The sequence below is a fragment of the Corynebacterium suranareeae genome, from assembly GCF_002355155.1.
Taxonomy (GTDB): Bacteria; Actinomycetota; Actinomycetes; order Mycobacteriales; family Mycobacteriaceae; genus Corynebacterium; species Corynebacterium suranareeae.
Genome location: NZ_AP017369.1, coordinates 3457681 through 3515351 on the forward strand (window position 1 = coordinate 3457681; position 57671 = coordinate 3515351).

Below are 57671 nucleotides of genomic sequence, written 5' to 3' on the forward strand. Positions count from 1 at the left end.
AACCGCCTCGATAGGGCAGGGGAGGGCGCCTTCGTCCCCTTCATCATGCTGAGCGACCCTGACCCTGAAGCTGCTTTCCAGATCATTTCCACAGCAATTGAAGCCGGAGCCGATGCTTTGGAGCTGGGTGTACCTTTTTCCGATCCGGTTGCCGACGGCCCAACCGTTGCAGAATCTCACCTCCGCGCCCTTGATGGCGGAGCCACTGTAGACAGTGCACTCGAGCAGATTCGACGTGTGCGCGCAGCATACCCAGAAGTTCCCATCGGAATGCTCATCTACGGCAACGTTCCTTTCACTCGTGGCTTGGATCGCTTCTACCAAGAGTTCGCTGAAGCTGGCGCAGACTCCATCCTCCTGCCAGACGTCCCAGTCCGCGAAGGCGCACCGTTTTCTGCAGCAGCTGCAGCAGCCGGAATTGATCCCATTTACATCGCTCCGGCCAACGCCAGCGAGAAGACACTCGAGGGTGTCTCCGCCGCATCCAAGGGGTACATTTACGCGATCTCCCGCGACGGTGTTACCGGCACCGAGCGCGAATCTTCCACCACAGGACTATCGACGGTGGTGGATAACATCAAGAAGTTTGGTGGAGCTCCCATCCTGTTAGGTTTTGGTATTTCATCTCCACAGCACGTGGCTGATGCGATTGCGGCCGGCGCTTCGGGAGCGATTACTGGCTCTGCTATCACCAAGATTATTGCCTCCCACTGCGAAGGCGAACACCCAAATCCTTCCACCATCCGCGACATGGACGGACTAAAGAAGGAACTGGCCGAGTTTATCTCTGCAATGAAGGCGGCGACTAAGAAGGTCTAGCCCCAACGCGCCAATGTTTCACGTGAAACATTGGCTGATGCAGTTAAACCACTTCCACCACAAGTGTGGAAGTGGTTTTTATGTTCACATCATGCAGTAGATGTTTCACGTGAAACATCTACTGCTTTTTGCTCCCCGGTGGGGTTGAATGAAAGATATGAACACTCCAGCAGTTCAGGTTCACAATCTAAGCTTGAGTTTTGGGTCGTTCAAAGCTGTTGACGGCCTTAGCCTCACCGTTGATCAAGAAAGTATCCATGGATTCCTCGGACCCAATGGTGCAGGAAAATCAACAACAATCAGGGCACTCATTGGGGTACTCAAACCAAAATCTGGATCAGTGTCCACACTGGGGCACGATCCGGTGTCACACCCAGAGGTGCTTCGGCGGGTTGGATACGTGCCCGGGGATGCCACTTTGTGGAGCAATCTCACGGGATTAGAAGTTCTGAGAGCTTTAGAGTCCCTACGCAAGACTCCTGCCAACCCTAGTCTGGAACGCGAATTGATCGCAGATTTCCAGCTCGATACTTCAAAGAAAGTTCGTGAGTATTCGACTGGCAATAGGCGGAAAGTCAGTCTCATCGCAGCACTTAGCCACGAGCCAGAGCTTCTCATTTTAGATGAGCCCACCGCAGGTTTAGATCCCATCATGGAGCACGTATTCCTCAATCATGTACGAAGAGCTCGAAACGATGGCGCCTCAGTTTTGCTCAGTAGCCATATTTTGAGCGAGGTTGAGCAGCTGTGTGATTACGTCACAGTACTTAAAGAAGGTAGGTCGGTGGCATCCAATGAGGTGAGCTATTTGAGGAAAATCTCAGCCCACCGCATTACCGCCACTGTGCCAGAGGTTCCCCGTGAACTCATGGGCAGGGGAGAGGTGGACTTTGATGCAGGTCATCTCAGCATCACGTGCGATGCTTTAGCTGTGCCGGACATTTTGCGCATCATCATTGATGCAGGCGGGCAAGACATCACGAGCAACACCGCCTCTTTAGAGGAAATCTTCTTGCGCCACTACGGCGATGCTGAACGTGGGGTAGTGCAATGATTCGGCTAAATCTTCGCTTGAAGCGCATGTTCATCATGTGGTGGCTACTTGGCATTTGGCTTTTCTTGTTGATCACTCCGCCGTCCTATGTGGCAACTTATCCCGATTTAGATAGTCGCGGCCCAGTGGTGGCAACTGTGCAAAACAATGTGGGCACCCAAGCTATGTATGGGCATTTGCCGTCACCTGGAACGATCGGGCAACTTACAGCATGGGAAACAGGAGCATGGCTTAGCGTTCTCTCCTCAGTAATGATGGTGCTGCTGTTCACCTCTTTCCACCGGAAAACTGAGGCTAACGGCCTCGCAGAATATGTCTATGCCTCAGGCCGACAACGCACCGACAGTTTCACCGCCGCGATCGCTACCGGTGCAATCGTTTCTGCGATTAACGGCGCTGGGTGTACCGCTATTCTTCTTGCGTTCCGGTACGTCAGCACCACGGAAATCACAATCGCTGGCAGTGTCTCTTTCGGAGTAACAATCTCACTGACGATGCTTGCCACAATGGCCATCACCAGCATCCTGCACAGCTTGTGGGGTAAAGAAACCAATCTTAATCGTCTCGGTTTGCTCGGCGTGGGCGCTGCATTTTTAATCCGAATGGTTGCTGACACCGCATCTTTAAACTGGGCAACTCATCTCAATTGGATCTCTCCACTAGGTTGGCGAATGCTCATCGCGCCGTTCACCAAAGACAGTTGGGGAGTGGTTGCTGCCTTAGCTCTCATATGCGTAGCCCTCATCGCGCTGGCTTTTGTGCTGGATTCCAGGCGCCTATTCAATGAAAATCTGGTGCATTTGAAGCAGTCCAGGCAGCCTCGGCAACGCCGGATCAGCGACCTTTATCAACTAAATATGGTGTTGCACCGTGGCAATATGATCCCGTGGTCAATCATCATCGGCCTCATTGTGCTCATTTTCCTCCCGCTCATCGACTCACTCCTCCCCACACTCCAAGGCGATCCCGCCACCATGCAGGCCGTCGAAGCGCTCATGCCGCAAGGCGAACTGCAAATCGCCTTCATCGTTTACATCTTCCAAATGGTCTCAATTTTGCTCTGCGTGGCAACAATCCTGCCCATCATCAGCCTCATCGGCCAAGAACGCCACGGCCTAGTCGACGCGATCCGCAGCACCGGAGTCCGCCGTTGGGCGCCCCTTGGGGGCGCGGTTCAAGCATGCTTTTCGACGCTTTCCTCCTGCACCATTTTCGCCATCGCAGGAGCCTTACTGGGCCTTAATATCCAAACATCTACGGTAGAAAATGGCCTGTCTTTGGTCCTGCTTTCTAGCTTGTCGATTGCCATCCATGCCTTATTTTTCCTCGGTATCGCCACCGCATTAGCAGGGTGGTTTCCGCGTTTTATTTACCTATCGTGGCTTCCCATCATCATCGCATCAGCAGTGACCTTGCTTGGCCCAGTGCTCTCCTTAAGTGATCAGCAGATGAAACTTTCTCCACTTACTCACGTGTGGGGTAATACTGATGAAGCCGTGTGGCCGTTGATTATGTTTGCAGTTTCGGGGTTCTTGTTGATTGGTTTCGGCCTACTTGGGGTGCAGCGCAGGAACCTACTTTAGTAACTGGCTAATCCACAAGTTTCGTACGATACTAGGCATTATGACTCAATCAGCCCCCACGTGTAGCCGACGTATGTTTCTTTTAGGATCTGCAACCACATTTGCAGGTGCATTTCTTGCAGCTTGTGGCACTGAACCAGATAAGGAGATTGCAGCCACTGAAGTTCCAGTAGGAAGCTCAGTCATCTTAGGTTCTGTAATTATCGCGCAACCAACCGAAGGCAACTTTGTAGCCTATTCTTCAGCATGTCCTCACCAGGGTTCGCGCATCACCAAGGTGGAGGGCGATACAGTCATCTGCACGAATCACAAATCTGTCTTCAATATTGCCGATGGCTCTGTAGTGTCCGGCCCAGCCCAAACCGGACTCACAACCACAGACTTGAAGCAGGAGGGCGATACTCTCATCGCTGCCACTCATTAAAAATGGTGATGTTTCACGTGAAACATCACCATTTTTTTACCACGCACCCCGCGCATATGAAGGAGGGTAGGGGATCTCATCTCGTTTCTTACCTAGTTCATGCGCGGCCTGCAGTGGCCAGGATGGGTAGCGAAGCGCAGCTCTACCGAGTGAAACAATATCCGCATCACCACGATCGAGATGATCCTGCGCTTGCTGCACTTCGGTGATCAACCCAACGGTGGACGTTGGGATTCCCACCTCTTGTTTGACTCGGCGAGCAAATTCAACTTGGTAGCTTGGTCCCACCGGAATCTTGGCTGGCACTGCACCTCCAGTAGAAATATCTACTGCATCTACGCCAAGTGCTTGGAGTTCTGACACAAGCTGAACAGTTTGATCCGCATCCCACGACGGTTCATCATCAATCCAATCGGTTGCTGAAATCCGGGCAATAAGAGGCATGGTGTCGGGAATGACTGCACGGATCGCTTGAGCAACCTCTTTAAAAAGTCGGGTTCGATTCTCAAAAGAGCCACCGTAGTTATCAGTCCGCTTGTTGGCTAAAGGTGTGAGGAATTGATGCAACAAGTAGCCGTGCGCTCCATGGATTTCAATCACGTCAAAGCCCGCACGCACAGCACGCTTAGCGGCAGAGGCGAAGTCTTCAATAATGCGCAAGATACCGTCTAGGGTTAATTCGGTTGGCGTATCCAAACCAGATTGAGCAATTGCACTGGGGCCGAAAGCTTCCCATCCACCTTCATTCTCTGATTGCGTACCTGGCGCGAATTCAGGCAGTGCTGGATATGTACTTGCTTTGCGCCCCGCATGGTTTAGTTGCACACCCATCAAAGAACCCTGCGCATGAACAAAGTTAGTGATTTTCTTCCACGCCGCGATCTGATCATCGTTCCAGAGACCGGTGCACCGTGGTGAGATTCGCCCCTCTGGGCTAATGCCTGTGGATTCAGCAATCAGCAAGCCGAAGCCCCCCACAGCACGTGCACCATAATGGACCAGATGCCAATCAAGCGGAACCCCATCGAGTTGATTTGCTTGATACTGACACATCGGGGCAAGCCACATTCTATTTGGAATCTCTAAGCCACGGATAGTGATCGAGGAGAGCAGTGAAGTCATGATGTTGAGGTTAGCTGAAAACTCCATATTGCCGCGCACAAAGATTCGACACTGTGACGAAACTACGTCAGGGTCAAGAGTGGGAGGTGGGGGGTGGGGGTGAGCGTCGAAAAGCAAAAATCTTTTGGGGGTGAGTTAAAGCAACGCGCGTGCGGAAGCGTCGTACACTAAAACTCATGCTTGAACGCCTCAAACGCTTAGACCCACTTATTGTCCTCATTGTGCTGGCCGTCGTGGTGGCGATTTTCATTCCGGTGCGCGGAGTTGCCGCCGAATGGTTTGATATCGCCGTGAAGATTGCCATCGCATTGCTATTTTTCCTTTACGGTGCCCGACTATCGACCCAAGAAGCCTTAAACGGCCTGAAACACTGGCGACTTCACCTCACCATTTTGGCGATAACTTTTGGAATTTTCCCATTGATCGGCATTGGACTGGAACCGATGACAGCTTTTGTTTCGGAAGATATTTATCGCGGAATTTTATTCCTCACACTCGTTCCATCCACCGTGCAGTCCTCCGTGGCATTTACATCAATTGCGAAGGGCAATATCGCCGGAGCAATCGTGTCAGCCTCACTGTCCAACCTCGCCGGAGTTTTCCTCACCCCACTGCTGATCATGCTTATTATGTCCGCAGGTGGGGGAGTCCACGTGGATTCAAAAGTCTTCCTTGATATCGCCATCCAGCTGTTGCTACCGTTCATTCTTGGTCAAGTGTGTAGGCGTTGGGTGAAAAATTTTGCAGCAAACAAAGCGACCAAAATTGTGGACCGCGGATCAATTGCCATGGTGGTGTACTCGGCATTCTCCGCAGGTATGGTCGCTGGTATTTGGTCCACAGTCAGCGTCTGGGAGATCGTCTACCTGGTCATATTCGCCATTCTGCTCGTCATTGCCATGCTATGGTTCACGCTCTTTTTGTCCACCCGACTTGGATTTAACCGAGGCGATTCCATTGCCATCCAGTTCTGTGGCACCAAGAAATCCCTCGCCACCGGACTTCCCATGGCTGCGGTGATCTTCGGTGGAGCCAACATTGGCCTGCTCATCCTGCCGTTGATGATCTTCCACCAGGTACAGCTGATGATTTGCGCGTGGCTTGCGGCTCGTTACGGCCGTGACGCTCAGGAGCAAAAAGCAAAGGCCTAATTTTCTCTCTAGCTGATTCCTCTAGGCCGATTTCGCCAGGCCGATCAAGCAGCATGAGTGGCTACCCATGTGGGTAGCCACTTTTTCTATGCCCCTACTTGGTTCATCTTTTAAAAGTGAGCCAACTCGGGTTTTAAACTTCTCACCTTCCACAGGCCGTTTAAGCGACTGCATTTTGCAGGGGCAGTATTTGTACTACTTGGGCTCTACGAGGCCGTCAGAGGCGATTCTGAAGGGGTTATCTTTTCTGGGTCTTTTTCTCCATTTTGCACCCCACTTCACCTGGCGACCAAGAACGCTAATTGCAGAGGAAGTTTTGGTCGGAAATGCCAATTTCCGGGCTTACAAATTTGCTCTGGTGACCAAGAATCTTTAGAACCCCTATGGATTTGGTTATATATGCCGGTTTTTAGGTTGCCTGAACCACAACTCAATCCAGCCTTGGCCCTACTGCTTCCTGCAACCTTCAGCCGACCTCCAGGCCATTTTTGAAGTGTTTCAAACAGCATGAATAAAACACCTTCCCCTAATAGACAGCATGGTCTAGATTGGCTTGAAACATTGATCTTTACTTTGAAAGACGGCACAAAAATGATTGATACTTTAAACGCACAAACCGCCATTGATTTAACAGATTGGCATGCATGGCATTTATCCAGAAACCGTGATGCCATTAGTCGCACAGGAGCCACAAGCTTAAGTGCCACCGAGTGGATTAGCGCCACCTCATTAAAAGATGCACATACCTTTCCATCCCTCCCCGGAAAGTGGTACCAACGCGGTGGCGGGGTAGTGGGAGCACATTTACCACCAGCCTTCGCCACAACGGGCACTGTTCAAATACATCCGGGCGAATTGTTAGTTGCCGGTGATGTCACCCTTACAGTTTTTGAACGTCTAGGCCAGTACGCTCTCCAAATTTTTGATGCACGAAACCCACAACGTTTCGAGTTTCATTCCATAGCCACATTTCCGCCTTCCGACGAATGGCGAATTGATGCTCGCTTCTTTCCAGAACCCGATACTGTAAACTCCGCCGCTGCTGATGGCGTTATTGTTGCAACCCCAACAGCCGGGTGGGTTCACTTTTTAAAAGACCGCGTAGACTATCGCCTGCGAGTAACTGTGCAGGGTAATAATTTGCGGGCACTTTTTAGCGATAACTCTTCTCAACTAGGGGTTTATCAGCACCGTTTTGTTGATATTCCCCGCCCCGACACTCACGGCAACACGGTTATTGATTTCAACCGCGCCTACTTGCCACCAAAGGCATTAAATAAGAAATTTCTATGCCCGTCACCCAGCTTGAACAATCATCTGAATTTGTCTGTTCAAGCAGGGGAGAAGTGGGTAGTTGCAGGCGCTTAAAGTAGCCAGCCAAGCCCCACGGAAAGGCTCTCTTAAATCGCCTTCAATACACGGTTAGGAAGAAACGCTTGCCCCGTTTCGCTCCGCCAATGCCGCCTGCATGACTGATGATAAAAGTCCGGGGAAGCGCTCTTCCATATCCTCACTGCGCAGAGCGCTAAGAATTGAGGTGCCCTCGTAGCGCTGAGTAATCAGCCCTGCTTCCCTGAGCACACGGAAATGGTGTGTTGAGGTGGATTTTGAAACAGGGAGCTCGAAAGCGATACATGATTGATCATCATGCCCACACGACAGTTGGGACAGAATCTGACGTCTAATGGGGTCCGATAATGCGGACATAACTGCGTCCAGATTCATCTCGGCCAGTGATGGATGTTCCAATTTGCGGGCCATGAAACCCTCCAATTGATTTCAGCAAAGTTTATTGAATTAAATACGATTCTAATCGTACCTTGCGTCAAAGCAAAGCTAGTTGTACGATCAAAATCGTTGTACGGCAAAAGTCGTATTAGTCAATTGTTGGGAGCCTAGCATGTCGAAGCTTTTCGACCCCATTCAAATCCGTGAACTTACCATTCCCAATCGTGTGTGGATGTCACCAATGTGCACCTATTCCGCACCCGTCGGTACTGGCATGCCAACCGATTTTCACCAGGCACACTATGCGGCACGCGCAGCTGGAGGCGTTGGCTTGGTCATGGTTGAAGCCACGGGAGTAAGTCCTGTTGCTCCGATTTCTCCAGTTGATCTTGGCCTGTGGGCTGATGAGCAGGTGGAGCCTTTTTCTAGGATTACGGCTGCCATCCGCGCCGGTGGGGCAGTGCCGGCAGTTCAGTTGGCACATGCAGGACGCAAAGCTTCCACCTCAGCCCCTTGGGAGGGCGGGGACTACGTTGCCCCGGAGAACAACGGCTGGGAGACCATTGGCCCCAGTGCACTAGCGTTTCCAGGGCTGCCGGCTCCACACGAGCTCACCATCTCCGAAATCGCTGAGGTAGTCCAGCAATTTGCTGATGCCGCGGTCCGCGCCGACAAGGCCGGTTTTGATGTTGTAGAAATCCACGCTGCGCACGGATATCTGCTCCATAACTTCCTGTCTCCAATATCCAACAAGCGCACTGACGCCTATGGTGGCCCTTTGGAAAACCGAGCTCGCATTGTTTTGGAAGTTATTGAGGCAATCCGTCAGGTTTGGCCAGCCGAAAAGCCAGTGTTTATGCGCATTTCCACCACAGATTGGGTTGAGGAGAATCCTCACGATGATCGCGATTCGTGGACACTTGAGCAGAGCAAGCAATTGGCACTGTGGGCTGCTGCACATGGAGTTGATCTGATCGATGCGTCTTCCGGTGGGCTCGACGTCGTGCCGATTCCACGCGAGAGGAACTACCAAACCGCCAAAGCTGCTGAGCTCCGTGCAAACACTAACGTGCTGGTTGCAGCAGTTGGTCGCATCGATGACGCGGAAACTGCTCATGACTTGATCGAGTCAGATCAGGCGGATGCCGTATTCCTTGGCCGTCCACTGCTTAAGGATCCCTCCTGGGCCAATCACGCGGCCCTGAGTTTAGGCGCCACCCCGCGTTACGTGCGCCAGTACGATTACGTGCTTTAAAAGCTTGCTTTTCGACGGCGCCAGCCACGATTTACCCAGCGCCGCCACCGCAGGTTAGGCCATGTAGAAGGGGGAATGTTTCACGTGAAACATTCCCCCTTCAACCACACTTATGAAGAAAGTGATGAGGTGTGAGTTTCCGGTGCAGCTTGCTCAGGTCGCGCCCATCCCTGGAAATGCTGGAAGTGCTCTTGGATCTGCGCACCCCACTGTGCGGGCTGGAAATTCTGAGCAATGTCGGTGAAGTGCTGGAACTGATCGAACATGGTGAACTCCTTTTTAGGGTTTTAAAAGATTTTGATGATCGCTAGGATGAGCGTGGTGAGGCTTTAAGCCAGCCGCAGCGATTCCTGTTCAATCGAAAGCTGGGGCGGACAATAAAGCCGATCATTTTGATCCGTATGAAGGATGTTTCATTTGAAATATCCTTCATACGGTTTTAGGAAGAAAGCGATGCAGTACGCTCTGGGAGGGGAGCGGCCTCTGGTCGGTTCCACTGCTCCACGTGTTGTGGGAAGTGCTGCTGAAACTGCTCTTGAATCTGTGCGCCCCACTGTGCGGGCTGGAAATTCTGGGCGATCTCAGTGAAGTGCTGGAACTGGTCAAACATGGTGAACTCCTTTTTAGGGTTTTGCGTGTGTGGTTAGGAAGAAAGAACAACTGCGCTGAAAATGTCGGAGACGCTGCCCAACACAGTGTTGAAAATATTGACGATGCATCCCATTCGAAACTCACTTTCTCGTGTCTTGCAAATCTTTCAGCGACGGCGTGTTCCGTTGCTGTGATTTGAAGTTAACACCCAAAAATTTTTTGCGACAAGCAGCGGTCTGACCAACATGCACACCTATGACCTGGGTAAATGCAAGAATCCTGGAATCCATGGGAATTTACCCGGCACCATGAGCTAGCTGTGGAAATGGCGCATCCCTTGCTCCAACGATGAAAGGTCATCTCAACCCGATTAGGAGAATTCTGCTAGCTTTCTGCTGATTAGATCGCGCCAGCTCAAGCCATATAACACCTCTGATTGCTTTACCCCGTCTCCCTGAAGCCAGGTAGTCCACTGGGCGCCTAAGACGTGACTGCAGAGTGGCGTCGAAAAGCGTTTTAATGCACTTAATATCTCGTAGGTGAATTGATTCTTTTGGGCGGAGATCAAATGGGTCTAGGGTAGAACGCAGAAATATTTCCTACGGAAGGTCCGTTATGACACCTGCAGGCCCAGTGCAATTACTCATTGTCGCTCTTGTAGTAATTGTCCTCTTTGGCTCCAACAAGTTACCTGATGTTGCGCGCTCCATTGGTCGCTCCATGCGCATCTTCAAATCTGAGATCAACGAGATGAACAAGGACTCTGATCCAGCGCCAAAGAACTAGACATATAAAAAAATCGTCTGCTTTCAACGGAAGTGAAAGCAGACGATTTTTTATTTTGGGGAAGGTGTTAACGAACGTCGATGAACTTCTTGAGCACCCAATTCTTGGCCACGATAATGATAGCGCCGAGGACAATCGCAGCGACACCAACCGTGATGAAGAAGACCTTCTCAGATCCTGCATCAGATGGATCGTAGTAACCGCCCAAGGTGCCAGACAACGAGGTACCCATGGACACAGCCATCAGCCATACCGCGAACATACGGGACTGGAATGCTTCTGGAGCGACCTTCGTTGCCAACGAGTTTCCGACAGGGGAGAGCAAAAGTTCAGCCACTGTGAACAGGAAGTAGACCCAAATGATCAACGCTAGAGGAGTGGAGTTTTCTGCACCACCGGCAAATGGCAGGAAGAAGAACAGCGCGCAGCCGATAACGATATTGGCCACACCAAACTTCACAGCGGTCGACCACTGCTTTGCACCAAGCTTTGTCCACAAGGTAGCAAAAACACCAGAGAAGATAATGATGAAGATCGGGTTGAAGGAGTTGATCAAACCTGGGGGAAGATCAATGCCGAAGAAGTTACGATCCAGGCGAGCATCTGAATAAACCGCAAGGACGGTGAACTGTGTTTGGAAGATCGCAAAGAAGAGCACACCACCAATAAACATTGGGATGAATCCCAACAGGCGCGATTTTTCCTTCGCGGAAGTCAATGGGGAAGTGTACATCTGAACAAGCAGAGCAATCGCTGCGATTAGAGCGATCGCTGCAGTGATATTAGATAGCCACTCCAACTTGATGATGCCAGTTGCAATGAGAGCAACCACTGCAGCCACGACGACGACCGCACCAATAATCCACTGCGCGTACTGGTTCTTTGGCAGTGGGTTTGGAACCGTATGTCCAGCAGCACCAATGGTGGTCTTACGCATTGCCACATATTGGATCAGACCAAGCGCCATACCAACGGCTGCGATACCAAAGCCCCAGTGGAATCCACCCCAGCCCCACAAGGCGTTAGTAACCAGGGGACCAAAGAGACCACCGAGGTTCACACCCATGTAGAAGATGGAAAAGCCAGCATCACGACGTGGATCAGTGCGGGAGTACAGCTGACCAAGCACGACCTGCGCGGCAGTTTTCACGCCACCAGAACCAAGACCAATGAGGACCAAACCAATGGAAAGGCCAACGTATCCTGGGATCAATGCCAAGGCAATGTGGCCCAGCATCACGATGACAGCAGAGTAGAAGAGTGTCCGTTCAGAACCAAGCACTCGGTCTGCAATGAATGATGCAACGAGCGATGTCATGTAGACGAAGCCACCGTAGGCACCCACGATCGACAAAGCTGCGGCTTGCCCCATACCTAATCCGCCATTGGTGACGGAGTAGTACAGGTAGAAAGCAAGAATCGACTGCATGCCGTAGAAGCTGAAACGCTCCCACATTTCCACGCCGAAGAGATTTGCCAGCCCCCACGGCTGACCAAAGAATTTCTTTTCCGAGTGCGCTTCCGCGATCTCAGACCCTAGGTGGGGGTCGGAGGGTTCGGGACTCACACCATCTTGAGTTGTGTCGGTGTTCATGGATTCCATAATCCTCCACCCAAAAGCGCAATTCCAATTATTAGCCCAACAGAGACTAATGAAGATCGCAGATTTTCAAGACCAAGAGCGCATGTTAATTACAGCAGAACCCTAAACAGCTACGAGGAATGTTTCACGTGAAACATTCCTACTTGGAACCCAGCCAGACCTCAGAAGGCAAATCCCACAGCACCACCGTAATAGAAGGCAATTTCAAACACGATATTCCTAAAATTTTCCAAAAATGGGGGTAGGGAACCGTACTAGCCGAAGCACCTCGAGCCTTTAAGCGTGCCAACTCGGGGCAGGAGCCCAGTGGGATCCAGATAACCCGATACGCATTAAAGAATGGAATAAGACACACCTATCTAGACAATTGAAATAGTTCACAGACTAACTCTCAAACACCGCCAACCATTGACGGGCGACAGCTAATTTCACCAAGTCCTCGTTAGTATCTTGGTTGCGCACATAGAGGAAATAGAAGTTTCTATCCATGCTCATGAGGCTTGCGAGGAATTGAAAACGACGTTGCTCATCCTCAGCAAGTTCGGGCACTGAGTGGCTTAGTCGTTGCATCATGGCTAGCCACTCATCTGCCACGGCAGCATCTTCTGCCATGGCTTGTTCCATTGCCCCGAATTCCTTGGCATGCTCTTTCCACATTTCTGCCATGGAGTTCAGCCAGCCAAGAATGGAATCCAACGTGTGTTCAGGAAGGTCAAAAATCTTAAGCACCGGAGCGCGCACTGCGGGTTCAATATCTCGCATTTTAGCCATCATGAGATCTGGCTTGTTGCGGAAATGAAGATAAAGGTTGGCTCGACTTCCACCGGCCGCTTGGGCGATCTGATTCATGGAGGTGGGGCCATAGCCTTGTGCAAGAAACAGCTCATGAGCAACATCAATAAATCTTCTGCGGGTTTCAGCTGCTTTAAGATCTTTAAGATTCATTGTTGAGCTCTTCTTGTTGCGATGGATGCGGTGGATGCGGGAGGACCCGAAGGGCACACCGACTAGCTTAAAGCACCGCAATCGTTTTCAAGAGCAATCGGACAAACTAAAAAATGCCAATGTTTCACGTGAAACATTGGCAAACTAGAGGGGAGCGTCGACAAGCAAATTGCTACGCGCCAGGCGCGAGAACGATGTCGAAGCGCGTGCGGGCCCAGGTCTGATCACCTAGATCGCGACCATCCGGAGTTGGAGTGCCGGGCTCCTGCTCCTCGAACTTCTTGATCAACGAGTCCTTCACACCGAACACGGAATCTCCAGCCTCGAGCTGCGGATCGCCCTCGACGAAGATGTGGGTAACCAAGGTGCGCAAGCCGGGAGCTGTCACCATGAAGTGCAGGTGCGCGCAACGAACCGGGGAGCGACCAACCGCCTGAAGCATATTACCCACAGGGCCGTCGTGGGGGATTGGGTAAGGAACTGGCGTAAGCCCCCAGAATCGGTACTCGCCATTAGCGTCGGTGTGCAGATAAGCGCGGCCCGCCATACGCTGATCGGCGTATTGGACATCATAGAGCCCATCTTCATCACACTCCCACACTTCAATCCGAGCGTTCGGAATGGGGTTGCCATCAGTATCCTTCACGGTTCCCTCCACCCATGCGGGTTGTCCTTGGGCGCCACCTGCGATGTCGCCACCTAGTTCAACTTCTGGTGCATCATCAACAAAGAAAGGGCCGAACACTGTTGCTTCGGTGGCGTTTTCATATGCCTCATTGTTTACGGCAATGGTCTGCATGGAAGCGCCCAACGTATCGGATAGAAGCACAAACTCTTGGCGCTTATCATCAGTGATGTGGCCAACTTGGGTAAGGAATTCAATGGCGTAGTTCCATTCCTCCTCAGTCAAACGAACATCCCGGATGAAATCATGCAGGTGAGTAACCAGTGATTCCATGACCTGCTTTAGGCGTGGGTCCTCACAATTAGCAAAGGATTGCAAAACGCGATCCACGAGGTCTTCTTCAACTGCATGTTGCTGTGCGCTGATGGTGTGGTGGGTGGTTGCTGATGTCATGATTACTCCTTAGATAAGTGTGTGTGATGCGCTAAGAACTGCTGGGTCTTCGCCGTTTAGTGCCGCTTCAAGCAACTTGCTGAGATTTTCTTTAGTCACTGGACGCGGATTGTTGGCAGGGACTTTCTCCAGGGTGACTTCCACGGCTTCTTCAATTCCGTCGGCACTAAAGCCGTAATCCGACAATCGCTGCGGGGCATCAACGGCCTCGCGCAGACGCTGCAAACCTTCAAGGGCAGTATCAGATCCAAACGCTGCTGCAGCTCGGCGCTCAGCTTCAGGGGCATCACCCGCGTTGAAAGCCAATACATAAGGCAGCACCGTGGCGTGGGTTTGCGCATGCGGAAGGTTGAATGTGCCGCCCAAAGTGTGGCAAATCTTGTGGTGTAATCCGGAACCTGCGGAAGCGAAAGACACAGCTGCAAGATACGCGCCGTAGAGTGCCTGGTCCCTGCCATCGATACTGTGTGGATCTGCCACGATCTTGGGCAGTCCCTCATTCAACGCGCGGATACCTTCTGCTGCCAGCGCCGCATTGATTGGATCGGCATGTGGTCCCCACAGCGAATCAATGCAGTGCGCCAAACCATTTAGCCCTGACGCCACGGACATATCAACTGGCAAAGACATGGTCAATTCAGAATCATAGATAACAGTCTGTGGCAGCACTTTTAGATCCACACCAGTTGTTTTGCGCTGCGCTTCAGTCAAACCCCACACATTGGTAGCCTCTGAACCTGCATAGGTGGTGGGCACTGCCACGATTGGCAGGGCAGTGGTCATCGCGATTGCTTTAGCCAAACCAGTTGTCGAGCCACCACCCACACACACCAGCAAATCGATACCATTATCTGCTGCTGACTGACGGGCGCGTTCAGCTACCTCGATGGGTACGTGCATAACCACCTCGTCATACCAGAGCGCTACCTCAATGTCAGAAGTTACTTTTTGAGCAATTTCTAGTTCTCGCTCACCGGCAATGACCATGACCTTCTTGGATCCGCGGAGTTCTACTTCCTGCTTCAAAAACGTACTGGACTGCCCATATCCAAACATGACCTTTTGTGGGAGGGTGTCGTGGATGAATGCGAGTGAGTTATTCACGTAAAAATCACTTTCTATGTTGTAAGAGGATGGTGAAACGATTGTGGGTTGGGAACCCTGAAGCCTGCGCTCTGCGGGAGCCCGCCCGATCTAGGCCTTCTTAAAAATCTGACCCGAGAAGATCGCGTGGTCTAGTTCTTCAAGTGAACGTCCCCGGGTTTCAGGGACAAACTTGGCCACGAAGGTCAAGGCAATTACTCCGACCACCGCGAAGATGAGGAAGGAGAATGTAATGCCAACTCCGGACACTAGGGCGGGGAAGAAGAGTGCTAGCACACCGTTGACACCCCAGCCGAAGAAGACGGAGATTCCGGTGCCGATGCCCTTCATGCGGACTGGGAAAATTTCTGCCAACCAGACCCACACTGCAACGTTAAGGAAGGTCTGCATGGAGAGCACGAATCCGACAACGAGGACCATGATGGCAATGGGGCGAGCTGCATTTCCTTCTGGAAGTAACGTGCCAGCAATTGCGATCAGAATGTGGAAGGAAGTGGTCAGGGACAAACCGATGATGAAGGTGGTGCGACGGTCAAGGCGGTCCATGTTGCGCAGTGCGATCAGGCCACCGATAACCGCTACGACACCGAAAGCAATGTTGGCCACGACTGCCATTTCTGCACTCATGCCGGATTCTTCCAGAACGCGAGTTCCGTAGTACATGATGGCGTTGATACCGGTGAGCTGCTGGGCTACGGCGACACCGATACCTGCGATGAGCAGGCGCACCAACCACTTGTTGATCAGTACTTCTTTGATGGACATGTGGGTGTGCTTTTCATCGGCTTTCTTGGTTTTAGCGAAAGCAGCACTGTTTTCAGAGTGCACCGCGATGATTTCATCCATCTCGGTTTTCGCGCGCTCTGGGGTGCGGACGGTTTCCATGACGCGGCGGGCGTCGTCGTAACGCCCCTGGTTAACCAGCCAACGTGGTGATTCTGGCATGCGTAGCATTCCGAGGAAGAGCGCGACTGCTGGCAGGGCACAAACTGCGAACATGATGCGCCAGATACCGTCGATAACACCGTGCAGGGTCACTGCAATGATCGCGTTGATCACGAAGGCTGCTAGCTGTCCGCTAACGATTGCCAGTTCATTTCGGCCGGTCAACGATCCACGAATTTCCAGAGGTGCGAGCTCGGCAAGATAGACTGGCACGACCGTGGATGCGCCACCGACTGCGAGGCCCAGCATGATGCGGCCTGCCACCAGCACTGCGAATCCTGGCCCGTAGAACTGTCCCATTTCTCCAGCGGGGGAGAAAACGACCAGGATGGATCCGATAAAGAAGAGTACCGCCAAAGAAATAATTGCTTTTCGACGCCCGATTGCATCCGAAATACGCCCAGCGAACAGGGCACCTACGGCTGCAGCGAATACCAGTGAACTGATAACAACGCCGAGCTGAAACACATTGAGCCCAAGTTCTTGTGCCATATGGCCTTCAGCACCATTGGCCACACCAGTGTCATAACCAAAGAGGAGGCCACCGAGGCAGGCGACGAGGGAGATTTGTCCCAAACGTTTTGCAGGGCGTCCTGCAATTGGTGCTGCTGTGGTCGGTTGACTTGAAGAGGCCTTGATGTCCGTCATGTTGTGTCCTTTTATTTTTATGACCCACTTAGATACTGCCTGCTGTAGGGGATTAATTTCTCTACAGATTCCTTTAATCAATCTTTCTGAACCGATTCAGAAGACCTAGGGTATAAAACGGAAGTACCAGTGATCTTGAAAAGCTTGTTCCAACGACTTAAAACAACCGGGAAGGTGACCGGCCTGCGCTTTAACGCGAGACGAGACTGTGGTTTAAATCCCGCTTAACGATTCCGGCTCTCAGCTAAGGTTGCCCCCGCTTTGAACTATCATCTACCGGACATCTTGTTCGTAAGATAAGCTTTTGTCAAGACTTTTTGTGCTGTAGGTTACTTTTTGTTGAAATAGTTGCCTAAACCAAGTCGTTTAGCCCTTAAAAGCACCCCATGTGGGGGCAAAATGAATAACACCCATTAGGAAATCGGATCAATTATGCGCACCATTCAGTTACTCAACAAAGCCGGACTCTTAGTCAACGCTCTTGCAAAAGGACCTAAAACCCACTCTGAACTGGCTAAACAACTTGGTGAGCCCCGATCTTCCATCTACCGAATAACCTCATCTTTAGAGGAAGTGGGCTTGATCCAGACCAACAACGAAGGCCAATTAGGACTTGGAGTTAGGATTCTGCATCTCGGTGAAAGCGCCGTAGATGCCCTGGTCAACCGCACACTCTTACGTCAAAACTTAGGTTGGCTTAGAGACCAATTAGGCATGACTGCTTTTTTCTGCACTGTGCAGCAAGATCAAATCATCTGCTTAGATAGACAAGAAGGTGCAGATATCGATCTCATTTACCTCGCACCTGGCCGCGTTCTCCCTTCCAAAAAGGGGGCAGTGGCTCATGTTTTACAGAGAGAGGGTCCACCCAAAAGCTGGAGTTGGGATGATGGGGAACTAGCAAGTGGTGTGGCATCAGTTGCTGTTGCAGTTAAAGACTCGAGCGGAAACATTCTCGGCGCCGTTGCAGTCGCCGGACTTAGCGCCAGCATTGGAAACAACACGGAGACAATTCGGGATGCGCTGAGGAAAACTGCTGTGTCCATTGCAGATATGCCACCAGCAACTACCGAAGAGTTCGACTCCTCACGCATCAATGAACCCAATTCCCCCTCGGTGATCGTTAAAGCAGCAACGTTGTTGGAGGTGCTGCGCCACGAAGGTCAAGCAAACTCAGCTCGACTTGCCGAAGTGCTGGGGGAGCCGATCAGTTCTGTGTACCGAATGCTGCACACGTTAACCTCAATCGGTTGGGTGGAGCAGGATGGAAAACGTGGGTCATACCGCATCGGTTTGATCATGCTCTCACTGGCTGAAGCACAGTTACGTCACATGGATTTGCGCAAAATAGCTGATCAAACCATGCGAAATATTCATGCACTGACCGGCGAAACTACATTCTTGTGCGTTCGCCACGGCATTCGCGCAGTGTGTATCGATCGGGTCGACGGTGATCGCGTCAATAGTCGCGTACTCCAATTGGGCACGTCTTTACCCCTTCATGTTGGTGCAGCCCCACGTGCTCTCCTTGCTTTTGAGGGACGTAGGGCATGGGAAACGTATGCCACCAATTTGGGATTTGAAGGCCACAATTGGTCAAAGGGACCTTCCAGGGCTGAGCTTTTCCAGAACCTCGATGAAGACCGCAGCAAAGGATTTTGCCTGGTGGACAATGAAATTACCCCTGGGATTGCTGCAGTTGGAGCACCCATCTACAACCACAGAGGAGAAGTAGTCGCAAGCTTATCCATGAGCGGACTTCGGGAGGGAATTCTCCAGGACAACAACGATGGCCAGTCCGCAGTTGAGTTGATTTTGCAGGGCTCAGCTGAGATCTCGAAAGCCCTTGGAGCAACGATCTTGAAAGACAATGGGGGCAACAAAACCTTACCCCTGCCAACCCCAGTGAGTAGTGTGGTTTAAACATTCTATTGACGTACAAAGTGATGCATGTCATGATTGAGACACTTGTCCGGTAGATGATTCTTCGTGGCTCACACCGACAGTGATCAAATTCAGCAATCAAAACCAGCCACGCTCCACCACCCATAAAATCTGCAGCACCTTAAAGCAAGCACCTTCTTTAAGGTTGCGTATTAGGAGAAAATCCCATGAGTGATCAGAAAATTGTTGTCGGCTTGCTCGGTATCACCCATCCGCATGCTTCGGCTCGTGTCCGTGCACTCCGTGAAATCGACGGGGTAGAGGTCATCGCCGCAGCTGATACCGATCCACGTCTCAACTACTTCACCGATAAATATGATGTTGAGCCTCGCGAGATCGACGAGGTCCTGAACGATGACCGCATCAACGCCATCATGGTTCACTCTAAGAGCAAGGACATGGTCCCTCACGCCAAGCGCGCACTGGCTGCAGGCAAGTCCGTTGTCGTGGAAAAGCCCGGCGGAGGCACTGTTGCCGATCTGGAAGAACTCCTTGAGCTCAAGAACGCCGCCGATCCTTCGCAAATCGTGCAGGTTGGCTACAACGTCCGCCTTTCTGAATCGATTCAGAGATTAAAAGAGCTTGTCGACGCCGGCCTCATCGGCGAAGTGGTCAGCGTGCAGGCACGTGGCGCTGCAAAAGTAGGTGAGCACATCACCGAACACCTCAATCAACCAGCAGATATGGGTGGAGTGCTGTGGATTCTTGGCTGCCACATGCTCGATGCCTTGGTGGAAGTCTTCGGCGCTCCAGAATCAGTGAACGCCAGGGTCCACAAAACGTCCAAGCTTTCCGACGAATCAAGTCGCGAAGATTCCGCATCAGCACTGTTGTACTACCCAGACTTCTCTGTCAGCTTCAGTTTCGATGGACACGACGATCTGGAGTGGTTCGAAAGTTCCCGCCTCACGGTCTACGGAACCAAGGGAATGATCGAGGCCGGAATTCTGCCACAGTCTTTACGCGTATACCTCAATGAATCACGTCAAGGCTGGCCACAGGGTTGGACCGAATGGACCCAGAGCTACTTCACCCCTCCGTTTGCTCGTACTGAATCGAATAAGTTCTCTGAGCTTCCAGAGCTGGAAAACATCAGCAACTTCCGCACCGAAATGCAGGGTTGGGTTAATTCCATCCGTTCCGGATCTAAAAATGTCGCACCTGTAGAAGATGCACTCACCGTCGCCCGCATCGTGCAGGCCTGCTATGAATCCGACAACAACCAGGGCATCGCAGTAAAAATCTAGCCGTAGAAATCTAAAGGAGTAGAAAAATGAAACCACAACTTATTGCGTCCTGCTGGACCAGCGCCGGAGATGCTGCACCTGATCGTGAAGATCTCAGCAGCCCAGTATCCCTCGATGAGCGCATCGCTCTTGTTGCCGAAACCGGTTGGGCAGGTATCGGACTTGTTCACGCAGATCTCATCAAAGCTCGTGACACCATTGGTTACGAAGAACTACGTCGTCGCATCCATGCCGCCGGAATTGACATCATTGAGGTGGAATTCCTCAATGGCTGGTGGGCAACAGGTGCCGAGCGCCAAGAATCTGATGCCACCCGTGCAGATTTGTTTGCAGCAGCCAAGGCTTTGGGAGCACCTCACATCAAAGTTGGTGCAGGTGAGGGCACCAATGGATTCGTCCCAATCGCTCAGCTCTCTAGCGCTTTTACTGATCTTGCTGCAGAAGCAGAAGATAACGGTGTGAAACTGGCACTCGAAGCCACTCCGTTTTCTCACCTGAAAACCATCTATGACGCGCTAGAGGTGGTCAGCCACTCAGATAGTCCGTCGGCAGGTCTGATGGTTGATATCTGGCATACCGCAAAAATTGGGATTCCCAACGATGAACTCTGGCGCAACATCCCGTTGTCCAAGGTCAACGCGGTTGAGGTGGATGATGGTTTTATCGACACCCCAATTGATCTTTTCGATGATTCCACCAACCGTCGCGCCTACTGCGGCGAGGGTGAATTCGATCCCGCAAGTTTCATCCGTGGAGCCATTGATGCTGGTTGGACTGGTGCATACGGTGTGGAAATTATTTCTGCGCAGCACCGAAGCCTGCCGGTAAAAGAAGGTCTGCAGCGTGCTTTCGACACCACCATCGCTGCCTTTGAGCAAGCTGCTCGTCTTGCTCCCTCCACCAACTAATCCTTTGAAAGGCTTTAAACTCTCATGACTCTTCGCATTGCCCTTTTCGGCGCTGGCCGCATTGGCCACGTTCATGCAGCAAATATTGTTGCTAACCCTGACCTGGAATTGGTTGTTATTGCTGATCCCTTCATCGACGGTGCAAAGCGCCTAGCCGATGCCACTGGGGCAGAGGCAGTTGCAACACCCGATGAGGTATTTGCCCGCGATGATATCGATGGCATTATCATCGGTTCTCCCACTGCCACCCACGTTGATCTGATCACTCGCGCAGTCGAGCATGGTATTCCTGCACTGTGTGAAAAGCCGATTGATCTAGATATTGAAATGGTCCGTGCCTGCAAAGAAAAGATTGGTCAGGGCGCATCAAAGGTGATGTTGGGATTCAACCGTCGTTTTGATCCTTCCTTTGCTGCTATTAATGCCCGTGTTGCAGAAAAAGAGATCGGTAACCTGGAACAACTGGTGATCATCAGTCGGGATCCTGCTCCTGCGCCCAAGGATTACATCGCAGGCTCTGGTGGAATCTTCCGCGATATGACCATCCATGATTTGGATATGGCACGCTTCTTTGTGCCCAACATTGTGGAAGTCACCGCCACCGGATCTAATGTCTTTAGCCAGGACATCGCTGAGTTTAATGACTACGACCAGGTCATCGTCACCTTGCGGGGTGCTGAGGGTGAATTGGTCAACATCGTGAACTCTCGCCACTGCTCTTATGGATACGATCAGCGCCTTGAAGCTTTTGGTTCTGAGGGCATGCTCGCAGCAGACAACATCACACCAACCACTGTGCGCAAGCATAATGCGGAAGGCACCAAGCAGGCTGAGCCAATCATGAACTTCTTCCTGGAACGCTATTCTGCCGCCTACCAGGCAGAACTCGCAGCTTTTGCAAAGGGAATCCGCGATGGCCAGGGCTTTTCGCCAAGCTTTGAAGACGGCGTTATCGCCCTTGAGCTGGCCAACGCTTGCCTGGAATCCGCACAAACTGGCCGCACAGTATCACTTACCCCAATCAACGCCTAGGGAGGCACTCACATGAAAAACATCACCATCGGAATGGTCGGAGTCGGCCGTATTGGTCGCATGCACATTTCCAACATGCTCGCTGTCGCAGAAGTTTTGAAAGAGCGCGACATCAATGTTGATCTTGTACTCGCAGATGCAATGCCAGGTTTTGCGGAGCAGGTGGGCGCGGACCTGGGCGTGAAGGCGGCGGAAAGCGTCGACAAGCTTATTGAGGACGGGGTGGATGCCCTTTTCATCGCAACCAGCACCGCTGGCCACGTCGATGTTTTGCGCAAGGGCATCGAAGCAAAGCTGCCGATGTTCTGCGAGAAGCCAATCGCATCTGATGTGCCTGAATCGCTGGACATCATCCGCGAAATCGAGGCGGCCGGCGCGACGGTGCAGGTTGGCCACCAGCGTCGTTTTGACCTCGGCTACCAGGAAGCTAAACGACGCCTAGAAGCAGGCGAACTCGGCTGGCTCCATTCCCTCAAAGCCGTATCGGGCGATGCGTTCCCACCACCAGTATCCTATTGCGCCACCTCAGGCGGCCTTTTCCGCGACATGTCTCTGCACGATTTCGACATCATTCGCTGGCTGACCAGCCAAGACATCGTTGAAGTTTTTGCCAAAGGCAGCAACAATGGCGATCCAGAAATCGGCGCAGTCGGAGATATCGACACCGGAGCAGCCATGCTCACGCTTGCCGACGGCACCCTCGCCACCGCCATCGCCACCCGCTACAACGGTGCTGGCCACGACGTTCGACTCGATGTAATGGGATCCAAGGACTCCGCCATCGTTGGTCTTGATGAAAAAGCCGCATTCGCATCAGCCGAAGAGGGCATCACGTTCCCATCAGGTGAATCGCACCCAACTTTTGCTGAGCGTTTCGCCGATGCATACAAAAATGAGTGCATTGCATTCGTGGAGTTGATCCTGGGAGAGCGGGAAAACCCATGTACTCCTTTGGATGCGGTCGCCGCAGCGATCGTCGCCGATGCAGCTCAGTTGTCGTTGGCCACCGGTCAACCAGTAAAGATCCCTACGGTACGTGACATCCTTGATGGTTCCGCCGAGCCAGTTGAGGTGCGTGCATTGGTTCCATCTGCTTAAAGGTTTTGGTCGACTCACTGTTGTGGGTCGGCTTTTTGCATGCTGTTTAAACCCGACTTGAGCCAATCTCATTAGAGGAAGATCACATTGGCTCTTGAGCAGTGCAGATTTTTGGCATGGAGGACAATTTCGGCAATAGTTTGCCATGAAAATGAGCGATAGGCGTTTATCGATTGTTTGAGGCCTCGAGTTTTCTGGATGAGATTTGATATGCGGTTGACCTTGAAAACCCGTTAGAAGCGCTTCTGGGGAGGTATGACTTTTCACGCTAACGGCCTAAATTTGAGAGCGACCACACCAGGAGACCCAGAATCCTTAAAAAAGTGGATGCTGGGTCTCTGTGTTTGGTATTGAACGCGATACACCAAACCAGGAGACCCAGAAACTTCGAAAACGTGATTTCTGGGTCTCCTGGTTTGGTCTTATGCCGGTCTTATGCCGTTAAGTGCACGAACGCCTAGATCCGCACGGGGCAAACAGCTATTTCGGCACTAATTCGGCCCAAGTCGGGTTAGACGGTTCAGTTGTGCAAAACCCGTATTCAGGTTCAGCCGACTACATCCAGCTCACTATACGCAAATCTCTAAAGCTGAGGTTGAGGGTTTTCCGTATGGCTCGCAAAAACACCCCTTCTGTTTTGGCGCCTAACGGACAAACAGGCACACTCGCATACTTGAACCCATTTAGACCACATCGACCCCTTAAAACGGCACAGAAAGCATTTTCATCTAGAGAAGCGTCTAATTCATCTTTGAACTACCAAAAATCAACGCGAGTTTCGCCCACAGTTCATATGAATTTAATTAGAAACTTTTAATATATCTCCCAGGTGTTGGACATTCTTTAACTTGGTTATTTTCAACCTCATCCTGCTGAAACAGCGGAATGAGGTTTAGCTTTTTGCCACATGGTGTCCGCATGAACATTTCTAATTCAACATTGGACCTTGAGGAAACTCGTGAAAATTTCAAAGCTCGGCCTGAGGATCGCAGTAACAGCAACTGCAACCACCACGGCGCTTACACTCGGCAGCTCGCATATGGTGGTTGCTCAAGAAACTGATCTGCTTGGGAACGTCGCAGAAGCATTGATGGCCGTTCCGTCTGACTTGGTGGTTACGGAAATACTTCCTGATAACACGGGATATGATAATTTCGAATTTTTTGAAGTTCACAACACTGGCACTTCGCCTGTCACTATTGGGGAGGGGGAGTACACCTTTTCCTATTCTTATGATGATGCTGCCGATACTTCCCGCGATAAAGCACTAGATCTTGGTGAAACAATCACGGTTGATGCGGGGGAGACCATCGTGGTGTGGATTGAGTACTCCACTTCCACTGTTGATACTGCCGCGTTTAGTGAACAAGAATTCCGTGATTTTTATGGGATGGATTCTTCTGCACGTATCTTCCGAGCAACGGGGCAATCAGGTCTGGCCAACGGTGGGGATCGTGGCATTCGTGTCCTTTACAATGGTGAAATTTCTGGGTGGTCTCATTACCCATCGGATAGTGCTGCGGCACAAAAAGGTATTGATTTCGCACTACCGCAAGTTGGTGAACAGGCCAGTGTTCCTGTGCGCACTAAAACTGATCCCACTCCAGGAATGATTACTGCGGATCAACTAATCCCTGGAGGTCCCACAGCTCCAGACGAGCCCGAAGATCCTGCAGGTTCACTTTTTGAAGGACTCACTTCTCCTTCCACCGCTGCGCCACTGATTCTTACCGAGCTGATGGTCAACTCCACCAACATTGGTAGCTCTGATGGTTTTGAGTATGTGGAAATCACCAACACCACCGCTGAACCAATTGATTTTTCTGACTACACCTTGAACTACCTGTATCCACAGGACGAGTTCACCAATACTAACGCTGCAGTATGGGCTGCAGAACCTGGCGATGTGATTATTGAGCCTGGAAAATCTTTGGTGTTTTGGATTAAAAATGGCCCCAACGATGATGCAACTGTTGCAGATTTCAACGCGGAGTATGGCACTAACTTGGAGGCTGGGAAGGATCTTGTAGAGATTTCTTCCGGAGGCATGGCCAACGGTTCCGCCAGGGGAATGCAGATCCAAACCAACACTGGTCACATGGTTAACCGTGGTTTTTACAACATGGCGGGCGCGTCTGATGTGAAGACGAACCAGGGCTTGCACTATGTGGTGGATGAGTCTGATCTGCAAAAACAATCACTTCTTGGCAGTGGAGCGCCCACCCCGGGCAGGGTACACAAAACACAACTTCCCAACCCGTTGTCTCCCGTGGTGGCTGACTCTTCGGCGCCAAACATCACCGATAACACCGCAGGCAGCATCAACCCTGCAGAGCCTTTTACTTTTTCTTTCAACATCGCTGACGATATCCAGGTCCGCACAGCAACATTAAATGTCACGTCCAGCGCTGGTGAAGCTGCCACAACAATTAACCTCACCGAGGACAACGGTACATTCAGCTGGACTCTGCCTGCTGCTGATCTCACCGGTAAATCGTGGTTCGAATACACTGTGTCCGCCACCGATGGTTTCAACCATGTCACCACGGAACCGGTGCGTGTCAACGTCGACGGCGCCAACACCGACCCCTTGCGCATCAACCTTGAAGAAAACCAATGGGTCAGCGGCACCACCGATGTCATCGGCGCGTCAAATGTTTTTGGGGACAAGCTTGAATTGCTTATCGACGACGCCCCCGCCGTCACCAACTCCAGCTTGTCAGCGGCCCCGACGTTTGCCATGGAAGTAACCCAAACCGATACTTTCTTCCGCAACGGCATCCTCGCGGGTGGGGAAGAGCTTCATATTTTTGATCAGGGTACTTACGCCAATATCGAAACCATCTCCACACCAGTTCCGCTGTATCACATCAACGAGGACGGAACCCTCACTGTCAGTGTGTATGCGGGAACAAAGGCTGCACCTGAGATTGATTTAGATGAAAACAATGATGATTTCCAGATCCGAAACCTCCGCCTCATCCTCCCTGATGGTCGCACTCTGACCCCTGCCGGCATTACCGATTCCAACGCATGGCTAAACATGGGAGACAGTGCCGGAAAGCTCGATTTTTTCGACGCCACATTCACTCTTCCCGAGGATGCTTTCACTGGCGTTGCCCATGCTTGGGATACCACTGAGAGCACCGACGGCGAGCACTACATCACCATTTCACGCGAAGACGGCGAGAGCATCAGCCGCACTGTTCGGGTCGATAACACCGCTCCGGAGCTTGCGGTTTCTGGTGTCGAAGAAGGACAAGAATTGCGCGGCGCCGTCGAAATCAACGCTCAAGCAAGCGATGCGGGTGCCGGGGTAAAAAGCATTGAAACGCTTCTCGACGGCGAACGCGTACAACTTCCACTAACTACCGGCTCCATCGCTTTGGATAAAGGGGAGCACACCTTGGTTATCCGGGCGGAAGATGAAGTAGGAAATCGCACCGAGAAAACCATCACGTTTAGCACTCCGGATGAAAACCCCATCAGTGGTGATTACGCTCCAAGCAATGGCGCCACCGTAGATGTCGGTGACGTTAAGTTATCTGCACGAGCAAGTGATCCAAGTGGTGATGCACTCAAGATGACATTCCTGGAAGCCGATGCACCGAAACTGGATAGTGGTCGCATTCGAATGTCATCCGGAACGGTGGAAGATGCCGGAAGTGTCAAGCGTAATGAGGCGAAATTGTTGGAGAGGGGAGACGTCGAAAAGCTATCTAGCCTGGATGGGCTGGGCGTGGAAGTTGCCTCCGACGCCGCGTTGCCGTACCAGCTTTTTGAGGTCGATGCGGCGGATGCGCTCGCAGCCGACACCGATGTGCGGCTGAATTGGGCAGGTTCGGCGGATGGTCGCGCGCAGGTGATCATGTATGTTTTCTATGGCGAGGCGTGGGTTGAGGTGGATCGTTACTTGACCGGCGATGAGCTAGAAGAGTTTACGTTGCAGGGCACCGTCAATGCCGAAAAATTTGCGATCGACGGCACTGTCACCGTATTGATTCAGCACTCCGAAGGCTTCGCTGGAGCGGATCATTCAACCAGAATTTCCGACGTGACCGCAGCGCACCCGGATGATGTGGCCCGCTCTGAGTATAATTTCACCCTCGCGTGGGAGTCTGACACCCAGTACTACAACCAGGAATTCCACGAGCACCAAACCAAGATTCACGATTACCTTCTTGCGGAGCGGGAGAATAAGAATATCCAATTCCTCTTCCACACTGGTGACGTTGTTGATGACTGGGATCAGCCAGCACAGTGGGATGCAGCTAACCCCGAATATCAGCGTCTCGACGAAGCCGGGCTGCCATACTCCGTGTTGGCGGGAAACCACGATGTAGGCCACACCAGCAATGACTACACCGAGTTCAGCCGCCACTTCGGCGAGCATCGTTACGCAGACAACCCGTGGTACGGCGAATCTTACAAAGATAACCGAGGACACTACGATCTGTTTTCTGCCGGCGGAATTGACTTCATCAACGTGGCGATGGGCTGGGGTCCAGGAGATGAAGAAATCGCGTGGATGAATGATGTTCTAGCCAAGCACCCCGAACGCGTGGCGATCATCAACCTTCACGAATTCATGCTTACCACTGGCGGACTGGGACCCATTCCGCAGCGCATTCTTGATGAAGTTGCAGCGACAAACCCCAATGTTCGCATGATCATGTCCGGCCACTATCACGATGCTTTCCAACGCACCGACTCTTTTGACGATGACGGCGATGGGGTAGATGACCGCACTGTCACCTCGATGCTTTTCGATTACCAAGGACTTCCAGAGGGCGGACAAGGATATCTTCGACTTCTACACTTTGATAACCAAGGTCAGAAAATGATGGTGCGCACCTACTCACCATCACTTGAAGATTACAACTCTGACGATCCTTCACTGATGGGACCAGCGGATGATCCAAACATGTACCAAGAGTTCGATATTTCCTACGAGCAGCTAGGCATTAAACCGGAGGGTCGAACACTCATCAGTGATTCTTTCAGTGCCGATTTTCTCACCAGCAACGAAATCGGAGCAGTGGAGAACACCCCTTCAGGTGAGGTTGCTTCTGTGGTGTGGAAAGACGTAGCTGAAGGCCGCCATAGTTGGTTTGTGCGTTCGGAAGATCAATATGGAGGCATAGAAATTTCACCGGTACAATCCTTCATCGCTGGGGAAGAGGCTAATGGAAACGAGCCGGGTGTTGGAAGTTCCAGTGGCAGTTCATCCCACGATCTATGGGGTGCGATTGCAGGATTCTTTGCTGGGGCAGCGGCCTTAGCTGGTGCGGCATTTGCGTTTGTCCCTGGAATTTGGGATTACGTGGTAGGCGCATTCAAGCGATAGAAATGGAGAATCCTCCACGCCGGGTAGGTGTGGAGGATTTTTCAATGTTTCACGTGAAACATTGGGGAGGTGCCGGACATATTTTCAGAATCTATTTTCCGGATGTTTCACGTGAAACATTGGGAGTTTTGCGCGGGAGTGAAGTGGGATGAATTAAACCAAAACTTCTTTAAAGGGCAGGTTATAGTAACTTCAGTTAATTAATGAAGCTGCTACTTTCTCAATTTAGGAGCACTAATGATCCTTGCCGGTATTCAATTTCGTGCGATTTCCCTGAGCAAACTTCTACCTATTTCTTGTTGCCTTTCCTTGGCATTAGTAGGGTGTAGCAACACCTCAGGCATCGCTGCTTTCGACGGACAAAGCCCCTCGAACACAACGTCACAGGTTTCACCCACCGCGCAAATTACCTCTGCCGAACCAACTCCCGAGGAAGTTCTAACCACAAATGCAATTGCTGCATATATGGGGATTCTTTCCAATCCGAGCACATATCCCGTTAGCGAGGCAGCGCAATATGTCCCCAACGGCACCTATTCCTACGCTGTTGTAGAGGCGACCTCCGATTCCATTCCAGAACTCCTGCTTCGAGTAAACAGTGCAGAATACTCACCAGTTTTGGTTTTCACCTACGACGAAAATACAAAAACAGCGGTCCAAGCAGAAGGAGTATTCATCGATGGCGCCTCCGGGGCAGGAGGGGCTCGATCCCGGATTAGAGCATCAAATTCAGGGGTTGGAATCTATCAAGTCGACTGGAATTCTTTAAGAGAAATAGCCCAAAACACACTATATGGAATTCAAGACAATACCTTAACCAAAGTCTCAGGGCCGGAAGAATTCATCTTCGCTAATTCCATGCCTGATCATCATGAAATCTCATGGATCAGTGCCAGCGATAAATCCGGGCTTTTCACCATCCAAAGAGGTGATACCAGTATTACACCAACCCTGCCCACGTCCACCCAAGCACCAGCCGCAAATCTGCATCACTTCAGCGGAATGGTGACAATGCAAACCGCTAATGAACTCATGAAAGGGGATCCGACACCAAACGGGGAGCCTGCCACCGACCTCTATCTCGTGCTTGTTCTTGATTCCCCAATCGAAATCACCGCACAAAAGGAAGGATCAGCCGCTCAAACGAGCACCATTTCTGAGGTGAGTCTCGGACAGTACATTCCTACCAACGGCGATAATGAATGGTTAAATTTCCTCAACACCCACGTAGAGATCACCGCAAGCGCAGACCAGGTGCGGTTCCCAACTGACACCGGCCTTCCTCTTGGCATGCTTCGTCTTGGCGATTATGTGAGCCTCCGCGTACTATAAACCGGCGCAGCCAGGCGTCGAAAAGCGCTTTTCGACGCCCCCAGCCACCAAAAAAAGCCCGCCTTGCAGCGGGCCTTAAGGGTTTACCGGACCCGGGCTCAATGTTTCACGTGAAACATTCTATTGCGCAGCCTTGGAATCTCCATCGATGGGGAACTGCTGGCCAGAAATCGTCCTCGCATGTGGTCCTGCAAGGAAGACCGCCAAGGCCGCAATATCTTCTGGATCGGTGAATTTCTTAATGGATTGATTCGCTAAACCGGCTTCCATCTCAGCCTCAACACTTCGCCCAGAAACTTCCGCCCGTCCAGCGAAAACCTGCTCGAGGCGCGGTCCATTCACTGCGCCGGGATGAATGGAGTTAACCGTAATTCCAAACGGACCAAGTTCAAGTGACAGCGTTTTGGTAAAGCCAATCAAACCCCATTTCGAGGTTGAATAGGCAATACGGTTGGGGTAGCCGAAACGCCCAGCGAGTGACGACATGATCAAGATGGAACCACCAGAGGTTTTCAACAACGGCACAAAATGTTGCACAACATTGAATGAACCAGTGAGGTTAATATCCATCACGGCTTTCCACGCGCCTGCATCATATTCTTCGACCGGGGCAGTAGGGCCAGCGATACCAGCATTACTTACCAGCACATCAAGCCCACCCCAGCGGTTTTCCAAGTCTGATGCAAGTGCGGCTATATCTTCAACGGAGGTAACGTCTCCGATGCTGGTGCTTAAATTCTCGTGGGAACCGGCAACCTTGTCCACTGCTTCGGCGCTGACATCCACAATGTGCACCAAGCTGTTTGTATTGAGAAATGCTTGAGCTATAGCCCAACCAATCCCTCCGGCACCGGCTGTGATCAGCACTCGTTGTTGTGACATAAGTTTTTATTCCTTTGCTTCAGATCGTTGTTGAGCGTATTCCTTAAACCAGGCGAGGGCGTCTGGGTTTTTTACAGAATCAGGGTTGACTTCCCGCCCTGCAGACTGCGGACTAAAGAATTTCTTCAAGGGCACTTCGAGGCGCTTCATGGTGTGGGTGACTGGAATATCGGGGGCAACGATGATCTCATCAGGGACGTGGCGAGCACTTGTGCGAGCTCGAAGCGTGGTGCAGATCCTCTGTTGGAGGGCATCATCTAGCTCAACCCCATCTTCCAGAACTACGAACAGCGGCATCCAATATCCACCGTTGTCCTCTTCGATACCTAGCACAAGGTAGTCGGATAGTTCTTCAATATCAGTCAGTGCATCGTAAATATCAGAAGGTCCGATTCTCACACCTTGTCGGTTGAGGGTGGCATCAGCTCTGCCGTGAACAATGAACTCTCCACTGGAAGTGCGGGTGATCCAATCACCATGCATCCAAATCCCTTCACCTTCAGTGAAATAAGAGGACTTGTAGCGAGATCCATCTGTATCACCCCACAACATCACTGGCATGGAGGGAAGCGGCTTTGTCACAGCCATGGCTCCCACCTGATCAATTTGTGGCTGACCGTCTGCATCGTGAGCTTCTACGGCCACGCCTAAAAGTGGGCCTTGCAGATAGCCCAGGTGAACCGGCTCCATGGGGTTTGAGCCTAGGAATCCACCGCAAATATCAGTTCCGCCAGAATCAGATCCCAAGTGCACATCTGATTTCACGGCATCGTGCACCCAGCGCCACGTGCTTGGTGGCAGTGGGGAACCGGTAGACAAAATGGAACGCAGTGCAGAAAAATCACGACCTGCTCGGGGATCAATTCCTGCTTTTTCCACCATGGTTAAATAGGCAGCTCCAGTGGCAAACATCGTCACGCCGAAATCAGAAATGATCTGGAAGTGATGATCCTTGCCGGTGACTTTTGGTGAGCCTGCATAGGTCACTACTGACGCTCCGGCAAGAAGATTTTGCACCAGGGTGTTCCACACCATCCATGAGGTATTCGCAGCAACGTAGTAGACATCGCCGGGACCAATATCTTGGTGGAGGGAAATATTCTTTAGTCCATCTAGGACCATTCCGCCGTGCCCATGAACAATGCCTTTGGGTTCACCGGTAGTTCCGGAAGAAAAGAGAATCCACAAAGGATCGTTGAAACCAACGCGTTCATATGCAGGTGCGTGTGGCTTGTTCACACACTCGTCGAAGGCTAGTCGCTTCACGTCTTTACCCGAAACTACTCCTGGCTCGCGTTGAGTATCCAAAATACGGACAAGTACAGTTGCGGAAAGTGAAGGCAGGCCTGCTTCCACCTCAGCGGTGTGTTCACGGCGATCAATTTCTTTACCACCGAACACATATCCATCACTGGCCACTAGAACTTTAGGTTCCAGCTGCTTTACTCGGCGGATACTTGCTTCAGCAGAAAGGTCTGGAGAGTTAATTGTCCATACTGCACCGATGCTGGCAGCAGCTAGAAGACCGATGATTGCTTCAGGAACATTCGGCAGCACAGCAGCGATGCGATCTCCGCGCTCAACACCAAGTTCTTTAAATATTGCAGCAAGGGACGCCACTTGGGATTCCAGCTGAACCCAGCTCAGCACCGTGTGGCTTCCATCTTCTTCTACTTGGTAGATGGCAGGCTCATTGGCAAGCAGGGGGTTGTGCGCATGTCGGAGAACATTTTCAGCGAAATTCACCCTTGCTCCGGGAAACCAGGATGCAAATGGCATGACGTGTTCTTTGAGTACTTCAGAAGTGTCAAAGCCTTCACCAATGACATCAAAATAGCTTTGGATAGAACGCCAGAATGCTTCTACTTCTGTGACAGACCAATCCAGCAAAGAGTGGAAATCAGGTAGTGAACGTCCCGCAGGAACTTCTGAGTAGCGGGCGAAATCAGCCATTCTTGATGAACGCACTTGTTCTGGCGTTGGGTTCCAGGTGATGGTTGCTTCCGGTGATTCAGGGGCAAAGGCGGTTGACATGAGTGACCTCCGTAAAAAAAATTAAAAAGTAGTTTTAGCCAGCAAGTGTTGCTTTAGTGCGGCCAAGCAAAAGAGTCAGTGCAGCAACACCTGCGATCATCAAAGGGATAGCGAAGTAGAGAAATACCTTTTCTGGTTCTGCACCTGCGGCGAGGATGTATCCAACGATGATGGGTGCTGCCACAGAGACCAGGCGTCCGATACCGATCATCCAACCGATGCCGGTGGCGCGTGCCTTTGATGAGTAGATGGTTGGTGCGACGGCGTAGAAACCTGCGATAGCTCCGGTGGTGAGCACTCCGAGGACGAAACCAACCATGATGGCAACGGGGATAATGCTGAAGACCATACCGAAGATGATGTATGCGGCTGCTGCGGCAAACAAGGTGATAAAGAGCAGGTGGCGTCCGCTAAATCGGATCGCAAGTGCTGCGAATACGAAGCAGCCCAACACGCCACCGAGGTTTGCGCCGATACCCATTGTGGTTCCAAGCTGTGGGTCACCACTGACATTGGTCAAGATGGTGGGGATCCAGGTGTTAGCAAAGTAGTATGCAGCCACAAGGAGTGCGTAGCCAAGCCACAATGCCATGGTCAGGCGAAGGGTTGGTGGGGAAAGAACTTCGCGGATGATGTTTTTAGTGCTTACGCGGTCTTCTTCAGTAATGGTGCGCTCTGGCAGTGCGTCTAGTGGCGCAACGTTCATCTTGCCCAGAATCTTGTTGACACGCTCAAGGGCACGGTTTGGTCGACGGCCCAGCAGGTAATCCAAAGATTCTGGTAGCAAAGCAAAAGCGCCGATGAGTGCAACAACAGCCAGGATGGTTCCAGCGATAAACATGGAATGCCATCCGAATTGTGGGATTAGTGGCCTGGCAATAAATCCTGCGACTGTAGCACCGATGGGGTAGCCGGCTGCGTAAATAGCAATCGCTGTGGTGCGTCGTTTATCAGAGGAGTACTCCGCAACAAGAGCATTGAGGTTTGCCATCATTCCGCCGATGCCTAAACCGGTGACGATGCGCCAGACGATAAGCCACAGTGCTGTGGGTGCCGTCAACGTTAGCGCCATACCCACAACGATGAGTGTGAGCATTGCCAAGGTAAGGGGGCGGCGACCAAAACGGTCGGCGAGGGGAGTAAGGAAGATGGAGCCGATGGCCATGCCAAAGAGGCTGCCGCTGAGCACATAACCCAAAATGTCTGGGCTGATTCCTAGTTGTTCCTGGATTTGTGGTGCTGCGAATGCCATGATGCCCACTTCAAAACCGTCGAGGACCACCATCAGCAAGGCAATGGTGACGGTGACGATTTGGAACTTAGACATCTTATTGGAGCGGACTTCAGCAAGGATTTGCTCTGGCCCTCTAACCGATTGGTTGATTGTCGCGGTCATGGTGACCTCCCGATCTTTCATCTATGAGTTGAACTGCACCTACTAAACAATGTGAGGAGCATCATAAACAGACTGTGATCCGGATTGCATTGACTCAAGAAGAGGTTCCGTATGAAGGAATTCACGACGCAACCTTTAAACAGCAAAATCCGCCCATTTCCCCGTTCCCGCCCCAATACCCAGGCCTATCACCTGCGTAAACAAAATAATTTGGGGGCAGATTCCTTAATTAGGAATCTGCCCCCATTAGAGCTTAAGAGAAAAGAATTTCTTCAACTTGTGCTGTTGCTTTTCTCAAACCATCGACATACTCCGGTAACCGATTCTTGTCATAGCGTGAAACCGGGATCGCAAGAGTCATCGCCCCCACTGGCCGCGCATCACTGCCTAGAATCACCACACCAACGCCGACCACGCCCTGCTCAGTTTCCTCCATGCTCACCGCGTAGCCATCACGGCGAACTTGCGTCAGCATGCGTTTTAACATTTTCAACGAAGTCACTTTGCGGGTCGGCCATTCAATAAGACCTCGCCTGTAGATCTCTTCTACTTCCTGGTTGGATAACCTGCCAAGAATCACCTTGCCACCGGAGGAAACGAAAGCGGGCATTTCATCACCAACCCGGCGCGACACCCTCAAGATGGCGTCTGATTCCACTCCATCGAGAAATCGAATATTTCCACCACTCAAGACCATGACTTGCACGGTTTCTCGAACTGAAGCATTGAGCTGTGTCATGGGATCCATTGCTGCAGCCCTTAACACGTCGTGGCTTATCTTGGGTTGCTGTGATCCCATGATGATGCCACCCAAGCGGTAGCGGCGTGAGAAGTCCTGGATGGCAAAACCTCGCCTGGCCAAGGTAGAAAGCAATCGATGAGCTGTTGATGCCGCAATATCTAGATACTCTGCTGCTTCTTTTACTGAAATGGAGTCATGGTCACGCAAATAGAGCAGCAGGCGAAGCGCGCGATCAACTGACTCGACAGGCGCAGCATCCGGGTTGGGGGAAGTCATTGCTACTTCTTAACGCCTAGTGCACGCAAAGCGTTGTCTTTGAAAATTTTCGGACGCACCTCATCTTTAATGGGCAGCTCTTCAAAATCTGCAAGCCACTTTTCAGGCGCAAGCAGTGGGTAGTCGGTTGCGAAAAGGACTTTGTCAGAAAGCATGTTGGACATGTAGCCAACGAGCGACTTGGGGAAATACTTTGGACGCCAGCCAGAGAGATCAATGAATACATTGGATTTGTGGATGGCAATGGAATTGGCTTCATCCTGCCACGGGACTGAAGGGTGTGCCATGATGATGCGCAGGTTGGGAAATTCGGCTGCGATATCGTCTAGCAGCAGCGGGTTGGAGTAACGCAGTTTAATGCCACCACCTCCGGCCATACCTGCGCCGATGCCATTTTGGCCGGTGTGGAAAAGTGCCGTGACACCCAGATCGGACAGTGTTTTCCACAGTGGTCGGTACTGCGGGTCGGAAGGATCAAAACCTTGCAGCGATGGGTGGAACTTCATGCCCCACACGCCTAGATCTTCCACCTGCCGGATTGCCTCTTTAATCGCATCGTCACCGGTGCGGGGATCAACGCTTCCAAACGGAATCAGCACGTCATTGTGCTTTTGCGTGCCGGCAACTAGATCATCAATAGAGTTGGGAAGATGGCCCAGCTGGGTGCGCGCATCCACGGTAAACACCACGGCAGCCATGTTGAGCGAGCGGTATAAATCCGCGATTGTGTCAATCGACGGAACTCTTTCACCACCTTTAAAGTACGCTGCGGACGCATCCATGAATTCTTGTGGCATGGAATGATGCCCGCAGGTATCGGTTTCGTAGTGAACGTGAACGTCGATCGCCTTGATGGCGTCGAAATCTACAGCTGATTCATAACGCATGGTGTGAATTCTTTCTGGAGGAATCAAAAGGTCACTGTTAGCGTAAATCAATGTCGTGGATCACAAAGGAAATTGGGAGAGATTCCGGTAGGAGGAATCGTCGATAAGCGCTTTTCGACGCCCCCAGCCACCTACTAGGCCCAGCCTGCAGCGGGCCTTTTACAAGCCTTTTTATTAAGGTTTGCACGCACTTTGCCTGGCGACCAAAAACGCTTATCTGCATCCAGGTTTTGGTCGTCCACGCCGGTTTTAGAAACTGCCCCCACCCAGATCTTTAAAGCTCAGCCCCGGTGCGGTTACTTTTGCACCTCAACCAACACACCATCGGAATCGGCGTAAATCATCGCGCCGGGATGGATGTCCACGCCGCCGAAGTTGATGGTGATGTCCTCGCGCCCAGCGCCATCTTTCAGGCTTCGCTTCGGGTTGCTTCCTAAGGCTAGGCAGCCAAAGGGGAGGGCGGCTAGTTCATCGCGGTCGCGGATTGTGCCATTGATTATCGTTCCTGACCAGCCATTATCCAGCAGAATCTTGGCCATGTTTCCGCCGAGCAAGGTGCAGGCGAGAGATCCGTGGCCGTTGACAACCAGGACGCGGCCTTCGCCTTTTTGCTGCATGATGGTTTTGAGCAGCCCATTGTCTTCAAATAGATCAACGGTGTAGGCGGGTCCTGAGAAGAATTCGATGCCACCGAAATTGTGGAAGTCGATGGCCAAGGAATTGAAGGCATCTCCGTGAACATCGTAGAGGTCAGAGGTGCGTTGGAGGTTTTCGGTAGTGGTCATTGCATATGCCTTTCTAAAGGATTGAATCGAGAATTTTTGGAATTACGCCGCCGGAGCGAAGCAGATCGACGTCCATGCCGGTTTCTACACCTGCTGTGGCAACGAAACTCCAGGTTGTATCTGGTTGTTCCACCGTTACGGTCACACCACCCCGGGGAACCAGAACATCTAGATCGTTGTCAATGAGGATCCGGGTGGAGGCTTCGATGGTGCGCAGCTTTTGTTGGATTTCTGCAGGAACCACCAACGGCAAAATACCCATGCCAATGAGGTTGGAGCGGTGAATGCGTTCAAAGCTAGAGGCTAAGACTGCACGAACTCCCAAAAGTTGTTGCACTTTGGCAGCCCAGTCCCTGGATGATCCCATGCCATAGCGATCACCAGCGATGATGACAACAGCCTGGTTGTCTTTCTTGTACTGTTGCGCTGCATCGCAGATGGGCATCAGCTGACCCGTTGGGCCATGTGTTGTCATGGCTGTTCCGGCATCGACAGCCAAATTGTTGACTAATGACTTGGCGTAGTAGGCGCCACGGACCATGACTTCCCAGTTGCCGCGTCGAGAAGCAAAAACGTTGAGGTCATCGCGCTTCTCGCCACGCTCGACGAGGAAGTCAGCAATAAAGCTGTCTTGCGGGATCGCGCTGGCAGGGGAGATGTGGTCGGTGGTGACATCATCGCCCAGCACCGCAAGCGGATAGGCTTCCAGCAATTTTTCCGGCGCGGCGTTTAACCGGGAAGCAAACGGTGGGGGACGCAAAATAGTGGAACCTTCATCCCACGGAAATAGCGGGCTGGTTGGGGCATCAATGCTTTGCCACAACCGGCTATTTGAAGCGTGCTGGAAATCGCGGTGGAAGTCTTCTGGATCAATCGCCTGCTCAAGGACGTGATCCACCTCTTCAGGAGTAGGCCACAGATCAGCTAAAAATACCTCTTGACCTGTAGCATCAATGGCAATCGGCTCCGTGGAGATATCTTTGTTGGCATCTCCTGCCAACGCGTATGCCACCACAAGGGGAGGGCTCATTAAAAACCCAAACTCTAAATCGGGGTGCACGCGTCCTGGGAAGTTTCGGTTTCCAGACAGCATGGCAACAGGGCGAGAGGAACCTTCACGTCGCACCTGTTCAATCACCTCTGGCAACGCACCGGAGTTACCAATGCACGTGGCACAACCAAATCCGACGATATCGAAACCCACCGCAGAAAGATCTTCATCCAGGTGAGACCGCTTGAGATAAGACTGCGCAGCAGGGGATCCAGGCGCCAGGGAGGTTTTCACCCACGGTGCCGGTGTTAATCCGCGAAGGCGAGCTTTACGAGCAAGCAGGCCGGCGGTGATCAACAACCTTGGATCGGTGGTGTTGGTGCAACTTGTAATAGAAGCCAATGCAACTGGATACTCAGGCAGTGCCCATTCGGTGTCCGCATCACGATGGGGAGCAGGGCCTTCGTTGTTAAGAGCACTTGGGATCGAGCCCAAATCAATACGGTCCTGTGGGCGACGTGGACCTGCCACACTGGGGGTTAGTGATGAAAGATCAATGCTGATCGTGCGGCTAAACAGGGGATTAGCTTCAGGGTTAAACCACAAGCCAGAAGCTTGAGCGTAGGTTTCTACTAACTCTTGCTGCTCCCCGCTACGCCCAGTGGATTTCAAATAGGTAAGAACAGCGCTATCAATGGGGAAGTAGCCTGTCGTTGCACCATATTCTGGAGCCATATTGGCAATGACAGCACGATCACCAACACTTAAAGAGCTAACACCAGGCCCATAGAACTCTACGAACTCTCCCGTTACACCAATTTTGCGCAACTCTTGGGTAATCACTAAAGCAAGGTCAGTTGCCAACACGGCAGGTGGGAGAGTGCCATGTAAATACACTCCGACCACATCAGGGATCTTCAAGGTGGTGGGCATACCAAACATCACGGTCTCCGCCTCAAGTCCACCAACACCCCAACCTAAAACACCCAGACCATTGATCATCGGAGTGTGGCTATCAGTACCCAGCATCATGTCAGGTGCAATAAGGTTCTTGCCGTCACGCTGTTCAGTAGTAACCACCGTGGCTAATTGCTCCAAGTTAATGGTGTGCATAATGCCGGTGCCCGGCGGGTTGATATGAATATTGTCCATGGACGCAGCCGCCCATTTAAGAAAACGATAACGCTCACGGTTGCGGCGAATCTCATGCTGAATGTTTTCCCTCGCAGCATTCGGGGTGGCATAGGATTCCACTGCTAAAGAGTGATCGACTGATACCTCTACAGGCAGCAAAGGATTAAGCAGCTCTGGGTCTTTTCCTTCTGCAGCAACAACATCACGCATGGCAGCCATATCCACCAACGCAGGAGTCGAGGTGGTGTCATGCATGAGTAGCCGACCTGGCAGGTAATGGATTTCACGCTCACTAGTTTGAGTATCAATCCAAGAGCGTAATCCGTGTAGCATCTGCACGCGGTCTTCTTCCGCAGCGCATCGTGCAACGTTTTCTGCCAACAGACGCAGCACTACCGGCCAACGTTCAAAATCTGGACCAAGTGTGTCTGCAGCGTGAACATAAGAATATTCAGTTCCGCGGAAGTTTAAGGTGCGCGTTGGGGTTATCGGTGTTTTGTCCATGACTGTTTTGTCCTTGGCGGATGCTTTTAAGGTTGTGCGCTGATCTGAGTTAGAGATCAAGTGTGGGATGCCGTGTTGTTTAGGCCTTAACTGAGGTGTCATCGTGGGTGCCATTTCTGCGAGATTTCCAAAGTGATTGTCGGAGTCGTTTTACGCTCAAGCCAACCCCAATTTCATATCTTATAATCTATAGCGTACACAAAGTGACTTACAGTACACAGTCTTTAACAGTGATAAAGTGCAATAAGAACGTTGGGGATCCCAACAACTGCTTGAACATCTAGCCACTAGCCAAAAATTCACGTGGCAGATTTTTTAAGAGCTCGAACTACCCGCACTAGCAGAAGAAGAAACCCGTGACCAGATCTTTTCCTCAATCCCTGACAAAGAATGACTTTGCTTATGTGCAGTTGCGGGAATTAATTCTCACGGGCGCCCTTGAGCCCGGATCCCAACTCCAGCAAGGCCGTTTAGCCGAAGAAATGGGGGTAAGCACCACCCCCTTAAGAGAAGCTATTCGACGCCTTTCCTCCGAAGGTCTCATCACTTTGGCCGCTCACCGCGACGCCCGCGTCACCAATGTGACTCAGCGAGAGGCCGAGGATCTCTTTACTGTGCGTAAGCAACTTGATCCACTAGCTTCAGAGCTCGCGGCCAAAGAGCGCACCGAAAAGGAACTCTCAGCAATTCAAGAAGCCGAACAAGACCTTCGACCATTAACAAATGATGGAAATGTTGAAGCATTGCTGGCTCACCGGGAGTTTCACCGCCGCATTTACCTGGCCTCCCACAATGACATTCTTATCGACATGCTCGAACGCCTCTGGGACAAAGCGGATCGCTACCGCGTGATCGGTTTGCGTTTGCGTGGAGATTCCCCCGAAGAAACCGAACGCGTCGCCGCGGAACACCACGAATTAGTTGAAGCGATTTCCGCCCAGGATCCCGCTCGCGCCCGCAAGGCCATGGAGGATCACATCAACTCCAGCTTGGGCCGGCGCGCAATTGAGGTTTTTGAAAAAGCCAATACATCCACCACATAGGTTCCTTAAACCCCACACCCTGCACCCCCGTTTGAGGTTGCAGGGTTTTCTTCTGCCTGGATTCAGGCAGAGGAAAACTGGCCCCTGCCTGCCATTTAACGCTCTTCAGCAACCTTAGCCATGTGAACCACGTGGCAAGAATATTCAAAATGTGATGACAAACACAAAATACAGATTATAAGATACAAGTTGTCACAGTATGGGGTTGCAGAACAAGCAAACCCCCCGACACCTTCCCTCATAAACAGCACCACTGAAATCAAGACAGGACTACCAACATGCCCGATAGCCCTAGCCCTGGAAATCCCAGAAACCCAGAAAAACCTCCGCGCACTCCCCTTAAAACAGCAATTTCCGCAATAGCTGCACTAGTTGGCATTGGTTTAGTCATTGCCGGTGTTGCAGACGCTTCACAATCCACATCTGGTGCCAATGCTCGTTCAAGCCTCACACTGATTGCGCCCGCAGGAGCAGGTGGCGGCTGGGATGGCGCTGCACGTGAATCGCAACAAACACTTCGCTCCGAGGGCATCGTCAACAACCCTCAGGTTGTCAATATCCCCGGCGCGGGCGGCACCATTGGGCTAAGCCAGTTGTCCTCTATGTCAGGTGAATCTACAACCGTCATGGTCATGGGTATCACGATGTTGGGTGCAATCAACATTAACGGTTCAGGCGTCAGCATTGATGATGTCACTCCGATTGCACGTTTAACTGACGATTATGACGTCGTGGTGGTTGCTGCGGATTCACCGATCAATTCTGTTGATGATCTGGTTGCGGAATGGAAAAAAGATCCAAGCCATTTCCCTTTCGGCGGTGGTTCCTTGGGCAGTCTTGATCAGATGATCATTGCTCAGTTGGCGCAAGAAGCAGGGATTGAACCAAGCAGCACGAATTACATGGCGCATTCAGGTGGTGCAGAACTTGCTACTGCGTTGCTGTCCGGCACGATCAAAGCATCCGTGAGTGGGTTCGCTGATTTTAAAGATCAAATTGAAGCGGGTCGATTGAAGATAATTGGTGTTTCAGCCGAACAACCCATTGCAGATATCAATGCTCCCACCCTCATCGAGCAGGGTTATGACGTATCGCTGACAAACTGGCGTGGCATTGTCGCACCTCCTGGCATCACCGATGAGGAACGTATGGAGTTGGAAGAGATTTTCCGCGAGATGATTGCAACAGATACGTGGCGTTCCACTCTAGAACGCAATCAGTGGACAGATACCTCACTCATTGGTGATGACTTTGCCCAAAACCTCCAGCAGGAAACCGAAACTGTAGACAACATTTGGTCCAACCTTGGCTATTAACCTCCAGATCACCCTTCAGATCACCCCATTAACTGAAAAAGAAACACCATGACTACAAACACACAATCACGTCACATTCTTAATGGCCGTGGCTCACTTTTTGTCGCGGCTGCTCTCGGTATTTTCACTCTCTATATTGTCTATGGCATTTTCACCATGGATGTTCCGGACAGTGCTCAGGCACCTGGACCAAAGCTATATCCCACGTTGTTGGCCATCGCTTCTGGTGTACTCACCATCGCATTGGTTATTGATACTTTTCGCCATCCGGATAATGAACCACCGCATCGCTATACCGCCCCTGTTGGTGAAACAGTTGGTGAAGCCTTGATTCCGGTGAAAGAAACCGACAGAAAAAACCTCATACTCGCGCTCATTGCCGTGCTGGTTTTTGCGTTTCTTTTAGAACCCCTCGGCTGGATCATTTCAGCAGCACTTTTATTCTGGGCCATTGCATTATGCATGGGTTCAGGTCGCCCAATATTTAACATGGCTGTTGGTTTGGTGGTTTCCTCTGCCATCCAGGTTGCCTTCTCAATGGGCTTAGGCCTATCTCTACCTGCAGGAATTCTGGGAGGACTCTTCTAATGGATACCGTTTCACTGCTCATGGGAGGCTTTTCTGAAGCGTTTTCCCCAATGAATTTGTTGTGGGTTTTTCTAGGTGCACTGTTGGGCACAGCCGTGGGTGTTTTACCCGGTATGGGATCATCCATGGCGGTGGCTTTGTTGCTGCCGATCACGTTTAGTCTTGATCCCACTGCGGCGTTCATCATGTTTGCCGGTGTTTATTTTGGTGGTTTGTTCGGTGACTCCACGATGGCCATTTTGGTTAATACACCAGGAGGTTCGACGGCTATCGCAACTTCATTTGAGGGACACAAAATGGCGTTGAGTGGGCGGGCTCCTCAAGCGCTTGCTACTTCTGCAATTGGTGCCTTTATTGGTGGTTTGGTTGCCACAGTTTTGGTTGTGTTTTTCGCGCCGAAACTTGCAGAGTTTGCCATCCTGTTTGGCCCAGCGGAGTACTTTGCGCTTGCCGTTTTCGCTTTCTTGGCTTGTTCTGCCGTCGTATCGGATTCTTTGATCAAGGGGCTTGTTTCCCTAATTTTCGGATTGCTTGTTGCCACTGTGGGCATCGATGGCATTTCGGGTACGCAGCGTTTCACCTCAAGCATTCCGGAGCTTTTCGACGGCATCAGCATCATCACCATCACCGTCGGCATCCTGGCGCTCGGCGAAGTGTTTTACAAAATTTATGAACGCAAACGCCCCATCCCCACCCAACACCGAAAAATCACTGGCACTGCCCGCTTGAGTTTCTCTGATTTTAAAGAGGCACTCCCTGCGTGGCTTCGTGGCACTAGTTTTGGTGTTCCGTTCGGAGTTATTCCAGTTGGTGGCGCTGAGGTTCCTACGTTTATGCCGTATACCACCGAGCGCAGCCTGGATGCCCGTCGGAAAAAGCCACAGTTTGGCCATGGTGCTATTCGTGGTGTTGCAGCACCAGAAGCGGCCGGCAATGCCACTGCTGGTACTGCCATGGGTGCACTGTTGGCCATGGGTCTGCCTACCTCAGCAACCGCAGCGATCATGCTCGCAGCATTCCAGCAATACGGTATTCAGCCAGGTCCTTTGCTTTTTGAACGCAACGCTGACCTCGTCTGGCCGTTGCTCGCATCACTGTTTATCGGCTTGTTTGTGCTGCTGATTCTCAACTTGCCGCTGGCACCGATGTGGGCAAAACTGCTGCTGATCCCACGTCATTACCTCTACGCCGGCATCGCGGTATTTTGTGTTTTAGGTGTCTATGCCACATCACCATCGGTGACTGATCTGCTGTTGGTGCTGGGAATTGGTTTCGTCGGATTCCTCTTCCGTCGCTACGATTTCCCCCTTGCACCAGTCATGATCGGCGTCATCCTCGGTCCTTTGGCAGAAACCAGCTTCCGCAACGCACTGCTGTCCTCAGGCGGCGAGTACTCCATTTTGTGGGGTTCTTCAATCACGTGGGTGCTATACGGAATGATGTTTATCGTGCTGATCGCCGCAGGTTATAAGCATTACAGCAACCTGCGCAGCGCTCGTCGATAAGCGCTTTTCGACGCCCCCAGCCACCAAAAAAGCCCGCCTTGCAGCGGGCTTTACGGTTATGCGTTTTGTTTTTCAGGAAACGGCATGTGGGAGAGGTCGATGTTTGGATCCTCGTCCTGGTTCTGCACGATCTCCACTGCCTCAGACTTGGTTTCCACGGTTGGGAATGAACCAAGCAATGGCTTTTGTGAAGACTCAGTCATAAACAGCAGAGCCACACCAGCGATCGCGGAGAAGAACATGATGTAGAGCGCTGGAACGATATCCAGGCCAGTCTTCTGCAACAGGAACTGAGTAATCAACGGAGTCGTGCCACCAAACAGGGACACTGAAATATTGTAAGAAATACCCATTCCAGAAAAACGGGATGCAGTTGGGAACAATGCTGGCAATGCAGAAGCAGACAGTGCAACATACAAACCAGTTGGAATAGCAACCATAGCCAGCGCAATCAACACAGCACCAATGGTTCCGGTGTTCATGATCAAGAAAGCAGGAACCATCAAGATCAACGTTGCAGCAACAGCAGTGGCATACACAGGCTTACGGCCAACGCGGTCACTCCACTTACCAACAAACGGCAACATCAATGACATAACAACCAGAATTGGCACAGTTACCGCAGCAGCAGATGCAGAATGCAGACCAATCTGCTCCTCAAGGTATACAGGCATGTAGCTTGTCAGCGCGTAACCTGCAGTATTGGTCGCTGCAACAATCGCAATACCAATTAGAAGTGGACGCCAGTGGTGGCGAATAACACCCAACAGGCCAAGGCGTGCATAAGGATCATCAGTATCCTTTTCAATCACTGCCTCTTCCTCATCCTGGTTGTTTTCAAACGCAGGGGTCTCAGGAATACGAGTACGCAAGTACACCGCAATAATGCCCAATGGGATCGCAGTCAGGAACGGAATACGCCAACCGAAGTCCTGCATGGCACTATCACCGTAGAAGTAAGTGGTGATCCAGGTAGTAATCGCCACGACGGACGCACCCGCAGCAAAGCCCAGGTAGGAACCCATATCAAGGAAGGAACCAAAGAAGCCACGTCGACGATCCGGCGCAAACTCAGCCACATACGTAGTTGCACCTGCATATTCACCACCAGTGGAAAAGCCTTGGACCATCTTCAGCACATACAACAGAACCAAAGCCCACGCGCCTATCGACGCCGCCGTTGGCAACAAACCAATCAGCGCAGTGGACACAGCCATCATAGCCATGGTCACGTACAAAACCTTCTGGCGGCCAACCTTGTCACCCAACGGTCCAAGCACTAAACCACCAAGTGGGCGTACTAAATAAGACACCGCGAAACCAAACATCACGGCCAAAAGCTGCCACTCTTGGGGCAAACCTTGGGTGAAGACCGCGGTCATCGTGACCGTTAAGTAACCATAAATTCCGAAGTCATACCACTCCATGAAGTTACCCACGACCGTGCCTTTAATCGCCGGACGGATCTTCTTTGGGGGGACTACGTTTACATCATCAACTGTTAATCGTGGTTCGTCTTTGATTTTCTTTTTTGAGCGAATCGGGCTCACGAGTAAAACCTCTCGTCTTCTCTTATGAGTGCATAACGAAATGTTCGTTTGTAGATGATCTTCATCCAACGCACCCTTGGGCGGTGTTTCCTTCTTCCTGTACGACTCCTTAAAGCTTTGCCTATAAAAGGGAAGTGAAAACACCACCTCTCTTTTCAACATCAAACGACCTTAGTAAGGTTCGGGGTGAAATGTCAGATCGTTTTCGAGTCTCAGAGCTGCACAAATGCAAAAACACCCCACACTCACGCAGGTGAGCGGGGGTGGGTTACAAATTGGTTACATTTCTGAATCTGTCTGAAAAATCAATAAATTCAGCCTCTTCACGGCCTGTGTAGGGGAGAGTTTTCAATCGCCGAAAGAGTGCTATCGAAGCCGAAATAAAGCGTAAATCTTCGAAAACGACAACGTTTAATAGCAGTAAGGATTACTTATGCGGGACAAAACCCGCTACAAATTGCGGCATGTCAATAATGCTACTTTGAAATGCGGAAGCCCCGCATTTCTGCAGGGCCTTCGCGCTATTAACGAACAGTTCTTGTCTGCCGTTGTTCAAAGCTCAAGAGTAGTGAAACTGCGACTACCTTGCAAGGTAATCCAACATTTAAATAATCATTTTTAACCCCTACCAGCACCTTAATCGCGCTCTAATCTCATATTCCTCAATGGCAGGCAGGTTTCATCAACAAAGCTTCTGAAGTACACAATCCGCAGAACAGTGCTACCCGCCACTGTATTTATCTTAGGTATAGATTCCTGATTAACGTAGGAAATTTTATCCATTTCGGTGCCATGGAGGGCACCAAAATGAGTAACTTTATTCCTTGGGATCTCCCTCACGAACCTCAATTGTGGAACCCGGTGGGAGTGCTTCAAGCATCCGAATTTTGGCAAGAATCGGATTCTGCTCCAATACTTTCGCGCTTGCAAGACGAGCACGAGTAGTTTTCACTTCATTTCGTGCACGTTCCAAATCAGTTTCAGCTTGGATCTTCGCCACGAGCGATTCCTGCAGTGCGCCTGAGTACTCACGGGCAGATTCAAATCCTTAAGCAAAATTGACGAAACCTCTACGCCTACATTCTTTGCAGCCGCCTGGGCAGCTGCCAACACAGATTCTACATCAATGCGCACACCGATGAAATCCTCCAATGGCATCGCGACAACCATTTCCCGCAACGCAATCTGGGCTGCCAAATAGATCTCTTCATCAGGGTTCTGCGAATCCGAAACAAACTTCACCGGATCAATCGTGCTGGCGGTCAGCGCCATTGTGATGGTTACCTGCATGGCATCAGCTGTAGGAATGGATTGCGGATGAATCTGAATAAGTCGCCTACGCAAATCCACCTGACGGAACGAATCCCCAGGACGAGAAAACTCCCGATTTTTCAACCTTGAGATTTCACCATCACGTTGCCGAAGCACAGCAAAACCCACCCGGGGAGCAAGGGAGCGCAGCACCGAGCTTTGCCATTCCGGTGCAAATGCTTCCTGCCCAGGCGCATACATCGACCAACCCATACCCGGACCTGTCGAACGTGAACGAAAAATGCCCATGCCATCACCTACGAAAACGTCTCTAGCGAATCGCCGCCACTGGGTCTAGTAGCAGCGGGGTTTCGGTGCGTCCCCTGAATCTAAAAACCCGAATCAGGATCGGGCCGAACCGCAGGCTTCTACCAGAAGAATCCAGTAGACGGCGACTCTATGTCAGAAAGGAGTATGGGACTCGAACCCACTTAGCCCGTTTGGCTGTGCCACAATGCGGTCCACATCAGTTCAATCGGGAACACCTCGGAAATCCGGAAGCGCCCAGCAACCAATAAATGTGGTGCGTTCGCCAGGATAATGAAATTACGTAAGCAATGCGGAGCTAAAGGATTCCAATCTGTAAGTACATCCAGAATCACATACTTAACAGTTTCAGTATTCCCTGATCAGAGTTACTTTCCTTGTTAATATAATCTTCTATGAATACGGAACAGGTTCTGGCGCAGCTTCAGGATTTTGCTAAGGCACGCAGCTGGGGACAATTCCATACCCCAGAGAATCTGGCCAAAAGCATCAGCATCGAGGCAGCTGAATTGCTTGAGTGCTTTCAGTGGAGTGATGACTTCGATGAAAAGGAAGTCCGACACGAACTCGCCGATGTCCTTACTTATTGTTATTTCCTCGCTATGAAACTGGATGTAGACCCAAATGACATCGTCATGGAGAAACTTCAAATAACTAAAGACAAGTATCCCGTCGAGCAGGCATACGGAAAGGCCAACAAATATGACCAGCTTTGAAATTCAGCGATTTAATTTTGATGAATCCTTGCTCGACTCAGCCTCATCCGAGCAACGACTCCAAAATTGGCCTGTGGTTTATGTGCTGAACCGTCCAGCACAAAGAGCTAGCGGGTTGGGTCGAATTTACATTGGTGAATCTCGAAGTTTTAAAAACCGTATGAAACAGCACTTGGACGGTAAGAAAGAGCACGATTTAAAAGCAGTACGTGTTGTTCTCGATGACACCTTCAACAAGTCTGTCTGCCTCGACCTTGAATCATTTCTGATCAGCCTTGCTTTTGGTGATGGACGGAATGAAGTTCTTAACCGAAACATGGGCATTTCGGATGCTGACTACTTCGGTCGCGACACCTACCGCGATACGTTCCAAGAAATCTTTGAAGAGCTGCGAAATGAAGGCCTTTTTCAACGATCAATTCCAGAGATTATCAACTCTGAACTTTTTAAACTTTCACCGTTTAAAGCTCTCAACAATGATCAAGCCATCGCTGTCATGGATATCCTTGAAGGTTTAAGCGAAGATTTGGTATCTGATGCAAAGCCTGGCCAGTTCACATTCGTGCAAGGATCACCAGGTACCGGCAAGACTGTTGTGGCTGTCTATTTAATGAAACTACTCAAAGACATTTCAGATTTCCGAGACGGCGAAGATATTGACGGCGATGAAATGTTTTCGGAGTTTTTCCTCGAAGGAACCAGAGAACGATTCAAAGATCTCAAGATCGGCATCATCGTCCCCCAACAGGCACTTCGAAAATCTCTTGAAAGAGTTTTTGCCACCACTCCAGGTCTGAGCAAAGCAATGGTGATGTCAGCATTCACCGCTGCTGATTCACCTGAACAATTCGATGTACTAATCGTCGATGAAGCCCACCGCCTCAACCAGTACTCGGCGCAGTCGGTACCGGCACTGACAAAGAGATTTAACGAAACCAACAAAGCGCTTTTCGACGGACAAAAGCCCCACGCTTCCCAACTCGATTGGCTAAAGAAAAAGTCACGTCATGTCATCATGATGCTCGATATGGAGCAATCAGTCCGTCCCAACGATTTACCCCAAGAAGAATTCCAAGAAATTCTCGATCAAACACCTCAAAACAGAAAGTACCGCCTCCACACTCAAATGCGCAGCATGGGTGGTGAAGACTACATCGAGTACGTGAAGAAAGTATTCTCTAAGCTTCCACCAACCGAAAAGCTCACCTTCAACGACTACGACCTTAAGATTATCGACTCCCCATCAGAATTCGTAGACACCATCAAGCAACACGATAGGGAAGTTGGGCTATCAAGAATTGTTGCTGGTTACGCATGGAAATGGGCAAGCAAAAACGATAAGTCTGCCTATGACATTGATCTGGGCGATGGCGTGCAACTCCGGTGGAATTCCAAACCAGTGGACTGGGTGAATTCTAAAAATGCAGTCAATGAGTCCGGTTCCATCCACACAATTCAGGGCTATGACCTCAACTATGCGGGTGTCATTATTGGCAAGGATCTGCAGTACACACCAGAGCGCGGACTCTTCGTTGATAAAAGCCAATACTTCGATGCAAAGGGTAAGACCAACAACAAAATGCGTGGTCAAACAACCACCGACGAAGACCTCTTCAAGTACATCACCAATATTTACACAGTGCTGCTCACACGAGGGATGAAGGGAACATACCTACATGTTGTTGATGATGGTCTACGCGAATACTTGGGTCGGTACTTCTCAGTTCGCTAAAAAGACCCCGGTCATTTGTGCGTTATCTATGTAGACAAGAGGCCTGATCGGGGATCTATCACTGCTCATTATAGTCCAGATTTGCGGTAAACAAGGACCAAAGAATCCAGTCGGGGCTGGCAGGACTATAAATTACAAAAAGCTAGCCGAAGCCTTGGCGAGGTGGAGGATGGCGTCGAGGGTTCGGGAGGCAGTGTGAGCAATTTCTTTGATGAAATTGGCGACAACCGCGTCGTCGTGGCCTTCAACGAGAGTTACCTGAATAATGGGCATAGTTTTTGCTGACCGCTTAAGCGTTTGGCTCATTCTCCACAGACCTAAGTAAAAAAGATCCAGCCCACTCCCAATGAAAATTGGGGCGAGCTGAACGATTGAAAAAGACTAGCACACAAACAGCGTGGGCATTCTCGCCGAAGCGTTGGTGTGGGGGAGGGAGGCGTCGATAAGCAATTAAGCGCGAAGCAAGCCGCAAGGCTCTGACCAGCTCAATTGCGCGGCGCGGAGGTTAGGAGCCGAGGATCCTTTCGATGTCATTGAGCACTTCGTTCGCCCCGATTGGGCCTAGGCCCATGAACCAGCTTTCGTCATTAACTTCCAAAGCATGCCCCTCCTGGATGGCGGGGAGATTGTGCCACAGGTCATTGGACAGCACATTGTCTCGCTCAGTGGCCTCGGGTTTTCCGTAGGTGGAGTAGAACAACCAATCGCCGTTGGCGTCGGCGATGTTTTCGGGGGAGATTTCCACGGCTAGATCATCGACGTTTTGGATTTCTGGGCGTGAAAGTCCCAGGTCCTGCAAGATCACGCCAATGAATGAGAGGTTTCCGTACAGGCGGGTGCGGCCTGGCATGAACCGGACGAGGGAAATTTCTGGGCTGCCGTCGATGGACTCGCGGACTTGATCCACGCGGGTTTGATAATCATTAAGAATGGTCACGGCCTGCTCTTCAAGTCCAAGGGCATCGGCGGTGAGAAGGAAATTTTCCTTCCATGGGAATCCGGGGCGAATACTCAACACGGTCGGTGCGATTTGCGCCAGCTGTTCGTAGGAATCATCCACGCGCAACTTGCTGCCCAAGATCAGATCCGGCTCTAAAGCTGCGATGGCTTCAAAATTGAGATCATCATTTGTGCCAATTACCTGCACGTTTTCCAGCTGATCTGCAAGGTATTCAGGCTGACTGGAGGCATCTTTAGGACTGGAAATTCCCACGGGAGTAACCCCAAGGCTTAAAACTTGATCGATTTCTCCGCTGTCTAGAACCACTACTCGTTCAGGGCGGCTCTCAATTGTCGTTTCACCACGTGAATGCACAATTGTGCGGGGGAATGCACCTGGTTCAGCATCACTTCCAAGGGCTGCGGTGGCGGAATCAGCGGTGGAAAACAGTCGACCACCAACAGCCACATCATCGCTGGTGCTTGCTTCTTCATTATTAGCTGTGGCGCACCCAGAAAGCCCCAAAGCTAATACTGTGCCGATGATAAGTGCACTCCGAGAAAGAGATTTGTGAATAAAATTCATGCGAAAATACTAACGTATGAAACTAAGGCATGGCGAGGCTTAGACATTTTGCGACCATGAAAAAAGTTGGCAGCTATGAAAAACGTTCTGACCAGTATCTTTAATGCGATTGGAATGAGAAACGTAGGCTGGGCGTTCAACATAAGTACCTATTTTTTAGCGTTTTAAGCGGCGAGAGGAACACCACCATGCGCGCAATCATTCACAACACCTTCGGCAATCCCGCTGATGTTTTACAGGTCACCGAGAAGGAAATCCCCACTCCCGGCGCAGGTCAAGTACGTATTCGGGTAACGCTGGCAACCATCCACAACCACGATTTGTGGACCGTTAAAGGCAGCTACGGCTTCGTCCCAGATCTGCCGGCCGCAGCGGGCACCGAGGCAGTCGGCATCATCGACGCCCTCGGCGACGGCGTCGAAGGTTTCCAGGTGGGCCAGCGTGTTGCCACAGGCACCAGTTTCGGCATCTGGGCGGAGTATGCGCTTATCGACGCCTCCGGCCTCATTCCCGTACCACCACAACTACCTGACGAAAGCGCAGCGCAGCTTGTCGCAATGCCATTCAGTGCCATCAGCCTCCTTGATTTCCTAGAAATGAAACCAGGGGAGTGGCTGATCCAAAACTCCGCAAACGGTGCGGTGGGCCGCATGCTCGCGCAACTGGCACAATCGCGAGGCATTAACGTGGTCGGCTTGGTACGCCGTGACGGCGGTGTGGAAGAACTTGCTGCTCAAGGCATTACGCAGGTTGTATCCACTGAATCTGAAGGCTGGGAAAAGCAGGTAGAAGAAATCACCGGTGGCGCAAACATCGCCGTCGCCTTGGATTCTGTTGGTGGCTCATCCTCTGCAGATCTTGTAAAACTACTGGGTGAAGGTGGCACGCTGGTCTCCTTCGGCGCGATGGGCAACCCAATCATGGACATCCCTTCCGGCCCTGTGATCTTCAAGCACATCACCATCAAAGGTTTCTGGGGAAGCAAAGTCAGCCGCGAAATGCCTGCAGAGAAGAAAGCCGAACTATTCGGTGAACTTATCGCACGTATCCTGGACGGCACACTAACCCTTCCTGTCGATTCCACTTTTGATGCCGACGACATCGTCTCCGCCGTCAACGCATCCAACGCACCTGGCCGTTCCGGAAAAGTACTGATCCGGTTTTAATCCATTTTCAAAGGACCTCACATGATCACCATCGGAGCAATTTTCGCTATCCTTGCAGCTCTCCTGCATGTTTTCATCTTCTACATGGAATCATTCGCCTGGACCGGGGAGAAAGCACGTGGAGTTTTCGGCACCACTGAACAAGAAGCTGAAAACACCAAAGAAATGGCCTACAACCAAGGCTTCTACAACTTCTTCCTGGCAGTCATCGCCGGCGCGGGTGTTGCGTTCCTCTTTGCTGGATCAACAGGAATTGGTGCAGCGCTGACACTTGCTGGAACTGGCTCAATGCTTGCAGCCGCTGTGGTGTTGGCCCTAAGCTCACCCGACAAGCGAGGCGCGGCCTTTAAACAAGGCGCATTCCCACTACTCACGGTGGTGTTCATTGTGATTGGGTTGGTTGTTTAGCATCTTCCTGAATCACCATTCATCAGAAAAACGCCTCTCAGGGAATTCATATCCTTGCGGGGGCTCAATTTTGAATCCAAGTTCTTTAAGCATTTCTACTGATCGAACTAAATTTTTACGAATTATCGTATCTGTTTGTCGTTCACGGAAGACTCTTCGGCCTTCTTGTACGCGGGTTTCCCAATTAGGATTTGCTTCCGCACGAAATTCCCGAATTACAAGTTCAACAATGTCTTCCAAACATACACGGTATCGATGTCCTCCCATGGGAAAATGAACATCTTGTTGCTGTGCTGCTATGTCATACCTTCCAGCACGTGCAAGTAGAATAGCCAAGGGAAGCGATTCGGAATGAAACTGAAAATGTTGGACAGGCTTATTTCGAGCATGTCGTTCATACTCAAACCGCACAATGGGAATAGGACGCTTATTTGCCTTAAACTCAACTTTGAAGCTGCTGCTCTCAACAGCTAAGTGTTTTCCTGTTGAATTCGCGCACAAATAGTACCCACAGCTAATCGAAGCTCTATTACTTCGATCTTTTCCTAAATAAAGAACTTTCGAAGCCTCAAAATTAGCTCGAAGCCCTTCAGTTGCTACTGTTCCTTGGCGAAAGCCAGTTTCACCAGGTAGACATGTATCTAATAGATCTTTAATATCCAAGGCAAATTCTGTAGCCTGCCGTTGGAAGTCAAGTACGTCCACAGGCGAGACTACCCGTTAATGAGCCAGGTGAGAGCCTTAATCCTATCGAGCAAATCTGCCTCCTCTGAACTGACAGCATCAGCATCACGCAATCGCTTTAACTGTTCAACGTCAAAGGGCTGTATCTTCTGGAGCAAATCATTCAGCTCAGCCTGGAGCTCATCGTTCGTCCGAAGTTCAAACATAGGTGCTGACATGATTCCTCCTAAAATTGCATGGAACTAGATCTAATTGTATCAACAACTGCAGCATATGATCTATTTCATTTTTTGCCAATACGGAAGTCTAAAACCACATCATCCACTTGCCTCATTCCGCATCCCAAGAAGGACGCCATGTAGAGGAGTTAGCATTCTCAAAGTGCTGCTAGTGACAATAATCGATACAAGTGCGCGGCTCATGTTAAGCCGACAAGAATTAGCATAACCTTCAAACATCGATCTCCGATGATTCTGTATCGGAACATTTGTTTTCAATTCACAATTGAACCAGCCCGTTTGACGAAACGGGGGTAAAAAGGTGCTCTGCGATATATGGATAAGCAAAAACTCAACGCGTGATCAATTTTATAATCTATATAGCATAACCAGCGCAAAGCTGAACTGAGGAGCCTTAGGCGCCAACTTGGTGAAGTTTTAGCTCGCAAATATGCAGGGGTAGACCCGAAGTCTATTTACTCTCGATTAATTGACGTGATCCAAGTCTCTACCTAGCCTATCTTGTATCTTATAACCTATATAACGGAGGATGGGATGGGCACTTCTACCGCTAGTCACGCTGCATTTGAAAAAGCCACCGTCAAGAAGATCACCAGGCGAGTAATTCCTTTGGTCTTCATCATGTACATCATCAACTACATCGACCGAGCCAACATTGGCTATGCATCGCTACACATGAATACCGACCTGGGGCTCACCAGTCAGGCATTCGGATTCGCAGCCGGTCTGTTCTTTATTGGCTACTTCGTCTTCGAAGTTCCATCAAACGTCATGCTCGCCAAATTTGGTGCCCGCGTATGGATCGCCAGAATCCTCTTCACTTGGGGCGCGCTCGCCATGGCGATGGGATTGGTACAAAACGAATACCAACTCTATGCACTGCGTTTCCTTCTAGGTGTTGCTGAAGCCGGGTTCTTCCCAGGCATCATGATTTACCTTTCACAGTGGTTCCGCGGAAAGGATCGCGCCACCGCAACCGGACTGTTCGTTGCATCCATTCCGGTGTCCTACATCATTGCTGCACCTTTGAGTACATTCATCATGGATCACGTTCATTGGTTCGACTTTGCTGGATGGCGTTGGATGTTTATCATCGAAGGCGCTCCGGCAGTACTGCTGGGTTTTGTCTGCCTCTTCTACCTGGTGGAACACCCTAAGGATGCAAAATGGTTGACCGAAAAAGAACGCAACTGGATTGTCGGAGAACTCGAAGCTGAAGAAGCTGCCAAGACTGATCCTTCACAACACCTCTCCGTGTTTAAAACACTAGCCAACCCAAAGGTGCTGTACCTGGGCGCTATCTACTTTGTGTACCAAGTAGGAAGCCTCGGTGTGGGCTACTGGCTACCGCAAATTATCAAGGGACTATCTGGAAACCTTCAGGCATGGCAAATTGGTCTGCTTGGAATGATCCCTTATGCCTTTGCCACCGCGGTGATGATCTGGTGGTCAGCCCGGTCTGATCGCCTCAACGAACGAAAACTGCATAGTTGGTTACCCATGGGTATTGCCGCAATCGCAATGTTTGCTGCCGCTCTGCTTTCTTCCACCACTTTGGTTATCATCTCCATCTCGATTGCTTTGGCTGGTCTCTACTCCTTCAAATCTCCATTCTGGGCAGTCCCAAGCCAGTTCTTGTCTATCGCAACAGCAGGTACGGCCATTGCGGCGATTAACTCCATCGGTAACCTCGGTGGATTCGTGGGCCCATTTGTCCAAGGAATGATCGTTGATGCCACAGGTTCCCCAACAATTGGCTTGCTCTTCTTCGCCGTACTGCTGGTGATTGCCACCATCATGATGTTCGGTATGAAATTGGCACCGACGAAATCCACCGAAGCGGAAGGAAACGTCGAAAAGCAAAAAGCCCACGAGGCAACCGCATGACCCGCGCTACGTACGCGCTGGTGGGCACCCGCACCACTGCGCGCCGGGGAACCGGCCCGGGAATCGTCGTGTACGAAGTGGTGGACAATGCATGGGTGCACCGCAGCACGACGACTGCAACCAACCCTGGATTCCTGGCCTCACACCCAGACGTGCCTGTTGTTTATGCAGCTCACGGCGACGGAACGACCGTAAGCGCTTTCCGGCTGGGTGAAGCAGGGCAATTGGAGCTCATAAATGACGTATCGACTGAGGGCACAAACCCAGCGCATATCACCATTTCACCTGATGGCAATCACTTGCTTGGAATCAACCACACCTCAGGAAGCTTGTTCAGCATCGCTTTAAACGCTAATAAATCTTTAGGTGAACTTGTCCAGGTGCATCATTTTGACGGCGAGCCGGGGCCACATCGCACCGACCAACCTGGCTCTAAACCACACCAGGTTGTCTTTAGCCCGGATGGAAAACTTGTGATTGTGCCCGACAAGGGGCTAGATGTTGTGCACCTTGGGGACTTTCACGAAGCCGATGGAACCGTGGAATTTACCCGTTCGATTAGGTTGCGAGAATTCAGCGGACCCCGTCACGTGGCCGTGCATCCCACACTTCCGGTGGTCTATGCAATTAATGAGCTGTCGTCTACAGTTGCTGTGATTTCTTTTGCAGACGGAGAAGTAAAACAGTATCTGAGCACGCTCAACGACACCGATGTGCGAGATTCCCGGGGTGCTGGCATTGCGATTAATGCCGCGGGAACACATCTTTATGCATCGAATCGATCTGGCGCTGGAGACCACATGCCGCCGGGACCTGGAAATGACACGATTGCACATTTCCATATTCGTTCCGATGGACTCTTATCGCTTGGGGAGATACCCACGGTGCAAGGGCAACGACCTCGGTTTATCGCACTGAACAACGACGATGAAAATCTGCTTGTTGCAATGGAAAAATCCGCCCAGATCCATGCACTTTCCTTGGATCCAAGCGGATCAATAGTGGAAGAAAAAGTTCTGGCAGACGTTGAATCCCCAGTGTGCGTTATCTTCCACACTGTTTGATTACTTGTTATCTTCCGCCAACCACACAGAGGTAAACGGCGCGTTGGATGCAACAGCATCCTTCACGGCGCGGGTGACTACTCGCTTAGCGGTGGTCACCGCATCAACAAAAGAGCTTCCCTTAGCAAGCTCCGCGGTGATTACAGCTGCGAAAGTGCAACCAGCACCAGAAACGCGCTCGTTGCCGATCTTTGGTTCGGAGAAAACGTGGTAGTCGGAGCCGTCGAAAAGCACATCAACCGCGTTGTCACCTGGGAAGTCGATACCACCCTTCACAACAACGTACTGAGGTCCCTGCTCGTGAATGAGGCGGGCAGCTTCCTTCAGATCTTCAATGGTCTCCAGCTTGTCCAGTCCTGACAAGGTAGTGGCCTCAAAGTTATTAGGAGTAACCACGGTTGCTTGAGGCAACACCTTCGCGCGAAGTGCAGTGTCAGTATCAAGTGCCGCGCCAGGCTCCTGGCCCTTGCAGATCAACACAGGATCTAAAACAACATGTTTGAAGCTGTTTTCCTGCAGCGCAGTAGCCACAGTATCGATCGTTGCCGGAGTACCCAACATGCCGATCTTCACCACATCAAGATCATGCGCAGCCGTAGCAGCCTCAATCTGATTAGCAATAACTTGCGCATCAACCGGCACAAAACGGTGATTCCAATTGTCTTTAGGATCAAAGGCCACCAAGCACGTAATGGCACCAATGCCATAAACATCAAGATGCTGGAAAGTCTTCAAATCAACCTGAATGCCGGCGCCGCCGGTAGCTTCTGAACCTGCAATAACGAATGCGTAATTAACCACACTTCAAACCTAGACCCTCACGCTTAAGATTCCGACATTACCGCCTCAAAAAATTTCAGCAGTAACCTCCCGTAGGCTAAAGAGCATGCCGAAAACGATCATTGTGCGCACCGAAATTGAAATCCCCGGACACCCCACCGCCATTCATATCGCAGAAATGCAAGAACTCCCTGAATCTGCCACTCAAGATGGTGTTGCTATGTGCAAAATGCAGCGCATTATTGAACTAGCTGGAACTGCCGAAGGTGATATCGTCACTGGTGCTGGCGTTATTGGTGGAGCAAATTTCCAACTCAATAATGAACCCAATGAAGTAGTTCCACATCCAGATACCTACGCTGATTTTCCTGATATCAAAGCCGAAGTCATTTCAGCTGAAGCCTTTGAAGGACTGTGGTTGGAAGCTGGAGCTAAATTCCCTGGGTTGAAGTAACCCCTTGTTATATACCCCGGTGGGGTATATTCTTTATTGTTAGAAGCTGCCAAAAGGAAAG

Annotated in this window: 48 protein-coding genes and 1 pseudogene (1 of these 49 running past the window's edge); 26 read left to right on the forward strand and 23 right to left on the reverse strand. The window is 51.1% G+C overall.

Annotated features, from left to right (window positions below; translation table 11 throughout):
• The 4 genes from trpA to N24_RS15845 all read left to right on the forward strand — a co-directional run.
• Window positions 1–819, forward strand: partial view of a tryptophan synthase subunit alpha gene (gene trpA / locus N24_RS15830; protein WP_096459312.1) — the 3' portion only. Its footprint begins 24 nt before the window's first position; 819 of the gene's 843 nt are visible here — the last part of the coding sequence; the start codon falls outside the window, past its left edge; it ends in the stop codon at window positions 817–819.
• Window positions 820–976: 157 nt separating this feature from the next.
• Complete coding sequence (locus tag N24_RS15835; protein ID WP_096460349.1) at window positions 977–1873, forward strand: ABC transporter ATP-binding protein; 897 nt, start codon at window positions 977–979, stop codon at window positions 1871–1873.
• Window positions 1870–3456: an ABC transporter permease gene (locus N24_RS15840; protein ID WP_096459315.1), complete on the forward strand. Its 1587-nt coding sequence runs from the start codon at window positions 1870–1872 to the stop codon at window positions 3454–3456. The genes N24_RS15835 and N24_RS15840 overlap by 4 nt, the downstream gene beginning before the upstream one ends.
• A 73-nt stretch (window positions 3457–3529) precedes the next feature.
• Complete coding sequence (locus N24_RS15845; RefSeq protein WP_167382209.1) at window positions 3530–3880, forward strand: Rieske (2Fe-2S) protein; 351 nt, start codon at window positions 3530–3532, stop codon at window positions 3878–3880.
• Between the two features lie 36 nt (window positions 3881–3916).
• Here N24_RS15845 and N24_RS15850 read toward each other — a convergent pair whose 3' ends face one another.
• Window positions 3917–5002, reverse strand: coding sequence for an NADH:flavin oxidoreductase/NADH oxidase (locus N24_RS15850; protein WP_408607598.1), 1086 nt, complete (start codon window positions 5000–5002; stop codon window positions 3917–3919).
• 176 nt (window positions 5003–5178) lie between these two features.
• On the opposite strand from N24_RS15850, the gene N24_RS15855 reads away from it, so the two are divergent.
• Together N24_RS15855 and N24_RS15860 are read left to right on the forward strand one after the other, a co-directional pair.
• On the forward strand, window positions 5179–6153 hold the full coding sequence (locus N24_RS15855) for a bile acid:sodium symporter family protein (RefSeq protein WP_096459324.1): 975 nt from the start codon (window positions 5179–5181) through the stop codon (window positions 6151–6153).
• A 507-nt stretch (window positions 6154–6660) separates the two neighbouring features.
• On the forward strand, window positions 6661–7521 hold the full coding sequence (locus N24_RS15860; RefSeq protein WP_231911050.1) for a DUF1684 domain-containing protein: 861 nt from the start codon (window positions 6661–6663) through the stop codon (window positions 7519–7521).
• A gap of 54 nt (window positions 7522–7575) precedes the next feature.
• Here the strand turns inward: N24_RS15860 and N24_RS15865 are convergent, their stop codons facing one another.
• A complete protein-coding gene (locus N24_RS15865) occupies window positions 7576–7914 on the reverse strand; it encodes an ArsR/SmtB family transcription factor (protein WP_096459330.1) in 339 nt (112 codons plus the stop codon).
• 139 nt (window positions 7915–8053) lie between these two features.
• Here N24_RS15865 and N24_RS15870 point away from each other — a divergent pair, with 139 nt between their 5' ends.
• Window positions 8054–9136, forward strand: coding sequence for an NADH:flavin oxidoreductase/NADH oxidase (locus N24_RS15870; protein WP_096459333.1), 1083 nt, complete (start codon window positions 8054–8056; stop codon window positions 9134–9136).
• 110 nt (window positions 9137–9246) lie between these two features.
• Here the strand turns inward: N24_RS15870 and N24_RS15875 are convergent, their stop codons facing one another.
• Together N24_RS15875 and N24_RS15880 are read right to left on the reverse strand one after the other, a co-directional pair.
• Complete coding sequence (locus N24_RS15875; protein ID WP_096459336.1) at window positions 9247–9402, reverse strand: hypothetical protein; 156 nt, start codon at window positions 9400–9402, stop codon at window positions 9247–9249.
• A gap of 173 nt (window positions 9403–9575) precedes the next feature.
• On the reverse strand, window positions 9576–9746 hold the full coding sequence (locus tag N24_RS15880; protein WP_096459339.1) for a hypothetical protein: 171 nt from the start codon (window positions 9744–9746) through the stop codon (window positions 9576–9578).
• A gap of 596 nt (window positions 9747–10342) precedes the next feature.
• Between N24_RS15880 and tatA the strand changes: the two genes are divergently transcribed.
• Window positions 10343–10513: a Sec-independent protein translocase subunit TatA gene (tatA, locus tag N24_RS15885; protein WP_096459342.1), complete on the forward strand. Its 171-nt coding sequence runs from the start codon at window positions 10343–10345 to the stop codon at window positions 10511–10513.
• 67 nt (window positions 10514–10580) lie between these two features.
• Here tatA and N24_RS15890 read toward each other — a convergent pair whose 3' ends face one another.
• The 5 genes from N24_RS15890 to N24_RS15910 form a co-directional block, all read right to left on the reverse strand.
• Window positions 10581–12107 carry a peptide MFS transporter gene (locus N24_RS15890; RefSeq protein ID WP_096460352.1) on the reverse strand — a complete coding sequence of 509 codons (1527 nt, stop codon included), beginning with the start codon at window positions 12105–12107 and terminating at the stop codon, window positions 10581–10583.
• Window positions 12108–12500: 393 nt separating this feature from the next.
• The gene (locus N24_RS15895) at window positions 12501–13061 is read right to left on the reverse strand and encodes a TetR/AcrR family transcriptional regulator (protein ID WP_096459345.1); all 561 of its coding nucleotides are present in this window, start codon (window positions 13059–13061) and stop codon (window positions 12501–12503) included.
• A 172-nt stretch (window positions 13062–13233) separates the two neighbouring features.
• Complete coding sequence (locus N24_RS15900) at window positions 13234–14139, reverse strand: intradiol ring-cleavage dioxygenase (protein WP_096459348.1); 906 nt, start codon at window positions 14137–14139, stop codon at window positions 13234–13236.
• 9 nt (window positions 14140–14148) lie between these two features.
• Window positions 14149–15243: a maleylacetate reductase gene (locus N24_RS15905; RefSeq protein ID WP_096459352.1), complete on the reverse strand. Its 1095-nt coding sequence runs from the start codon at window positions 15241–15243 to the stop codon at window positions 14149–14151.
• A 90-nt stretch (window positions 15244–15333) separates the two neighbouring features.
• The gene (locus N24_RS15910) at window positions 15334–16836 is read right to left on the reverse strand and encodes a sugar porter family MFS transporter (RefSeq protein WP_096459355.1); all 1503 of its coding nucleotides are present in this window, start codon (window positions 16834–16836) and stop codon (window positions 15334–15336) included.
• Between the two features lie 432 nt (window positions 16837–17268).
• Here N24_RS15910 and N24_RS15915 point away from each other — a divergent pair, with 432 nt between their 5' ends.
• From N24_RS15915 to N24_RS15945, 7 genes are all read left to right on the forward strand, one after another.
• A complete protein-coding gene (locus N24_RS15915) occupies window positions 17269–18759 on the forward strand; it encodes an IclR family transcriptional regulator (protein WP_096459358.1) in 1491 nt (496 codons plus the stop codon).
• Window positions 18760–18947: 188 nt separating this feature from the next.
• Window positions 18948–20027 carry a Gfo/Idh/MocA family protein gene (locus N24_RS15920; protein WP_096459361.1) on the forward strand — a complete coding sequence of 360 codons (1080 nt, stop codon included), beginning with the start codon at window positions 18948–18950 and terminating at the stop codon, window positions 20025–20027.
• 26 nt (window positions 20028–20053) lie between these two features.
• A complete protein-coding gene (locus N24_RS15925) occupies window positions 20054–20935 on the forward strand; it encodes a sugar phosphate isomerase/epimerase family protein (protein ID WP_096459364.1) in 882 nt (293 codons plus the stop codon).
• A 24-nt stretch (window positions 20936–20959) separates the two neighbouring features.
• Complete coding sequence (gene iolG / locus N24_RS15930) at window positions 20960–21967, forward strand: inositol 2-dehydrogenase (protein ID WP_096459367.1); 1008 nt, start codon at window positions 20960–20962, stop codon at window positions 21965–21967.
• A 12-nt stretch (window positions 21968–21979) separates the two neighbouring features.
• Window positions 21980–23065, forward strand: coding sequence for a Gfo/Idh/MocA family protein (locus N24_RS15935; RefSeq protein WP_096459370.1), 1086 nt, complete (start codon window positions 21980–21982; stop codon window positions 23063–23065).
• 958 nt (window positions 23066–24023) lie between these two features.
• On the forward strand, window positions 24024–28412 hold the full coding sequence (locus N24_RS15940) for a lamin tail domain-containing protein (RefSeq protein WP_096459373.1): 4389 nt from the start codon (window positions 24024–24026) through the stop codon (window positions 28410–28412).
• A 237-nt stretch (window positions 28413–28649) separates the two neighbouring features.
• Window positions 28650–29744 carry a hypothetical protein gene (locus N24_RS15945; protein ID WP_231911052.1) on the forward strand — a complete coding sequence of 365 codons (1095 nt, stop codon included), beginning with the start codon at window positions 28650–28652 and terminating at the stop codon, window positions 29742–29744.
• Between the two features lie 120 nt (window positions 29745–29864).
• Here N24_RS15945 and N24_RS15950 read toward each other — a convergent pair whose 3' ends face one another.
• The 7 genes from N24_RS15950 to acnA all read right to left on the reverse strand — a co-directional run bounded on the left by N24_RS15950 (window position 29865) and on the right by acnA (window position 39489).
• Window positions 29865–30626: an SDR family oxidoreductase gene (locus N24_RS15950; RefSeq protein WP_096459376.1), complete on the reverse strand. Its 762-nt coding sequence runs from the start codon at window positions 30624–30626 to the stop codon at window positions 29865–29867.
• Between the two features lie 6 nt (window positions 30627–30632).
• Window positions 30633–32660: an acetoacetate--CoA ligase gene (locus N24_RS15955; protein ID WP_096459379.1), complete on the reverse strand. Its 2028-nt coding sequence runs from the start codon at window positions 32658–32660 to the stop codon at window positions 30633–30635.
• A gap of 34 nt (window positions 32661–32694) precedes the next feature.
• On the reverse strand, window positions 32695–34056 hold the full coding sequence (locus N24_RS15960; protein WP_096460359.1) for an MFS transporter: 1362 nt from the start codon (window positions 34054–34056) through the stop codon (window positions 32695–32697).
• A 253-nt stretch (window positions 34057–34309) separates the two neighbouring features.
• Window positions 34310–35074 (reverse strand): IclR family transcriptional regulator, encoded by a 765-nt coding sequence (locus N24_RS15965; RefSeq protein WP_096459382.1) that lies wholly within the window; start codon window positions 35072–35074, stop codon window positions 34310–34312.
• A 2-nt stretch (window positions 35075–35076) separates the two neighbouring features.
• Window positions 35077–35961 (reverse strand): amidohydrolase family protein, encoded by an 885-nt coding sequence (locus tag N24_RS15970; RefSeq protein ID WP_096459385.1) that lies wholly within the window; start codon window positions 35959–35961, stop codon window positions 35077–35079.
• Window positions 35962–36257: 296 nt separating this feature from the next.
• Window positions 36258–36746, reverse strand: coding sequence for a ribonuclease E activity regulator RraA (rraA, locus tag N24_RS15975; protein WP_096459388.1), 489 nt, complete (start codon window positions 36744–36746; stop codon window positions 36258–36260).
• Window positions 36747–36759: 13 nt separating this feature from the next.
• Window positions 36760–39489 (reverse strand): aconitate hydratase AcnA, encoded by a 2730-nt coding sequence (acnA, locus tag N24_RS15980; protein ID WP_231911053.1) that lies wholly within the window; start codon window positions 39487–39489, stop codon window positions 36760–36762.
• 242 nt (window positions 39490–39731) lie between these two features.
• Here acnA and N24_RS15985 point away from each other — a divergent pair, with 242 nt between their 5' ends.
• The 4 genes from N24_RS15985 (at window position 39732) to N24_RS16000 (ending at window position 43827) form a co-directional block, all read left to right on the forward strand.
• Window positions 39732–40418 (forward strand): GntR family transcriptional regulator, encoded by a 687-nt coding sequence (locus N24_RS15985; protein WP_096459391.1) that lies wholly within the window; start codon window positions 39732–39734, stop codon window positions 40416–40418.
• 278 nt (window positions 40419–40696) lie between these two features.
• The gene (locus N24_RS15990; protein WP_096459394.1) at window positions 40697–41734 is read left to right on the forward strand and encodes a tripartite tricarboxylate transporter substrate binding protein; all 1038 of its coding nucleotides are present in this window, start codon (window positions 40697–40699) and stop codon (window positions 41732–41734) included.
• A 48-nt stretch (window positions 41735–41782) separates the two neighbouring features.
• Window positions 41783–42322, forward strand: coding sequence for a tripartite tricarboxylate transporter TctB family protein (locus tag N24_RS15995; protein ID WP_096459397.1), 540 nt, complete (start codon window positions 41783–41785; stop codon window positions 42320–42322).
• The gene (locus tag N24_RS16000; protein WP_096459400.1) at window positions 42322–43827 is read left to right on the forward strand and encodes a tripartite tricarboxylate transporter permease; all 1506 of its coding nucleotides are present in this window, start codon (window positions 42322–42324) and stop codon (window positions 43825–43827) included. Before N24_RS15995 ends, N24_RS16000 begins: the two co-directional genes overlap by 1 nt.
• Before the next feature lie 56 nt (window positions 43828–43883).
• On the opposite strand, the gene N24_RS16005 is transcribed toward N24_RS16000, so the two are convergent.
• On the reverse strand, window positions 43884–45377 hold the full coding sequence (locus tag N24_RS16005) for an MFS transporter (RefSeq protein WP_096459403.1): 1494 nt from the start codon (window positions 45375–45377) through the stop codon (window positions 43884–43886).
• An 817-nt stretch (window positions 45378–46194) separates the two neighbouring features.
• A pseudogene (locus N24_RS16010) lies at window positions 46195–46937 on the reverse strand (slipin family protein).
• A gap of 413 nt (window positions 46938–47350) precedes the next feature.
• On the opposite strand from N24_RS16010, the gene N24_RS16015 reads away from it, so the two are divergent.
• The gene (locus tag N24_RS16015) at window positions 47351–47671 is read left to right on the forward strand and encodes a nucleotide pyrophosphohydrolase (RefSeq protein ID WP_096459406.1); all 321 of its coding nucleotides are present in this window, start codon (window positions 47351–47353) and stop codon (window positions 47669–47671) included.
• Entirely contained in the window at window positions 47658–49403 is a 1746-nt protein-coding gene (locus tag N24_RS16020; RefSeq protein ID WP_096459409.1) for a DUF2075 domain-containing protein, read from the forward strand. Before N24_RS16015 ends, N24_RS16020 begins: the two co-directional genes overlap by 14 nt.
• Window positions 49404–49535: 132 nt before the next feature.
• Here the strand turns inward: N24_RS16020 and N24_RS16480 are convergent, their stop codons facing one another.
• Window positions 49536–49709 (reverse strand): tautomerase family protein, encoded by a 174-nt coding sequence (locus N24_RS16480; protein WP_197702413.1) that lies wholly within the window; start codon window positions 49707–49709, stop codon window positions 49536–49538.
• Window positions 49710–49908: 199 nt separating this feature from the next.
• Complete coding sequence (locus tag N24_RS16030) at window positions 49909–50928, reverse strand: ABC transporter substrate-binding protein (protein WP_096459412.1); 1020 nt, start codon at window positions 50926–50928, stop codon at window positions 49909–49911.
• A gap of 188 nt (window positions 50929–51116) precedes the next feature.
• Here N24_RS16030 and N24_RS16035 point away from each other — a divergent pair, with 188 nt between their 5' ends.
• Both N24_RS16035 and N24_RS16040 read left to right on the forward strand, forming a co-directional pair.
• Window positions 51117–52094, forward strand: coding sequence for a zinc-binding dehydrogenase (locus N24_RS16035; RefSeq protein WP_096459415.1), 978 nt, complete (start codon window positions 51117–51119; stop codon window positions 52092–52094).
• A 21-nt stretch (window positions 52095–52115) separates the two neighbouring features.
• The gene (locus N24_RS16040) at window positions 52116–52502 is read left to right on the forward strand and encodes a DUF1304 domain-containing protein (protein ID WP_096459419.1); all 387 of its coding nucleotides are present in this window, start codon (window positions 52116–52118) and stop codon (window positions 52500–52502) included.
• Between the two features lie 12 nt (window positions 52503–52514).
• On the opposite strand, the gene N24_RS16045 is transcribed toward N24_RS16040, so the two are convergent.
• Together N24_RS16045 and N24_RS16050 are read right to left on the reverse strand one after the other, a co-directional pair.
• Window positions 52515–53207: a hypothetical protein gene (locus N24_RS16045; protein ID WP_096459422.1), complete on the reverse strand. Its 693-nt coding sequence runs from the start codon at window positions 53205–53207 to the stop codon at window positions 52515–52517.
• 8 nt (window positions 53208–53215) lie between these two features.
• Complete coding sequence (locus tag N24_RS16050) at window positions 53216–53404, reverse strand: hypothetical protein (protein ID WP_096459425.1); 189 nt, start codon at window positions 53402–53404, stop codon at window positions 53216–53218.
• 555 nt (window positions 53405–53959) lie between these two features.
• On the opposite strand from N24_RS16050, the gene N24_RS16055 reads away from it, so the two are divergent.
• Window positions 53960–55312, forward strand: a complete 1353-nt coding sequence (locus tag N24_RS16055; RefSeq protein ID WP_096459428.1) for an MFS transporter — start codon at window positions 53960–53962, stop codon at window positions 55310–55312.
• Window positions 55309–56376 (forward strand): lactonase family protein, encoded by a 1068-nt coding sequence (locus N24_RS16060; RefSeq protein WP_096459431.1) that lies wholly within the window; start codon window positions 55309–55311, stop codon window positions 56374–56376. Before N24_RS16055 ends, N24_RS16060 begins: the two co-directional genes overlap by 4 nt.
• On the opposite strand, the gene thiD is transcribed toward N24_RS16060, so the two are convergent.
• On the reverse strand, window positions 56377–57177 hold the full coding sequence (thiD, locus tag N24_RS16065) for a bifunctional hydroxymethylpyrimidine kinase/phosphomethylpyrimidine kinase (RefSeq protein WP_096459434.1): 801 nt from the start codon (window positions 57175–57177) through the stop codon (window positions 56377–56379). It abuts the gene before it with no gap.
• Between the two features lie 85 nt (window positions 57178–57262).
• Here thiD and N24_RS16070 point away from each other — a divergent pair, with 85 nt between their 5' ends.
• A complete protein-coding gene (locus tag N24_RS16070; RefSeq protein ID WP_096459437.1) occupies window positions 57263–57610 on the forward strand; it encodes a hypothetical protein in 348 nt (115 codons plus the stop codon).
• The last annotated feature ends 61 nt before the right edge of the window (window positions 57611–57671 follow it).

Excerpts from the sequence above, each read along its gene's own strand:
- N24_RS15835 (WP_096460349.1), top strand. The coding sequence starts at position 977 with ATGAACACTCCAGCAGTTCAGGTTCACAATCTAAGCTTGAGTTTTGGG.
- N24_RS15840 (WP_096459315.1), top strand. The coding sequence starts at position 1,870 with ATGATTCGGCTAAATCTTCGCTTGAAGCGCATGTTCATCATGTGGTGG.
- N24_RS15845 (WP_167382209.1), top strand. The coding sequence starts at position 3,530 with ATGTTTCTTTTAGGATCTGCAACCACATTTGCAGGTGCATTTCTTGCA.
- N24_RS15850 (WP_408607598.1), bottom strand. The coding sequence starts at position 5,002 with ATGACTTCACTGCTCTCCTCGATCACTATCCGTGGCTTAGAGATTCCA.
- N24_RS15855 (WP_096459324.1), top strand. The coding sequence starts at position 5,179 with ATGCTTGAACGCCTCAAACGCTTAGACCCACTTATTGTCCTCATTGTG.
- N24_RS15860 (WP_231911050.1), top strand. The coding sequence starts at position 6,661 with ATGAATAAAACACCTTCCCCTAATAGACAGCATGGTCTAGATTGGCTT.
- N24_RS15865 (WP_096459330.1), bottom strand. The coding sequence starts at position 7,914 with ATGGCCCGCAAATTGGAACATCCATCACTGGCCGAGATGAATCTGGAC.
- N24_RS15870 (WP_096459333.1), top strand. The coding sequence starts at position 8,054 with ATGTCGAAGCTTTTCGACCCCATTCAAATCCGTGAACTTACCATTCCC.
- N24_RS15875 (WP_096459336.1), bottom strand. The coding sequence starts at position 9,402 with ATGTTCGATCAGTTCCAGCACTTCACCGACATTGCTCAGAATTTCCAG.
- N24_RS15880 (WP_096459339.1), bottom strand. The coding sequence starts at position 9,746 with ATGTTTGACCAGTTCCAGCACTTCACTGAGATCGCCCAGAATTTCCAG.
- tatA (WP_096459342.1), top strand. The coding sequence starts at position 10,343 with ATGACACCTGCAGGCCCAGTGCAATTACTCATTGTCGCTCTTGTAGTA.
- N24_RS15890 (WP_096460352.1), bottom strand. The coding sequence starts at position 12,107 with ATGAACACCGACACAACTCAAGATGGTGTGAGTCCCGAACCCTCCGAC.
- N24_RS15895 (WP_096459345.1), bottom strand. The coding sequence starts at position 13,061 with ATGAATCTTAAAGATCTTAAAGCAGCTGAAACCCGCAGAAGATTTATT.
- N24_RS15900 (WP_096459348.1), bottom strand. The coding sequence starts at position 14,139 with ATGACATCAGCAACCACCCACCACACCATCAGCGCACAGCAACATGCA.
- N24_RS15910 (WP_096459355.1), bottom strand. The coding sequence starts at position 16,836 with ATGACGGACATCAAGGCCTCTTCAAGTCAACCGACCACAGCAGCACCA.
- N24_RS15915 (WP_096459358.1), top strand. The coding sequence starts at position 17,269 with ATGCGCACCATTCAGTTACTCAACAAAGCCGGACTCTTAGTCAACGCT.
- N24_RS15920 (WP_096459361.1), top strand. The coding sequence starts at position 18,948 with ATGAGTGATCAGAAAATTGTTGTCGGCTTGCTCGGTATCACCCATCCG.
- N24_RS15925 (WP_096459364.1), top strand. The coding sequence starts at position 20,054 with ATGAAACCACAACTTATTGCGTCCTGCTGGACCAGCGCCGGAGATGCT.
- iolG (WP_096459367.1), top strand. The coding sequence starts at position 20,960 with ATGACTCTTCGCATTGCCCTTTTCGGCGCTGGCCGCATTGGCCACGTT.
- N24_RS15935 (WP_096459370.1), top strand. The coding sequence starts at position 21,980 with ATGAAAAACATCACCATCGGAATGGTCGGAGTCGGCCGTATTGGTCGC.
- N24_RS15945 (WP_231911052.1), top strand. The coding sequence starts at position 28,650 with ATGATCCTTGCCGGTATTCAATTTCGTGCGATTTCCCTGAGCAAACTT.
- N24_RS15950 (WP_096459376.1), bottom strand. The coding sequence starts at position 30,626 with ATGTCACAACAACGAGTGCTGATCACAGCCGGTGCCGGAGGGATTGGT.
- N24_RS15955 (WP_096459379.1), bottom strand. The coding sequence starts at position 32,660 with ATGTCAACCGCCTTTGCCCCTGAATCACCGGAAGCAACCATCACCTGG.
- N24_RS15960 (WP_096460359.1), bottom strand. The coding sequence starts at position 34,056 with ATGACCGCGACAATCAACCAATCGGTTAGAGGGCCAGAGCAAATCCTT.
- N24_RS15965 (WP_096459382.1), bottom strand. The coding sequence starts at position 35,074 with ATGACTTCCCCCAACCCGGATGCTGCGCCTGTCGAGTCAGTTGATCGC.
- N24_RS15970 (WP_096459385.1), bottom strand. The coding sequence starts at position 35,961 with ATGCGTTATGAATCAGCTGTAGATTTCGACGCCATCAAGGCGATCGAC.
- rraA (WP_096459388.1), bottom strand. The coding sequence starts at position 36,746 with ATGACCACTACCGAAAACCTCCAACGCACCTCTGACCTCTACGATGTT.
- acnA (WP_231911053.1), bottom strand. The coding sequence starts at position 39,489 with ATGGCACCCACGATGACACCTCAGTTAAGGCCTAAACAACACGGCATC.
- N24_RS15990 (WP_096459394.1), top strand. The coding sequence starts at position 40,697 with ATGCCCGATAGCCCTAGCCCTGGAAATCCCAGAAACCCAGAAAAACCT.
- N24_RS15995 (WP_096459397.1), top strand. The coding sequence starts at position 41,783 with ATGACTACAAACACACAATCACGTCACATTCTTAATGGCCGTGGCTCA.
- N24_RS16000 (WP_096459400.1), top strand. The coding sequence starts at position 42,322 with ATGGATACCGTTTCACTGCTCATGGGAGGCTTTTCTGAAGCGTTTTCC.
- N24_RS16015 (WP_096459406.1), top strand. The coding sequence starts at position 47,351 with ATGAATACGGAACAGGTTCTGGCGCAGCTTCAGGATTTTGCTAAGGCA.
- N24_RS16020 (WP_096459409.1), top strand. The coding sequence starts at position 47,658 with ATGACCAGCTTTGAAATTCAGCGATTTAATTTTGATGAATCCTTGCTC.
- N24_RS16480 (WP_197702413.1), bottom strand. The coding sequence starts at position 49,709 with ATGAGCCAAACGCTTAAGCGGTCAGCAAAAACTATGCCCATTATTCAG.
- N24_RS16030 (WP_096459412.1), bottom strand. The coding sequence starts at position 50,928 with ATGAATTTTATTCACAAATCTCTTTCTCGGAGTGCACTTATCATCGGC.
- N24_RS16035 (WP_096459415.1), top strand. The coding sequence starts at position 51,117 with ATGCGCGCAATCATTCACAACACCTTCGGCAATCCCGCTGATGTTTTA.
- N24_RS16040 (WP_096459419.1), top strand. The coding sequence starts at position 52,116 with ATGATCACCATCGGAGCAATTTTCGCTATCCTTGCAGCTCTCCTGCAT.
- N24_RS16050 (WP_096459425.1), bottom strand. The coding sequence starts at position 53,404 with ATGTCAGCACCTATGTTTGAACTTCGGACGAACGATGAGCTCCAGGCT.
- N24_RS16055 (WP_096459428.1), top strand. The coding sequence starts at position 53,960 with ATGGGCACTTCTACCGCTAGTCACGCTGCATTTGAAAAAGCCACCGTC.
- N24_RS16060 (WP_096459431.1), top strand. The coding sequence starts at position 55,309 with ATGACCCGCGCTACGTACGCGCTGGTGGGCACCCGCACCACTGCGCGC.
- N24_RS16070 (WP_096459437.1), top strand. The coding sequence starts at position 57,263 with ATGCCGAAAACGATCATTGTGCGCACCGAAATTGAAATCCCCGGACAC.